Annotated in this window: 42 protein-coding genes and 4 pseudogenes; 26 read left to right on the forward strand and 20 right to left on the reverse strand. The window is 67.4% G+C overall.

What is annotated here, in order from left to right; translation table 11 throughout:
- Window positions 1-46 precede the first annotated feature (46 nt).
- The 4 genes from urtA to ACCD11_RS23600 form a co-directional block, all read right to left on the reverse strand.
- Complete coding sequence (gene urtA, locus ACCD11_RS23585) at window positions 47-1,315, reverse strand: urea ABC transporter substrate-binding protein (RefSeq protein ID WP_007837226.1); 1,269 nt, start codon at window positions 1,313-1,315, stop codon at window positions 47-49.
- Between the two features lie 116 nt (window positions 1,316-1,431).
- A complete protein-coding gene (locus ACCD11_RS23590; protein WP_413315662.1) occupies window positions 1,432-1,758 on the reverse strand; it encodes a nucleotide pyrophosphohydrolase in 327 nt (108 codons plus the stop codon).
- Between the two features lie 86 nt (window positions 1,759-1,844).
- Complete coding sequence (locus ACCD11_RS23595; protein ID WP_413315663.1) at window positions 1,845-3,323, reverse strand: MFS transporter; 1,479 nt, start codon at window positions 3,321-3,323, stop codon at window positions 1,845-1,847.
- 73 nt (window positions 3,324-3,396) lie between these two features.
- Entirely contained in the window at window positions 3,397-3,783 is a 387-nt protein-coding gene (locus ACCD11_RS23600; RefSeq protein ID WP_007837222.1) for a hypothetical protein, read from the reverse strand.
- Between the two features lie 116 nt (window positions 3,784-3,899).
- Here ACCD11_RS23600 and ACCD11_RS23605 point away from each other — a divergent pair, with 116 nt between their 5' ends.
- Window positions 3,900-4,826, forward strand: a complete 927-nt coding sequence (locus ACCD11_RS23605) for an AraC family transcriptional regulator (protein WP_413315664.1) — start codon at window positions 3,900-3,902, stop codon at window positions 4,824-4,826.
- A gap of 23 nt (window positions 4,827-4,849) precedes the next feature.
- Here the strand turns inward: ACCD11_RS23605 and ACCD11_RS23610 are convergent, their stop codons facing one another.
- Window positions 4,850-5,890, reverse strand: coding sequence for an alpha/beta hydrolase family esterase (locus tag ACCD11_RS23610; RefSeq protein ID WP_042674074.1), 1,041 nt, complete (start codon window positions 5,888-5,890; stop codon window positions 4,850-4,852).
- 62 nt (window positions 5,891-5,952) lie between these two features.
- Window positions 5,953-6,873 carry a polyphosphate kinase 2 gene (gene ppk2, locus ACCD11_RS23615; protein WP_413315666.1) on the reverse strand — a complete coding sequence of 307 codons (921 nt, stop codon included), beginning with the start codon at window positions 6,871-6,873 and terminating at the stop codon, window positions 5,953-5,955.
- A gap of 146 nt (window positions 6,874-7,019) precedes the next feature.
- Here ppk2 and ACCD11_RS23620 point away from each other — a divergent pair, with 146 nt between their 5' ends.
- From ACCD11_RS23620 to ACCD11_RS23655, 8 genes are all read left to right on the forward strand, one after another.
- Entirely contained in the window at window positions 7,020-8,663 is a 1,644-nt protein-coding gene (locus ACCD11_RS23620; RefSeq protein WP_413315667.1) for an inorganic phosphate transporter, read from the forward strand.
- Window positions 8,664-8,672: 9 nt separating this feature from the next.
- On the forward strand, window positions 8,673-9,716 hold the full coding sequence (locus ACCD11_RS23625) for a transporter (RefSeq protein ID WP_007837212.1): 1,044 nt from the start codon (window positions 8,673-8,675) through the stop codon (window positions 9,714-9,716).
- A gap of 97 nt (window positions 9,717-9,813) precedes the next feature.
- Window positions 9,814-10,671 (forward strand): 3',5'-nucleoside bisphosphate phosphatase, encoded by an 858-nt coding sequence (locus ACCD11_RS23630; RefSeq protein WP_056593640.1) that lies wholly within the window; start codon window positions 9,814-9,816, stop codon window positions 10,669-10,671.
- The gene (locus ACCD11_RS23635; protein ID WP_413315669.1) at window positions 10,668-11,645 is read left to right on the forward strand and encodes a DMT family transporter; all 978 of its coding nucleotides are present in this window, start codon (window positions 10,668-10,670) and stop codon (window positions 11,643-11,645) included. Before ACCD11_RS23630 ends, ACCD11_RS23635 begins: the two co-directional genes overlap by 4 nt.
- A gap of 18 nt (window positions 11,646-11,663) precedes the next feature.
- Window positions 11,664-12,299: an L-threonylcarbamoyladenylate synthase gene (locus ACCD11_RS23640; protein ID WP_413315671.1), complete on the forward strand. Its 636-nt coding sequence runs from the start codon at window positions 11,664-11,666 to the stop codon at window positions 12,297-12,299.
- 40 nt (window positions 12,300-12,339) lie between these two features.
- Complete coding sequence (locus ACCD11_RS23645) at window positions 12,340-12,996, forward strand: site-2 protease family protein (RefSeq protein ID WP_413315672.1); 657 nt, start codon at window positions 12,340-12,342, stop codon at window positions 12,994-12,996.
- A gap of 12 nt (window positions 12,997-13,008) precedes the next feature.
- Entirely contained in the window at window positions 13,009-14,340 is a 1,332-nt protein-coding gene (locus ACCD11_RS23650) for a tryptophan--tRNA ligase (protein ID WP_413315673.1), read from the forward strand.
- Window positions 14,341-14,413: 73 nt separating this feature from the next.
- The gene (locus tag ACCD11_RS23655) at window positions 14,414-15,016 is read left to right on the forward strand and encodes a LuxR C-terminal-related transcriptional regulator (protein ID WP_007837193.1); all 603 of its coding nucleotides are present in this window, start codon (window positions 14,414-14,416) and stop codon (window positions 15,014-15,016) included.
- 84 nt (window positions 15,017-15,100) lie between these two features.
- On the opposite strand, the gene shkS is transcribed toward ACCD11_RS23655, so the two are convergent.
- Complete coding sequence (shkS, locus tag ACCD11_RS23660) at window positions 15,101-16,516, reverse strand: surface-behavior sensor histidine kinase ShkS (RefSeq protein ID WP_007837192.1); 1,416 nt, start codon at window positions 16,514-16,516, stop codon at window positions 15,101-15,103.
- Between the two features lie 168 nt (window positions 16,517-16,684).
- On the opposite strand from shkS, the gene ACCD11_RS23665 reads away from it, so the two are divergent.
- On the forward strand, window positions 16,685-17,086 hold the full coding sequence (locus tag ACCD11_RS23665) for a phage holin family protein (protein ID WP_056593660.1): 402 nt from the start codon (window positions 16,685-16,687) through the stop codon (window positions 17,084-17,086).
- A gap of 40 nt (window positions 17,087-17,126) precedes the next feature.
- Here ACCD11_RS23665 and ACCD11_RS23670 read toward each other — a convergent pair whose 3' ends face one another.
- The 4 genes from ACCD11_RS23670 to ACCD11_RS23685 are packed head-to-tail and all read right to left on the reverse strand — an operon-like array spanning window position 17,127 to window position 21,770.
- Complete coding sequence (locus tag ACCD11_RS23670; protein ID WP_007836015.1) at window positions 17,127-18,239, reverse strand: substrate-binding domain-containing protein; 1,113 nt, start codon at window positions 18,237-18,239, stop codon at window positions 17,127-17,129.
- Window positions 18,236-19,333, reverse strand: coding sequence for an ABC transporter permease (locus ACCD11_RS23675; RefSeq protein WP_413315674.1), 1,098 nt, complete (start codon window positions 19,331-19,333; stop codon window positions 18,236-18,238). The genes ACCD11_RS23670 and ACCD11_RS23675 overlap by 4 nt, the downstream gene beginning before the upstream one ends.
- On the reverse strand, window positions 19,330-20,850 hold the full coding sequence (locus tag ACCD11_RS23680; RefSeq protein ID WP_413315676.1) for a sugar ABC transporter ATP-binding protein: 1,521 nt from the start codon (window positions 20,848-20,850) through the stop codon (window positions 19,330-19,332). The genes ACCD11_RS23675 and ACCD11_RS23680 overlap by 4 nt, the downstream gene beginning before the upstream one ends.
- Complete coding sequence (locus tag ACCD11_RS23685) at window positions 20,847-21,770, reverse strand: SMP-30/gluconolactonase/LRE family protein (protein WP_413315677.1); 924 nt, start codon at window positions 21,768-21,770, stop codon at window positions 20,847-20,849. The genes ACCD11_RS23680 and ACCD11_RS23685 overlap by 4 nt, the downstream gene beginning before the upstream one ends.
- Window positions 21,771-22,044: 274 nt before the next feature.
- On the opposite strand from ACCD11_RS23685, the gene ACCD11_RS23690 reads away from it, so the two are divergent.
- Window positions 22,045-23,055 (forward strand): LacI family DNA-binding transcriptional regulator, encoded by a 1,011-nt coding sequence (locus ACCD11_RS23690; protein ID WP_413315695.1) that lies wholly within the window; start codon window positions 22,045-22,047, stop codon window positions 23,053-23,055.
- A gap of 191 nt (window positions 23,056-23,246) precedes the next feature.
- Window positions 23,247-23,546, forward strand: a complete 300-nt coding sequence (locus tag ACCD11_RS23695; protein WP_413315678.1) for a tannase/feruloyl esterase family alpha/beta hydrolase — start codon at window positions 23,247-23,249, stop codon at window positions 23,544-23,546.
- On the opposite strand, the pseudogene ACCD11_RS23700 reads toward ACCD11_RS23695, so the two are convergent.
- A pseudogene (locus ACCD11_RS23700) lies at window positions 23,500-23,628 on the reverse strand (LysR family transcriptional regulator); the annotation flags it as partial. The gene ACCD11_RS23695 and the pseudogene ACCD11_RS23700 sit on opposite strands and share 47 nt — an antisense overlap.
- 57 nt (window positions 23,629-23,685) lie before the next feature.
- Between ACCD11_RS23700 and ACCD11_RS23705 the strand changes: the two are divergent.
- Window positions 23,686-23,850: a hypothetical protein gene (locus ACCD11_RS23705; RefSeq protein WP_413315679.1), complete on the forward strand. Its 165-nt coding sequence runs from the start codon at window positions 23,686-23,688 to the stop codon at window positions 23,848-23,850.
- A gap of 206 nt (window positions 23,851-24,056) precedes the next feature.
- Here the strand turns inward: ACCD11_RS23705 and ACCD11_RS23710 are convergent, their stop codons facing one another.
- Window positions 24,057-24,698, reverse strand: a complete 642-nt coding sequence (locus ACCD11_RS23710; RefSeq protein ID WP_237726130.1) for a TetR/AcrR family transcriptional regulator — start codon at window positions 24,696-24,698, stop codon at window positions 24,057-24,059.
- 99 nt (window positions 24,699-24,797) lie between these two features.
- Here ACCD11_RS23710 and ACCD11_RS23715 point away from each other — a divergent pair, with 99 nt between their 5' ends.
- The gene (locus tag ACCD11_RS23715; protein WP_413315680.1) at window positions 24,798-25,214 is read left to right on the forward strand and encodes a 4-oxalocrotonate tautomerase; all 417 of its coding nucleotides are present in this window, start codon (window positions 24,798-24,800) and stop codon (window positions 25,212-25,214) included.
- 80 nt (window positions 25,215-25,294) lie between these two features.
- Entirely contained in the window at window positions 25,295-25,690 is a 396-nt protein-coding gene (locus ACCD11_RS23720; protein WP_042673837.1) for a VOC family protein, read from the forward strand.
- A 256-nt stretch (window positions 25,691-25,946) separates the two neighbouring features.
- On the opposite strand, the gene ACCD11_RS23725 is transcribed toward ACCD11_RS23720, so the two are convergent.
- Together ACCD11_RS23725 and ACCD11_RS23730 are read right to left on the reverse strand one after the other, a co-directional pair.
- Window positions 25,947-26,603 carry a dihydrofolate reductase family protein gene (locus ACCD11_RS23725; RefSeq protein WP_413315682.1) on the reverse strand — a complete coding sequence of 219 codons (657 nt, stop codon included), beginning with the start codon at window positions 26,601-26,603 and terminating at the stop codon, window positions 25,947-25,949.
- Window positions 26,604-26,797: 194 nt separating this feature from the next.
- Window positions 26,798-27,799, reverse strand: a complete 1,002-nt coding sequence (locus tag ACCD11_RS23730) for an AraC family transcriptional regulator (RefSeq protein WP_413315684.1) — start codon at window positions 27,797-27,799, stop codon at window positions 26,798-26,800.
- 195 nt (window positions 27,800-27,994) lie between these two features.
- Between ACCD11_RS23730 and ACCD11_RS23735 the strand changes: the two genes are divergently transcribed.
- The 5 genes and pseudogenes from ACCD11_RS23735 to ACCD11_RS23755 all read left to right on the forward strand — a co-directional run bounded on the left by ACCD11_RS23735 (window position 27,995) and on the right by ACCD11_RS23755 (window position 33,080).
- Window positions 27,995-28,786, forward strand: coding sequence for an SDR family oxidoreductase (locus ACCD11_RS23735; RefSeq protein WP_413315686.1), 792 nt, complete (start codon window positions 27,995-27,997; stop codon window positions 28,784-28,786).
- Window positions 28,787-28,820: 34 nt separating this feature from the next.
- Complete coding sequence (locus ACCD11_RS23740) at window positions 28,821-30,059, forward strand: styrene monooxygenase/indole monooxygenase family protein (RefSeq protein WP_007836034.1); 1,239 nt, start codon at window positions 28,821-28,823, stop codon at window positions 30,057-30,059.
- 14 nt (window positions 30,060-30,073) lie between these two features.
- Window positions 30,074-31,312 (forward strand): annotated as a pseudogene (locus ACCD11_RS23745) (styrene monooxygenase/indole monooxygenase family protein); the annotation flags it as partial.
- A 33-nt stretch (window positions 31,313-31,345) separates the two neighbouring features.
- On the forward strand, window positions 31,346-31,807 hold the full coding sequence (locus tag ACCD11_RS23750; RefSeq protein ID WP_256220245.1) for a flavin reductase family protein: 462 nt from the start codon (window positions 31,346-31,348) through the stop codon (window positions 31,805-31,807).
- Between the two features lie 19 nt (window positions 31,808-31,826).
- Window positions 31,827-33,080, forward strand: coding sequence for a dienelactone hydrolase family protein (locus ACCD11_RS23755; RefSeq protein WP_413315687.1), 1,254 nt, complete (start codon window positions 31,827-31,829; stop codon window positions 33,078-33,080).
- A gap of 24 nt (window positions 33,081-33,104) precedes the next feature.
- Here the strand turns inward: ACCD11_RS23755 and ACCD11_RS23760 are convergent, their stop codons facing one another.
- The 3 genes from ACCD11_RS23760 to ACCD11_RS23770 all read right to left on the reverse strand — a co-directional run bounded on the left by ACCD11_RS23760 (window position 33,105) and on the right by ACCD11_RS23770 (window position 36,014).
- Window positions 33,105-33,830: a hypothetical protein gene (locus ACCD11_RS23760; RefSeq protein ID WP_413315688.1), complete on the reverse strand. Its 726-nt coding sequence runs from the start codon at window positions 33,828-33,830 to the stop codon at window positions 33,105-33,107.
- Between the two features lie 143 nt (window positions 33,831-33,973).
- A complete protein-coding gene (locus tag ACCD11_RS23765) occupies window positions 33,974-35,047 on the reverse strand; it encodes an L-idonate 5-dehydrogenase (RefSeq protein ID WP_413315689.1) in 1,074 nt (357 codons plus the stop codon).
- A 13-nt stretch (window positions 35,048-35,060) separates the two neighbouring features.
- On the reverse strand, window positions 35,061-36,014 hold the full coding sequence (locus ACCD11_RS23770; RefSeq protein ID WP_413315690.1) for a 2-hydroxyacid dehydrogenase: 954 nt from the start codon (window positions 36,012-36,014) through the stop codon (window positions 35,061-35,063).
- Window positions 36,015-36,141: 127 nt separating this feature from the next.
- Between ACCD11_RS23770 and ACCD11_RS23775 the strand changes: the two genes are divergently transcribed.
- The 3 genes from ACCD11_RS23775 to ACCD11_RS23785 are packed head-to-tail and all read left to right on the forward strand — an operon-like array spanning window position 36,142 to window position 38,236.
- On the forward strand, window positions 36,142-36,921 hold the full coding sequence (locus ACCD11_RS23775; protein ID WP_413315691.1) for an SDR family oxidoreductase: 780 nt from the start codon (window positions 36,142-36,144) through the stop codon (window positions 36,919-36,921).
- Window positions 36,922-36,951: 30 nt separating this feature from the next.
- Window positions 36,952-37,854 carry an NAD(P)-dependent oxidoreductase gene (locus ACCD11_RS23780; protein ID WP_007836041.1) on the forward strand — a complete coding sequence of 301 codons (903 nt, stop codon included), beginning with the start codon at window positions 36,952-36,954 and terminating at the stop codon, window positions 37,852-37,854.
- Window positions 37,855-37,897: 43 nt separating this feature from the next.
- On the forward strand, window positions 37,898-38,236 hold the full coding sequence (locus ACCD11_RS23785) for a hypothetical protein (protein WP_056512319.1): 339 nt from the start codon (window positions 37,898-37,900) through the stop codon (window positions 38,234-38,236).
- Here the strand turns inward: ACCD11_RS23785 and ACCD11_RS23790 are convergent.
- On the reverse strand, window positions 38,202-40,124 hold the full coding sequence (locus tag ACCD11_RS23790) for a glycoside hydrolase family 15 protein (protein ID WP_413315693.1): 1,923 nt from the start codon (window positions 40,122-40,124) through the stop codon (window positions 38,202-38,204). The genes ACCD11_RS23785 and ACCD11_RS23790 overlap by 35 nt on opposite strands.
- An 85-nt stretch (window positions 40,125-40,209) precedes the next feature.
- A complete protein-coding gene (locus tag ACCD11_RS23795; RefSeq protein ID WP_007836053.1) occupies window positions 40,210-40,455 on the reverse strand; it encodes a hypothetical protein in 246 nt (81 codons plus the stop codon).
- 231 nt (window positions 40,456-40,686) lie between these two features.
- On the opposite strand from ACCD11_RS23795, the gene ACCD11_RS23800 reads away from it, so the two are divergent.
- The 3 genes and pseudogenes from ACCD11_RS23800 to ACCD11_RS23810 form a co-directional block, all read left to right on the forward strand.
- Window positions 40,687-41,469 carry a 4'-phosphopantetheinyl transferase family protein gene (locus tag ACCD11_RS23800; protein WP_413315694.1) on the forward strand — a complete coding sequence of 261 codons (783 nt, stop codon included), beginning with the start codon at window positions 40,687-40,689 and terminating at the stop codon, window positions 41,467-41,469.
- A gap of 420 nt (window positions 41,470-41,889) precedes the next feature.
- Window positions 41,890-42,654: pseudogene (locus ACCD11_RS23805) on the forward strand (ESPR-type extended signal peptide-containing protein); the annotation flags it as partial.
- 252 nt (window positions 42,655-42,906) lie between these two features.
- Window positions 42,907-47,924 (forward strand): annotated as a pseudogene (locus tag ACCD11_RS23810) (beta strand repeat-containing protein); the annotation flags it as partial.

Below are 47,924 nucleotides of genomic sequence, written 5' to 3' on the forward strand. Positions count from 1 at the left end.
GCCCCCATCCCTGCCCTCCCCCAGCGGGGGAGGGAGAAAAGCACACTTACAGCGACTTGCCAGCCGGCTGGTCCGGCTTCTTGTCGTTGCCTTCGATGTACGGACTCCACGGCTTGGCCTTGACCGGGCCCGGCGTCTTCCACACCACGTTGAACTGGCCATCGGCCTTGATCTCGCCGATGAACACGCTCTTGTGCAGGTGGTGGTTCTTCTCGTCCATCTTCGACACGATGCCCGAGGGGGCCGTGAAGGTCTGGCCGGCCATGGCGGCGATCACCTTGTCGGTGTCGGTCGACTTGGCCTTCTCGACCGCCTGCTTCCACATGTGGATGCCGATCCAGGTGGCTTCCATCGGGTCGTTGGTGAGCGGCTTGTCCTTGTGGCCGGCGATGTTCTTGGCCTTGGCGTACTCGCTCCACTGCTTGATGAAAGCCGTGTTGGTCGGGTTCTTGATCGACATGAAGTAGTTCCATGCGGCAAGGTGGCCCACCAGCGGCTTGGTGTCCACGCCGCGCAGCTCTTCTTCACCCACCGAGAAGGCAACCACGGGCACGTCCTTGGCCTTCAGGCCGGCGTTGCCGAGTTCCTTGTAGAAGGGCACGTTGGAGTCGCCGTTGATGGTCGAGACCACCGCCGTCTTGCCGCCGGCCGAGAACTTCTTGATGTCGGCAACGATGGTCTGGTAGTCGCTGTGGCCGAACGGCGTGTACTTCTCGTCGATGTCGGTGTCCTTCACGCCCTTGCTCTTCAGGTAGGCGCGCAGGATCTTGTTGGTGGTGCGGGGGTACACGTAGTCGGTGCCCAGCAGCACCCAGCGCTTGGCGCCGCCGCCTTCCTTGCTCATCAGGTAGTCGACGGCCGGGATGGCTTGCTGGTTGGGCGCGGCGCCCGTGTAGAACACGTTCTTCGAGAGCTCTTCACCCTCGTACTGCACGGGGTAGAACAGCAGCCCGTTCATTTCCTCGACCACCGGCAGCACCGACTTGCGCGACACCGAGGTCCAGCAGCCGAAGATCACCGACACCTTGTCCTGGCCGAGCAGCTGCTTGGTCTTTTCGGCGAACAGGGGCCAGTTGGAGGCCGGGTCGACCACCACGGGTTCGAGCTGCTTGCCCAGCACGCCGCCCTTCTTGTTGATGTCGTCGATGGCCATCAGAACGGTGTCCTTCAACACGGTTTCCGAGATGGCCATCGTGCCCGACAGCGAGTGCAGCACGCCGACCTTGATGGTGTCGGCGGCAAAGGCGGGCGCAGCAGAAATGCTGGCCAGCGCGACGGCGGCGGTGAGCGCCTTGAGTGTGAAACGACGTTGCATGTGGACTCCTGCTCCGGGGTTGGTTGACCTTGGCGCCAGCGCTGTGCTGGCGTGGGAGGGAGTTTGCGGAATGCACCAGGACGGGGAAATACGCCGGGTGGCGTACACGGAGGTACTCAGGCGGACGGCGGCGGTGCCGGGTGCTTCCGGGCGTTGACCAGCATCTTGCTTCTTGCCGCTTCCACCAGGTCGATGCCGAGCTTGTCGGCAAGCTGGAGCAGGTAGAGGAAGACGTCGGCAATCTCCGTGCCGATCTCGGCGCGCTTGTCGGCCGGCAGCGAGCGGCTCTGCGCTTCGGTGAGCCACTGGAAATGTTCGAGCAGCTCGGCGGCTTCGACCGAGAGCGCCGACGCGAGGTTCTTGGGGGAGTGGAACTGCTCCCAGTTACGGGCCTGGGCGAAGTCGCGCAAGGCTTGGGTGATTGAGGTCAGATCGGATTCCATGGCACACCAGTCGTCGGGCGGCGAGTGTGGCACGGCTCCAGGGAAGAAGCCCATCCGGGCATGCACATACCCGGATTGGGCAGGCGTCACAACCGGGGCGGCGAGGGCCGGGTGCCTCGCCAGTGGAACATCGCGACGAGAAGAGCCGACACCATCAGGTACACCAGCGCCACCCCGAACGCGCCCGAATACGCAGCGGTGTCCGTCGCATTCTCCAGCCTCCCATAGAACAGGATCCCGATCAACGCCACCCCCAGCGCATTGCTCGCCTGCTGCACCATCGACAGCACGCCCGAGGCCACGCCCGCATGCTGCGGCGGCAGGCCGGCCAGCACGGTGGACACCAGCGGCGCCATCACCATGCCGAGGCCTGCGCCCTGCACCAGCAGCAGCGGGACCATCCAGGCGACCACATGCGAGTGGCCCGCCCATCCCGCCACGTTGACGAACTGCAGCGCATGCCCCGCCGCCAGCACGAGGGCGCCGAGCGCGATGGGCGGCTTGCCGCCGAAACGCCGTGCGAGGCGCGCACCGGCCATCGACGTCGCGAAGAAACCGACCGCCAGCGAAGTGAAGACCATGCCCGACGCCAACGGGCCCAGCGCCAGGCCCTGCTGCAGGTACAGCGCCAGCACGAAGTACAGCGAGGCGTTGCCCACGTAGAAGGCCAGCGTGGTGAGCAGGCCCGTGACAAAGCGGCCGTTGGCCAGCAGCGCCGGCGCCACCAGCGGCGCACCGCCGCGCAGGGCGAGCCGGCGCTGCTGAAAAGCGAATGCGGCCAGCAAGGGCAGCGCGGCCGCAAGGCACAGCCAGCTCCACAGCGGCCAGCCTTGCTCGCGCCCTTCCACCAGCGGCAGCACCACGGCCACCGAGCCCGCGGCCGCCAGCAGCATGCCGGCGAGGTCGAGCCTGCTGTTGCCGTTGTTCGCCAGCGGCGGAATGACGCGCGGCGCGAGCACCCATGCCAGCAGCCCGATGGGCACGTTGATGAGGAAACAGCTGCGCCAGCCGAGCCCCGCCGGATCGGCGTGGATCAGCAGGCCGCCGACCAGTTGCCCGAGCGTGGCACCGAGCCCCAGCGTGAGCCCGTAGGCCGCGAAGGCGCGCGCCCGGCCTTCGCCGATGTAGGCCAGCCCGATCATCGCCAGCACCTGCGGCTGCAGCAGCGCCCCAGCCAGGCCCTGCAGCACGCGCGCGGCCACCAGCATCTCGGCATTCGGCGCGAAGCCGCAGGCCGCGGAGGCCAGCGTGAACAGCAGCAGGCCCAGCATGAACATGCGGCGCCTGCCGAACAGGTCGCCGAGCCGGCCGCCGGTGATCAGTCCCGCCGCGGTGGCCAGTCCGTAGCCCGCCACCACCAGCTGCAGGGTGCCGGCGCTCGCCAGCAGTTCGCGCTGCATCGACGGCAGCGCGACGTTGACGATGAAGAAATCCAGCACCACCAGGAAAGTGCCGCTGAGCATGACCCACAAGCCGAGCCGGCCGGGCCCGGTCGCGCCTGCGCTCTGCTGGCCGCCCGATGGAGAAAGCGATGCTGCCGAGGCAGCGATGTTCGACTGAGTCATGGTGGTAACCAGTGTTGGGAGAAAGGGGCGCGACGACAATGACCTGCGAGGTCATGGCCGATGCGCCGGCCGCTCAGACGGAAGGCGTCGGCAGGATGAATTGGTAATCGACGGCAATGCGGCCGTCCCCGGCCAGCACCAGGAACTGCAGCCCCAGCGCGGCCACCGGGCCGCCCGCGGCCGGGACCATGTGCCAATGGAACATCACCGCGTCGTGCAGGAACTGGGCATCGCCCGCGCAGACGAAGCGAAAGCCCGCATCGCGCACGTTCTTCTCGTGCGAGCCGGTGACGCGCCGATGCAGCGCCTCGTAGCCTTTGGCCTGCAGCGTGCGCACGTAGTGCTCGCCCTCGGGCACCCAGAGGCCGGCGATCGCAGTGCGGCGCGCGGTGGCATCGGGCTCGTTCCAGGCTGCGACGTAGCGCTCGGCGAGTTCGGCGGATTCATTGCGTTCATTCATGGTCTGCTCCGGTGTGCTGCAAGAGTGAAGCCGCAGTTTCGGCCTCGACTGCTGGACAGTGAATGCCTGAAAATCCACCCTTCTTGTCCATTCGTCCAACACCACAGGAGCCGCCCATGGACCCGCTCGACGATGTCTTTGCCGCGATGCGCGTGCGCAGCGCCTTGTATGCCCGCCTCGAGGCCGGCGCACCCTGGGGCCTGAGCCTGGCCGGCGGCGAGAGCGCGCGCTTCGGGCTCGTGGTGCGCGGCGGCTGCCTGCTCGAGGTCGAGGGCGTGGCGCAGCAGGTGGCGCTGGCGGCGGGCGACTGCTATGTGCTGGCGCACGGCACGCCCTACGTGCTGCGCGACCATCCGAACACGCCCACGGTGAGCTGCACCTCCGTCGTGCGCGACCGCATAGGCGGACTGGTGGAACTGGGCGGCACGGGCACCGCGGCCTCGGTGATCTGCGGCTGGTTTCACTTCGACCAGCGCGCCGCGCAGCCGCTGCTGGCGCTGTTGCCAGTGCTGCTGCACGTGAAGATGGAGCAGGCACGCGCCCTGGCGCTGCAGGGCACGCTGCAGCTGCTGGCCATGGAAACCGGCGAACCGGGTCTCGGCTCCAGCCTGCTCGTGAGCCGGTTGGCCGACATCGTGTTCGTGCAGGCGGTGCGCGCGCACGTCGCGGCGAATGGCGAATCGCAGACCGGCTGGCTGGCCGCGCTGGCCGACGCGCGCATCGGCCCGGCCCTGCGCGCCATGCACAAGGACATCGCACACGGCTGGACGGTGGAGGCGCTGGCCGGTGCCGCGAGCCTGTCGCGCTCCGCCTTCGCGCAGCGCTTTCGCGAGCGTGTGGGGCAGTCGCCGCTGGAGTACCTCACGCAATGGCGCATGTTCAAGGCCGGCAACATGCTCGGCCAGGGCGATGCCGCGGTGGGCGCGATCGCAAGCGCGGTGGGCTACGAATCGGAGGCCGCATTCAGCAAGGCCTTCAAGCGCGAGAAGGGCATTGCGCCCGGTGCGTGGCGGGCGGCCGCGCGCGAAGGCGCCACGGCATAGCGCCTCCTCTCTTCAGGCCTTCGCTACGGCACTGCGGCCTTGAACTGCGCCGCCGCGAACGCCCAGGCCATGCGCGTGGCATCGGGCCCCTCGGGGTCGCTGAACAGCAGCTTCGGCGCGCCGCCGCTCCACGAATGGCCCAGCCCCGCGATCTCGCACAGCGTGACGAGCGCGCGGCCCTTGCGCCTGAAGTCGGTCACGCGCATTGCGCGGCGCTTGCCGCGCTGCATGTCGCGCGGCAGTCCGGGCCGCGCGCCCACGGCCGTGGCCCACACCGCGGCGCTGCTGACGGCATTGCTCGGCGCGACCACCGCGTCGGCATCGCCGTGCAACACCAGCATCGGCGGCAAGGTGGTGAAGACGGCCGCGGCGCCCATCGCCTTGCCGACCGCCGTGGCAGGCATCGGCGGCACATTCTGTCCACGCATGGCGCCGAGGGCGGTGGCCGACGACTTCGCCGCGCCGGGCGCCACACCCGAATGCATGACGACGGCACGGAAGCGGTTCGGATAGCGCGTCGCAAGCAGGGCCGCCATGCTGGCGCCGGCCGAGAGACCGGCAAGCGCCACGCGGTCGCGGTCCACGGGATACAACATGCAGGCCTGGTCGATGGCGGCCATCAGCGTCGCGGCTTCGGCGTCGGCCTTGCCGGAGCGGCGCTCGTACCAGTTCCAGCAGCCCTGCGGGTGGGCGATCCGGTCCTGCTCGGGATAGAGCACCAGGAAACGCTGGCGCACGGCCAGCGCGTTCATGCGCGTGCTCGCGGCAAAGTCGCGCCCGGTCTGGCCACAGCCGTGCAGCATGACCATGAGCGGCAGTTTCTCGCCGGGCTGCAGTTGCAGGTCGGCCGGACGGAACAGGTGATAGCCGCGCGCGCCGCCCGGCCCCATCGCCATGCCGCTGAGCCAGTCGCCACGGCCTGGCGGCGGCTTGAGCCGCTTGGCGGTGGCGCGCTGCACCTGCCCCGCCACGCGCTTGCTGTTGCTCAACGTGAGCTTGGTGAGTGCCTTGAGGTTGCGCTCGTAGGCGCGGGCGAAGACGGAAGCGGTGGAACGACGGGCCATGGCGCGCAGTGTGAAGGCAAAGCGCCGGGCGGCCAAACGGCGGCCCCCCGCCATCCGGCGCCTCAGTAGATCTCCGGCACGATCATGTTGGCCGGCACGGGCTGGCGCAGGTAGTCCGCATGGCGCACGCGCTCCGGCAGCTCCACCGGCGGATGCGGCACCTCGTTGTAGGGCAGCTGGCCCAGCAGGTGGCTGATGCAGTTCAGCCGCGCCTTCTTCTTGTCGACCGCCTGCACCACCCACCACGGCGCCTCGGGGATGTGGGTGCGCTCCAGCATGATTTCCTTCGCCTTGGTGTATTCCTCCCAGCGGCGGCGGCTCTCGAGGTCCATCGGGCTCAGCTTCCATTGCTTGAGCGGATCGTGGATGCGGCCGAGAAAGCGCATGTGCTGCTCGTCGTCGGTGATGGAGAACCAGTACTTGATGAGCTTGATGCCCGAGCGCACCAGCATCTTCTCGAACTCGGGCACGGTGCGGAAGAACTCCTCGTACTCGTCGTCCGTGCAGAAGCCCATCACGCGCTCGACGCCGGCGCGGTTGTACCAACTGCGGTCGAACAGCACCATCTCGCCCGCGGCGGGCAGGTGCGCGGCGTAGCGCTGGAAGTACCACTGCGTGCGTTCGCGGTCGTTGGGCGCGGGCAATGCGGCGACACGGGCCACGCGCGGGTTCAGGCGCTGCGTGATGCGCTTGATGACGCCGCCCTTGCCCGCCGCATCGCGGCCTTCGAACAGGATGACGACCTTCTGCTTGCTGTGCTGCACCCAGTCCTGCAGCTTGACCAGTTCGCCCTGCAGGCGGAACAGCTCCTTGAAGTAGGCCTGGCGGGCAGCCTTGTCGGCGGACACGGCGGCTGACGGATCGAGGCCGTCGATGTTGCGGTCCTCGATCTCCAGTTCGAGCTCTTCGTCGTAGCTGTCGATCAGGTCGCGGGCGATGCGTTGCATCAGGTCTTCGTGGTCGGGAAGTGCGCTCGTCAGCATGGTGGGCAAGAAGAAGGTGAAAGGGTCGGAAAAAGCATGCTGCTCGCCCCATATGACGGCTGCGTGACGGCCCGAAGCCGATTGACACGCCGTTGTCACACGGCGCGAACACCATCCGAAGCCATTCCAACACCCCAGAATCGCCCATGAACACGCTCGCAGCCCCGCATGCCGAGTTGCCGTCCGCGTCCTCGGCGCACCGGCCCAGGCTCGACGCCAAGCCCGGCCCGCTCACGCTCATCACCTTCGTGGGCCTGCTGGCCGCCGGCCTGCTCTTCACGGCCTGGAGCCTGGTCGGAGACGTCACGGCCTCGGGCGCGCCGGTCACTACCTGGGTGCCCTACATCCTGCTGGGCGTGGCCTTGCTGATTGCACTGGGCTTCGAGTTCGTCAACGGCTTCCACGACACGGCCAACGCGGTGGCCACGGTGATCTACACGCACTCGCTGCCGCCCAACTTCGCGGTGGTGTGGTCGGGCTTCTTCAACTTCCTGGGCGTGCTGGTGTCCAGCGGCGCGGTGGCCTTCGGCATCATCGCGCTGCTGCCGGTGGAACTGATCCTGCAGGTGGGCTCGGGCGCGGGCTTCGCGATGGTGTTCGCGCTGCTGATCGCCGCCATCATCTGGAACCTGGGCACATGGTGGCTCGGGCTGCCGGCTTCTTCCTCGCACACCCTGATCGGCTCGATCATCGGCGTGGGCGTGGCCAATGCGCTGATGCATGGCCGCGACGGCACCAGCGGTGTCGACTGGGCGCAGGCCACCAAGGTGGGCTATTCGCTGCTGCTGTCGCCGATGGTCGGCTTCGGCTGCGCCGCCCTTCTGCTGCTGGCGCTGCGCGCCTTCGTGAAGAACCGCGCACTGTATGAAGAGCCCAAGGGCAGCGAGCCGCCGCCGTGGTGGATCCGCGGCCTGCTGATCCTGACCTGCACGGGCGTGTCGTTCGCGCACGGCTCCAACGACGGCCAGAAGGGCATGGGACTGATCATGCTGATCCTCGTGGGCACGGTGCCGATGGCCTATGCGCTGAACCGCGCGATGCCCGCCAACGAGACCGTGAAGTTCGTAGCAGTGGCCGAGATGGCGCAGAACGCGCTGAACCGCAGCGTGCCCGGTTCGCTGCCCGCGCAGCAGGCGGCGCCGCAACCCGCCGCTGCGCGCGAGACGCTTTCCACTTACGTGCGCACGCGCGAGTTCGGCCCCGCGGTGGTGCCCGCGCTGGCCGCGACCGCGGGCAGCATCGGCGAGCAGGTGCACAGGCACGGTTCGCTCGCAGCGGTGCCGGCCGAGGCCGTCGCCAACGTGCGCAACGACATGTACCTGGCCTCCGAAGCCATCCGCCACCTCGACAAGAGCGGCGCCGCCAGGTTCGACGGCGAGACGAAGCTGCGCGTGGGCGCGTTCCGCCAGGAGCTGGACGATGCGACACGCTTCATCCCGCTGTGGGTCAAGGTTGCGGTCGCCATCGCATTGGGGCTGGGCACGATGATCGGCTGGAAGCGCATCGTGGTCACGGTGGGCGAGAAGATCGGCAAGACGCACCTGAGCTACGCGCAAGGCGCCTCGGCCGAAGTGGTGGCGATGATCACCATCGGTGCGGCCGACATGTACGGGCTGCCGGTGTCGACCACGCACGTGCTGTCCTCCGGCGTGGCCGGCACCATGACGGCCAGCGGCTCGGGCCTGCAGATGTCCACGCTGCGCAACCTCGCGCTGGCCTGGGTGCTGACGCTGCCGGTGGCGATGCTGCTGTCGGGGTCGCTCTACTGGCTGTTCACCCGCATCTTCTGACCACGCATCTTGTCGGCACTCCATGACCTCGCCGCCCAGTCCTATGGCGGCGACGAAGCCGGGCTGATCTCCGGTTACCTCTTCGACGCCTCGGCAGCCGAGCCCGCGCGGGCCATCGACTCGGCGCAAGCCGCCGCATGGCTGGCCGAAGAGCGCGACCGTGAATGCACCGAGGAAAACCCCGCGTACGTCTGGCTCCATTTCAACCTGAGCCACGCGCATGCGGAGCGCTGGCTGTTGCGGCACGCGAACCTCTCCGACACTTTCTACGAGACGCTGCACGAAGGCCTGCCCTCCACGCGCATCGAGCGCGACGACGATTCGCTGATCGCCGTCATCAACGACGTGCATTTCGAGTTCAGCTTCGAGCCCTCGGACATCTCCACGCTGTGGATCAGCGTGGGCCCGCGCCTCGTGGTCACGGCGCGCACCAAGCCGCTGCGCTCGGTCGACACGCTGCGCACGGCCGTGAAGGCGGGCGACGCGCCGCGCTCGAGCACCGAGCTGCTCGAGCACCTGCTGCGTGCGCAGGCCGATGTGCTGGTGAAGATCGTGCGCGGCGTCACCTCGCGCATCGACCGCATCGAGGACGAGTTGCTCGCCGGCCGCCTCGACCACAAGCGCGCGCGGCTCGGCGTGCTGCGCCGGCTGCTGGTGCGGCTGCAGCGGCTGCTGGCGCCGGAGCCGGCCGCGCTGTTCCGCCTGCTGCAGGGGCCTCCGGGCTGGATGTCCGAGCCCGACGCGCAGGCGCTGCGCGGCTCGACCGAGGAGTTCTCGGTGGTGCTGCGCGACATGCAGGCGCTGCAGGAGCGCATCAAGCTGCTGCAGGAAGAGATCGCCGCCAACGTCAACGAGGACAACAACCGCAGCCTGTTCGTGCTGACGGTGGTCACGGTGCTGGCGCTGCCGATCAACATACTGGCGGGCCTGTTCGGCATGAACGTGGGCGGCATTCCGCTGGCGGACCACAAGCACGGCTTCTGGATCGTGGTGGCGATCGTCGCGAGCTTCACCGCGGTGGCGGCCTGGGCGGCTTTCCGCAAGAAGCGCTGAGCCCCATGCCACGGCGCAGTAATGCTATTTATTTAGTAGCGTCTCGCGCAGCATCCATGCGCCCGCATCGATGTTCCAGACCCCCTAGAATGGCGGGGTGTCCTCCATCCTCAATGCCGATCTTCACTGCCACTCCGTGGTCTCCGACGGCACGCTGACGCCCGAAGAACTGGCCGCGCGCGCAGCCGCCAACGGGGTCGAACTCTGGGCCCTCACCGACCACGACGAGGTCGGCGGCCAGCATCGCGCCGCCGCCGCGGCCCGTGCCAACGGCATGCGCTACCTCACCGGCACCGAGATCTCCGTGACCTTCGCGGGCGAAACGGTGCACATCGTCGGCCTGGGCTTCGATGCCGACGACGCGGCCATGTCGCAAGGCCTCTACGACACGCGCGGGGGCCGCGGCAAGCGCGCACAGGAAATGTCCGAGGGGCTGGCCAAGGTCGGCATCCACGGCGCGTACGAAGGTGCGCTCAAGTTCGTCGGCAACCCCGAACTCATTTCGCGCACGCACTTCGCGCGCTTCCTCGTCGAGAAGGGCCACTGCCGCGACACGCCCGAGGTGTTCCGCAAGTTCCTCACCGAAGGCAAGCCCGGCTACGTGCCGCACCGCTGGGCCACGCTGAAGGACGCGGTGCAATGGATCACCGGCGCCAAGGGCATGGCCGTGATCGCGCACCCGGGCCGCTACAAGTTCACGGCCAACGAGGAGTACGCGCTGTTCCTCGAATTCAAGGCGCACGGTGGCAAGGCGATCGAGGTCGTCACCGGCAGCCACACGCCGGCCGAGTTCGTCGAGTACGCCGACAAGGCGCTCGAGTTCGATTTCGCCGCCTCGCGCGGCAGCGATTTCCACAGCCCCGACGAGAGCCACTGCGACCTCGGCAAGCTGCCGCCGTTGCCCGGTGCGCTCACTCCTGTGTGGGAACTGCTCGGCGATCGCATCCAGCAGTGAGGCAGAGTTCCGGGCCCGGTATCGACAACGCGGCTACCGTTGCGCTGGCGAATGCGCGCGTGGCGCAGCAGCGCAGCCGCAGCAAGGAATCGGAACGCATCCTCGCGGGCATCGGCATGGTGCTGGTGTCGAGCGCCTGCTTCGCCACGCTCGACACCGCCACCAAGTTCTCGACCATCGGCGTGCCCATCTTGATGGCCGTCTGGTTTCGCTATGCCTTCCAGGCCGTGGCAACCACGGCGGTGCTGCTCCCGCTGCACGGCACGGCGCTGCTGCGCACGCGGCACCCGCGCTACCAGTTGCTGCGCGGCGCATTGCTGCTGGTGTCGAGCACGCTGGCCTTCCTGAGCCTGCGCTACATGCCGCTGGCCGAGTTCACTTCGATCGTGCTGATCGCGCCGCTGGTGATCACGCTGTTGGCGGCCACCGTGCTCAAGGAGCAGGTCTCGCCGCTGCGCTGGATGCTGGTGGCGGGCGGCTTCATCGGCACGCTCGTCATCCTGCGCCCGGGCGGCGAGGCCTTTGGCTGGGCGGTCCTGCTGCCCATCGGGCTGGTGCTGACCAACGCGTGGTTCCAGGTGCTCACCAGCAAACTGGCGCAGACCGAGAACCCGCTCACCATGCACTTCTACACGGGCTGGGTCGGCACGCTGCTCGCGTCGTTCGCGCTGCCTTTCGTATGGGCCGCCCTGCCTTCGTGGCAATGGTGGGCGCTGCTGTGCCTGATGGGCTTCATGGGCACGGTGGGCCACTTCATCCTGATCCTGGCTTACCAGCGCGCGCCGGCGTCCACGCTCACGCCGTACCTCTATGCCCAGATCGCCTTTGCCATGCTGGGCGGCTGGCTCGTTTTTTCACAGATGCCCGACCGCTATTCGCTCATCGGCATGGCGCTGATCGCGGTCTGCGGCGCGGCCGGTGCGTGGCTCACGGTGCGCGAGCGCCGCGTGCCCATCGAACCCGCCGAATCCTGATCAGGAGATCTTTCCCTCATGGCCCAGTACTTCGAAGTCCACCCCGAGAACCCGCAGCAGCGGCTGCTGAAGCAGGCCGCCACGCTGCTGGCGCGCGGCGAGATCGTGGCCGTGCCCACCGACTCCAGCTACGCGCTGGCCTGCCACCTCGACGACAAGGACGCGGTCGACCAGCTGCGCCGCATCCGCCAGGTCGACGAGAAGCACCACCTCACGCTACTGTGCCGCGACCTGAGCGAGCTGGCCAATTACGCGCGCGTCGACAACAAGCAGTACCGCCTGCTGAAGGCGGCCACGCCCGGCCCCTACACCTTCCTGCTCGAAGCGACCAAGGAAGTGCCGCGCCGCGTGAGCCATCCGCAGCGCAAGACCATCGGCCTGCGCGTGCCCGACCACAAGGTGCTGCTGGAGCTGCTGTCGCTGCACGGCGCGCCGCTGCTGGCCACCACGCTGATCGCTCCCGGCGAGACCGATGCGCTGAACGACGCGCAGACCATCCGCGAGCGCTTCGAGAAGCAGATCGCCGCGGTCATCGATGCCGGCGCCTGCCCTTCGCAACCGACCACCGTGGTCGACCTCACGCCCATGGGCACGGGCGACGACCCGGTCGTGGTGCGTCAGGGACGCGGTGCATTGGCCGTGCTCGGCCTCTGAAATCGGGCTGATAACCACTCCCATCTGACACAATCGCCCAGTGGATTCCAACCTGATACAGACCATCCTGATCTACGCGCTGCCGGTGATCTTCGCGATCACAGTGCACGAGGCGGCACACGGGTATGTGGCACGCCATTTCGGCGACAACACGGCCGAGGTCATGGGACGCGTCACCCTCAACCCGATGAAACACATCGATCCCATCGGGACCATCCTGATGCCGTTGATGCTGTACTTCGCGACCTCGGGCGCCTTCCTGTTCGGCTATGCCAAGCCGGTGCCGGTCGACTTCGGGCGGCTGCACCATCCGAAGCGCGACATGATCTGGGTGGCGCTGGCCGGGCCGATGTCGAACTTCATTCAGGCCTTGCTTTGGACGCTGGTTTGGGCGTCGCTCAAGCTTCTCGATATCGATGAGGAATTCTTTCGCGAGATGGCGGAAGCCGGCATCCGGGTCAATCTCGTCATGTGCGCCTTGAACCTGTTCCCGCTACCGCCGCTCGATGGTGGGCGCGTGCTCGCCGGCTTGCTGCCAAATGGGCCCGCACAGAATTTCCTGGCCCGCATTGAACCTTTTGGCTTCTTTATTGTGATGGGATTGATCATTGCAAGAATCCTGGACACCTTCTGGATGCGGCCATTGATGACCCTTGGCTACGACTTCATCAATCTCCTTCTTTCTCCGCTGCGTTAAGTTCTTCGTCAAATGGCCTCGTCTTCCAAAGCTTCCTTGCGCGTCCTGACCGGCATCACGCCCTCGGGCACGCCGCACCTCGGCAACTACGTCGGCTCGATCCGCCATTCGGTGCGGCAAAGCGTCGCGCCCGGCGTGCAGAGCTTCTTCTTCCTGGCCGACTACCACGCGCTCATCAAGGTGCAGGAGCCGGCGCTGATCCAGCGCTCCACCCTCGAGATTGCCGCCAGCTGGCTGGCCTGCGGGCTCGACCCCGAGCGCGTCACCTTCTACCGCCAGTCGGACATCGTCGAGATCCCCGAGCTGACCTGGTTCCTCACCTGCGTGACCGGCAAGGGCGTGCTCAACCGCGCGCATGCCTACAAGGCGCAGCTCGACAAGAACGTGGCCAAGGGCGAGGACCCCGACGCCGACGTGACGGCCGGCCTCTTCATGTACCCGGTGCTCATGGGCGCCGACATCCTGATGTTCAACGCCCACAAGGTGCCCGTGGGCCGCGACCAGGTGCAGCACATCGAGATGGCGCGCGACATGGCGCAGCGCTTCAACCACCAGTACGGCGAGCACTTCACGCTGCCCGAAGCCGAGATCGACGACGCGGTGGCCACCCTGCCCGGCCTCGACGGCCGCAAGATGAGCAAGAGCTACGGCAACACGATCCCGCTGTTCGCGCCGCGCGCGCAGCTGCAAAAGCAGATTGCCAGCATCGTGACCGACTCGCGCGCGCCCGGCGAGCCCAAGGACACCGAAGGCTCGGCACTGTTCCAGATCTACCAGGCCTTCGCCAGCGCCGAGGAAACCGAGACGCTGCGCAAGGCGTACGCCGACGGCATCGGCTGGGGCGACGCCAAGCAGTTGCTGTTCGAGCGCATCGACCAGGAAGTGGCGCCGCTGCGCGCACGCTACGACGCGCTCATGAACGACCCGGCCCAAATCGAGCGCATCCTGCTCTCCGGCGCCGCGAAGGCGCAGGCCCTGTCGAAGCCCTTCATGGCCAGCCTGCGCCATGCGGTCGGCCTGCGCAATCTCGCGGCCGGCAAGGACGCCGGGCAAGCCCGGGCGGCCAAGGTCGCGAAACCCAGTTTCAAGCAGTACCGCGAGAAGGCGGACGGGCTGTTCTATTTCAAGCTGTTGGATGCGCGCGGCGAAACCCTGCTGCAGAGCCGTGGATTCGCATCGCCGCAGGAAGCGGGCCGTACCATCGCGCTCTTGCAGACGCAGCGCGGCGAAGCGCTGGCCGCGCTGGCCGGCCAGCTGGACCCCATCGGAACAGAAGAAACACGCGCCGTCACCGAGGCGCTTGAGGCACTGGCGGAGGCAACACCCACGACCAGCGGGAGTTGATCCGGCAAACCCATCGGCTTACCTGCCGGTGAGCAGGACGAGAGAAGACGGTGCGATCACAAAGGAAGAAAACATGAGCATTTATGTCATCGACGACCACCCCCTGATGCGCGACGCGATCGTGATGGTCTTGCGGCGCTTGCGCCCGGCCGAGAACATCGTCGAGCTCGAGCGCCTCGACAAGCTCGCGGGCTCTGTGCAGCAGCGTGGCGCGCCGACCCTCTTCTGCCTGGACCTGAAGCTCCCGGACACCAATGGCGTGTCGGGCGTGATCGCGGTCAAGCAGGTCTATCCGAACGTGCCGATCGCCGTGTATTCGGCAGCGCCGTCCGCGGACATGGAGGACGCCTGCATCGAGGCCGGCGCCGACACCTACATCGAGAAGTCGGCCAGCTCCAACGAGCTGGCGGCGGCGTTGCGCGGCCTGCTGATGGCAGGCTCGGAAGACGAAGCCGACGAGATGCCGGCCGCCAACAGCGGCAAGCTCTCGAAGCGGCAGACGCAGCTGATCGCCATGCTCGACAAGGGCATGAGCAACCGCGACATCGCCACCGACCTGGAGATCAGCGAGCACACGGTGAAGGTGCACCTGTGGCGCCTGTTCCGCAGGCTGGGCGTGAAGAGCCGTACGCAGGCGCTGCACTACGCGCGCACGAACGGTTTGCTATCTGGTTAACCCCCTCGGGGTTTCTGGAAATGAAAAACCGCGCATCAGCGCGGTTTTTTTATGGGCGGCGCAAGAGCACATGAGGACGATTGCTCAACCACCCGACGCACTCACCCGCGCCTGCGCCACCGCCTCGTCGGCGTCGTGCAGCGCCACCCGGAACACGCTGCCGCGGCCCAGGCGCGAACGCACGCTGACAGGGTGGCCCAGCACGTGCGACAGCCGCGCAACGATGGCCAGCCCGAGGCCGAAGCCGTCGGAGGTGCCGGCATGGTCCGCCACCTTGTAGAACTCAAGGAACACGTCGCGCAGATGCTCGGGCGCGATGCCGATGCCGGTGTCCCACACCTCCACGCGCAGGCCGTCGCGCGTCTGCCGCGCGGCCAGCAGCACGCCGCCTTCCGTCGTGTACTTGATCGCGTTGGCCAGCAGGTTGCCGATCATGCGGCGCACGCGGATCGGGTCGGTCAGGAACGAGCCCTCGCACGCGTGCACGCGGAAGTCCAGTCCGCGGCTCTCGGCTACCGGGCGGTATTGCAGTTCGAGGTCGTGCAGCAGCTCGGACATGTCGACCCGCTCGACGTGCAGGCGCACCTGGCCCGAATCGATGCGCGCCAGGTCGAACATCGAGTCGAACAGTGCATTCACTGCGTGCGTGGCGCGCACGATCTTGGGCGCGAGCTCCAGCACCAGTTCAGGCTCGTTGCGCAGCCAGTCTGCGTACAACGAAAGTGCCAGCACCGGCTGGCGCATGTCGTGCGCAGCGCTGGCCAGGAAGCGGTTCTTCATGGCCACGGCCGATACCGCCGCCTGCCGCTGCTGGGTCAGCGACTTGATCAGGATATGGTTATGGAACAGCAGCTCCAGGCTGTTGCGCGCCGTCTCGTGAATGTGCCGCCCCGCCCGCAGCAGCAGGAACCAGTGCAGCACCGGCAGCACCGGCATCAGGTAGCCGAACTGGAACTGCGGATGCTGCAGGGTGATCGAGGCCAGGCGCAGCAACACCGCACCCAGCATCGTGATGAACAGCGTGTTGACGTAGCGCTTGAGCAGCGGCGGATGCAGCGCCAGCCCGTTGAGCGGAAAGGTGCCCACGCCGGCCACGATGAGCCAGCTCATGAACTGGTTGACTTGCGGCGTGCGCTCGAAGAACAGCAGCACCGAGAGGCCCCACACCACCGCGCTGGTGCTCCAGACGAAGCCATAGCGTTCCGTGAACTGCTGCTGCGCCGCCGCACTGCGCCCGGCATAGCGCACCGCGTAGACCTGTGCGCCCCAGGCGCGGCAGGCGGTGGCGAGCAAGCCTGCCACCAGCCAGGTCAGCAGTTCCCAGCGGGGCACGTAGGCCCAGCTCAGGCCGACCATTGCCGGCATCAGCGCACCCGAAACGAAATACGAGCCCTTCGCAGAGCGCATGAGGCTGCGAATGAGTTCGCCGCGCACCCATGATTCGGCTTCGTCGGCCGAAGCCGGGGCGGGGGTCATGCTGGCGATCGACGCATTGGCCATAAGACCGGGGATCTTAACGGGCCGCCCAACATCGTTTCACCAGGTAACCTTCGAAAACGGCGCCCGCCGATCCGGACCTTAAGCAGGAAGGATTCATGCCCTGCCGGCGGGCGGGGTGGGCACAGGCACCCCGGCTAACATGGCATCTGCTTGTGCAACCCGAACCCCATGCTGAACAACCTGACCCCCTTCCTCATCCACTGGGCCATCACCGCCCTCTCTCTGTGGGTGGCCAGCCACCTCTTTCGCGGGCTCAAGTTCGACAGCACCGGCGCGCTGGTGGTCTCGGCGCTGCTGCTGGGCCTGGCCAACGCGATCGTCAAGCCGCTGCTGATCGTGCTCACGCTGCCGCTGACGCTGGTGACCTTCGGGCTCTTCCTGCTGGTCATCAACGCGCTGATGATCCTGCTGGTAGCCGCGCTGGTGAAAGGCTTCCGGGTGTCGGGCTTCTGGACCGCGCTGTTCGCGAGCATCTTCATCTCGCTGCTGAGCATCTTCATCGGCTCGTTCGTCACGGGCAGCGACCCGGCCGAGAAGGTGCAGATGCCGCAGAGCGGCAACTGGCTCTGAGCGCCTTCGCGCTCAGGCGGAAGACATCGAGCGACGCGCCCTACTTGCCCCACACGGCCTTGTACTTGTCGCGATACCCGTTGTCCGGATCGAACACATTCTTCGGCCCGCCGTCCTTGCCCACGTTGCCCACGGTCACGAGGTGCACCCTGGGCACGTAGCCCGACCACTTCTCCTTGGCGAAGGCGCGGTTGAGTTCGTCGACGATCTGCCAGCCCTGCATGTTCAGCGGCTCGGGCACGGTGCCGGCCTGGAAGCGCTGCGTGCGGATGCGCTGGTACGCGGCCTCGGAGCCGTCGCCGGCCGACACCGCCTTCGGGTTGCCGTCGCCCTTCTTGCCGGCCGCGGTGAGCGACGGGCCCATGAAGTCGAAATACAGGTCGTTGATGGCCAGTGAGTGCGTCCACTTGTCGCCGAAGCGCTGCAGCAGCGAGGTGGTCAGCTGCGGCATGCGGGTGGAGCTTTCGGCGATCGGGCTGTCCTCGAAGCTCAGCACGGTGCAGCCGCCGCACTTCTTGATGACGGCCTCCATGGCGCGCGCCTTGTAGAGCGCAATCGCGTACTGCGAGTCGGTGAAGATCACCACGCCGGCCTTGCCGTTCGAATCGGCCACCACCCACGAGGCGGCGACGTCGGCCACGTCGTCGGTCACCGTGGTCACGTTGGCGAAGAGGCCCGCCTTCTCGTTGGGGCCAGGCTGCTCGCCCGAGTGCCAGCCGACCAGCGGAATGCCCGACTTGGCCGCGCCCGAGAACGCGGCCTTCTGCTCGGTGGTGTCGAAGCCGCCGACCACGATGCCGGCCGGCTTGACGGCCAACGCCTGGTTGAGCGCGGCGGTGCGGCCGCTCACAGTGCCCTGCCCGTCGATGACGCGCACCGTCCAGCCGATGGCGCGTGCCGCTTCTTCCACACCCTTGCTGACACCGACGATGCCGCCGTTCTTCATGTCGCCCGCGACGAAGACGATGGTCTTGCCGGCGGCGGCCTTCGGGCCGGCGGTGGGGCCGTCCCATTTCTCCTTGGTCATGGTCGCGACCTCGACCTTCTGTTTCGCCGCTGCGAGAAAGTCGTCGGCCATCGCTTTGTGCGCCAGCGTGGCGGCGCACAGGGCCAGCACGGCGGCGGCCGCGCGTGCGTGAACACTCTTCTTCATGCTTTGTCTCCGGTGGTTGTGATGGGAACGGACTGCACGTGGTCGAGCTGGCGCTCGGCGATGCGCCGCTTGATCGAGCGGTTGCGCCGCTGCTGCGCCCAGCCCGCGATGCCGATGGACACCAGCAGCGTCAGGCCGTTGAACAGCGGCTCCACATAGAAGGCGCCGCCGAACTGCTGGATGCCCGAGATGCCGATGGCAAGAATGGCCACGCCGACCAGCGTGCCCCACACGTTCACGCGGCCGGGCCGGATGGTGGTGGAGCCGAGGAAGGCGCCGACCAGCGCCGGCAGCAGGAATTCGAGCCCCACGCTCGCCTGCCCGATCTGCAGCCGCGATGCGAGCAGCACGCCCGCGAAGCCCGACAGCAGCCCCGACGCGACGAACGCGCCCATCACATGCCTGCGCACCGAAATGCCGTTGAGCTGCGCCGCCTTCGGGTTCGCGCCGATCACGTACAGCGCGCGGCCCAGCGGCGTGAATTCGGTGACCACCCACAGCGTGAGGCTCACCGCGAGCACGTAGAACGCGCCCACCGGCAGCCCCAGCAGGCTGCCACCCGCGATGCCGACGAAACCATCGGGCAGTTCGCCCACCACCTGCCGACCGCCGCTGTGCCACATGGCCACCGCGTAGATCACGGTGCCGGTGCCCAGCGTGGCGATGAACGAATCGATCTGCGCGAGCTCGACCAAGAGCCCGTTGAGCACGCCGAACAGCGCAGCGCACAGCAGCACGACGAGCACTGCCGCCGGCCACGGCAGGCCGAGCTGCGTCTGCAGGCTGATCGCGAGGATGTGCCACAGCACGATGCCGTAGCCCACCGTGAGATCGATCTTGCCGGTGATCATCGGGATGGTCGCGGCCAGCGCCAGCAGCGCGATCACCGACTTGTCGGCCAGGATCGCGCGCAGGTTGAACAGCGTCGGGAAGGTGTCGGGCAGCAGCAGCGAGAACAGCAGCGCCAGCGCCACCATCAGCACCACCAGCCCGTAGACCGGCATCGCGCGGCCGATGCCCTGCGCGAGGGAGATGGCCTCGCCGTCGAGGGACTTGTCGGGCTCCAGCGCCGTGGACTTGATCGAACTGCTCATGCTGATATTTCCTCGCGCGTTGCCGCGCCTGCTGCCAATGCCAGGAGTCTTTCAACCGTGATCGCCTCGCCCGTGAGTTCGGCGGCGATCAGGCCGTCGCGGAACACGAGCACGCGCGTGCACACGGTCGCGATTTCCTCGAAGTCGGTGGAGACGACGACCAGCGCCGTGCCGGCCTCGGCGCGCTCGCGCAGCACGCCGTAGATCTGCCGCTTGGCGCCGACGTCCACGCCGGCGGTGGGCTCCTCGAGCACCACCAGCGGCTTGTCGAGATGGAACCAGCGCGCCAGCACCACCTTCTGCTGGTTGCCGCCGGAGAGCTGCTGCACTTCGGCCGAAGGCGCGGGTGGGTTGATGTCGAAGCGCTGGATGAGCGAGAGCGCGTGGCCGTTCTCGCGGCGCGGGCGGTCGAAGGCCAGGCCGCGGTCGCCGTGCAGCGCCGCGTTGGGGAAGAGATTCTCGAGCACGGTCATCGAGCCGGCGAGGTTTTCCTCGAGGCGTTCACCCGCCACGTAGGCCACGCCCGCTCGAATGGCGTCGGCCGGGCAAGTGAAATCGCATGCATTGCCGAGCAGCTGCATGCGGCCGGCCGACAACGGCTCGCGGCCGAAGATCGCGCGGCTGATGGCCTCGTGGCCCGCACCGCGCAGGCCGACGAGGCCCAGCACCTCGCCGCGGTGCACCGCCAAGCTCAGCGGGCCGGCGTTGCCGCTGGCCGCACCGTCGAGCTGCAGCACGGGCTCGCGCCGCGCCGGAGCCTTCGCCTTCTGCACCGAAGCCGACAGCGCCTTGCCCACGATGAGCCCGACGAGCTCGCCTTCGTTCGTCTGCGTCGTGGTCTTCACGGCCACCAGCTTGCCGTCGCGCATCACGGCCGCGCGGTCTGAAATCGCCATCACCTCGTCGAGCCGGTGCGACACGTACAGCATCGCCATGCCCTGGCGGCGCAGTTCGCGCAGCACGCCGAACATGCGCTCCACGTCGCTCATCGGCAGGCTGGCCGAGGGCTCGTCGAGCACCAGCAGCCGCGCCTTTACTTCGAGCGCGCGGCCGATGGCGAGCAGCGATTTCTCGGCGCGCGTAAGAGAGAACACGCGGCGGCCGGGGTCGATGTCGCAGCCCACGCGCGCCATCACGCGGCGCGCCGTGTCGTTCGCGGCCTTCCAGTCGATGAGGCCGAAGCGGCGCGGGTAGCCGGTGCCCAGGCCCACGTTCTCGGCGACCGTCATCCATTCAATGAGGCCGAGGTCCTGGTGGATGAAAGCGACCGGCTGCTCGCGCCGGTCGCTGCGCCGCCAGTCGGCCTGCGGCTTGCCGTCGAAAAGAATCTCGCCCTGGTCGGCGGGATGGATGCCGGCGAGCAGCTTGATGAGCGTCGACTTGCCCGCGCCGTTCTCGCCGAGCAGCGCGAGGATTTCTCCGGCGCGCACGTCGAGCGTGACGCTGTCGACGGCCTGCGTGCCGCCGAAGCGCTTGCTGATCGACTGGAACTGCAGCAGTGGAGAAGCGGTGCTCATGCGCCAGCCGCCCCGCGGGTGTTCAGGCGGATGCGGTAGAGCGAGGTCGAGGCGCACACGTACAGCTCGTTGCCGTCGCTGCCGCCAAAGGTCAGGTTGCCCACCTTCTCCGGCACCGCGATGCGCGCCATGCGCGTGCCGTCGGGGTGGTAGACCTGCACGCTGTCGGCGCTGCTCGTGTAGACGAAGCCGTGCACGTCGACGCGAAAGCCGTCCGCGAGCCCCGGCTCCACGACCGCGAACACGCGCGGGTTGCCGAGGTCCTGCCCGCCGATCACGTCGAAGGCGACGATGTGGTGGTGCCCCGAACCGTCGGTGCGCAACGCGGCCGACGTGTCGCTCACGTAGAGCAGGCTTTCGTCGGGCGAGAAGGCCAGGCCGTTGGGCTCCTCGACGAAGTCGCTCACCGAGCGCAGCGCGCCGCTCGCGGGATCGAAGCGGAACACGTGGTTGCGGCCCAACTCGCTTTGTGCCTTGTGCCCTTCATGGTCGGACACGATGCCGTACGGCGGATCGGTGAACCAGATGCTGCCGTCGCGCTTCACGACGATGTCGTTGGGCGAGTTGAGGCGGCGGCCCTGGTAGCGGTCGACCACGACCTCGTCGTTCAGAGGCAGCAGCCCCGAGCCGAAGCGCGTGCGCACGATGGCACGCCGGCCGTGCGAGCAGTGCAGCAGGGAGCCATCGGCTTCGCGCGTGTGGCCGTTGGTGAACTCCACGCCCTCGCGCCACACGCTCATGCCGGCCTCGGCATGCCAGCGCAGCATGCGGTTGTTGGGGATGTCGCTCCACAGCACCGCGCCGTCCTCGCGCATCCACACCGGGCCTTCGCTCCAGGCAGCGCCGGTGCACAGGCATTCGAGCGGGCCGGCATCGCGGGCGACGGAGGCAAAACGGGAGTCGAAGACTTCGATGGTCATGGCCACAGCGCTGGTCCCTGAAGTTGGGGTTCGCAGTGTGCACTCGAAAAGATACCGGTAACCTAGGTCTTTCCCGTACGCCTATTTCGCCATCTTTCATTCTTATGAAATCGTAATTCGCTGTATTCTTTATGCATCAAACTCGGCGAATCAAAGGTTATCGGTATCAGATGCTGTGTCGCATATCCTCGAACCCGCATTTCCGAGAGAGAGAAAGAAGAAGCCCTTGCCCTCAAACAAAGCCACCACCGCCCCCCTCGCCCGTCCTGCGACGATGGCCGACGTGGCCGCGCGCGTCGGCGTATCGAAGATGACGGTGTCGCGCGCGCTCAACCGGGGCGCGAGCAGCGACCGCGTGACCTCCGAGGCGCTGCGCCAGCGCATCCTGCAGGCCTGCGAGGAAATGGGCTACGTCATCGACCAGACGGCGCGCACCTTCTCCAGCAAGCGCTCGGGCTTCATCGCGGTGCTGATCCCCTCGCTCAACAACTCCAACTTTTCGGAAACCGCGCAGGGCATCACCGCGGCCGTCGAAGCGCGCGGCCTCCAGGTGCTGCTGGGCTACACCGACTACCGCGTGGAAACCGAAGAGCGCCTGCTGCGCGCCATGCTCGCGCGCCGGCCAGAGGGCGTGATCCTCACGGGCGGCTCGCACACGCCCGCCGCACGCGCGATGCTGCAGGCCGCCGGTGTGCCAGTGGTCGAGACCTGGGACCTGCCCGCCACGCCCATCGAGCACACGGTCGGCTTCTCGAACGCAGAGGCCGCGGCCTCGATGGTGCGGCATCTGCACGGCAAAGGCTACCGGCGCATCGCCTTCATCGGCGGCACCTCGAACCGCGACACGCGCGGCGCCGACCGCCAGCGCGGCTATGCGCAGGCGATCCGCGAACTGGGTCTGCCCGACGGCCACGTCATCAGCTTCGGCCAGCCACCCATTTCGATGGCGCAAGGCGGCGAGGCGGTGGCGCAGCTGATTCGGCAATGGCCCGACGTGGATGCGGTGATCTGCGTGTCCGACCTCTCGGCCTTCGGCGCGCTGATGGAATGCCAGCGCCGCGGCTGGGAAGTGCCCGGCCGCATCGCGATCGCGGGCTTCGGCGACTTCGAGGTGGCACGCGCCTGCCACCCGCGCATCACCACCGTGGCAGTGGATTGCGTGGGCATCGGCAAGGCGGCCGGAGAGCTGCTGCTGCGCGTGATCGACGGCACGCGCGAAGGGCAGCGGCCGCCTGCGGAGACGGTGCTGATTCCGTTCCACATCGAGCAGCGGGAGAGTTCGTAGGCCCATGCCGGATTGGCTTTCGCTTCAACATGCCTACGGCGATGCGGCCGATGTGCCGGCCCTGCTCACGCCACGGCTTCCACTTGCGCCCGCCCGTGTAGCGTTGAGTTTGGAAGAATGAGCGCCTGATCGGGGCAGCCCGGGCGCGGGCTGGCTGCCCCCGCTTTCCTGCGGGCCCACGGCGGTGCACGGTGAGGCAGCTACCATCGCCGAAAAACCAGGAGACACTGCCGATCTGCATCGACCTGCTGGCCGCCATGGATGCCTGGGTCGAGAGGGGCACTGCGCCCGACCAGCTGGTCGCCACCCAGTCGGCGGCAGACGGCACCACCGCCATCGCCAGGCGCCCGTTCTGCGAGTTTCCGAAGTTCCCGCGCTACAACGGCACGGGCGACCCGAACAAGGCCGAGAGCTTTACCTGCTCTGCAACCCGAGGCCGGTCTTCTAGCCGTTCAGTACGAGAGACTCCTCCGGATACTGCCCGCACATGAATTCGACAAACGCGCGAACCTTCGGCGCGGGAAGTCGTCGCGATGTATGCAGGACCCAGAGCGCGACCTCCACGCCCGAAATCGAGAGCCTCGACATTCCGGCGACCATCCTTCGCCCCGCCTACTTCATGCGGCCTCGATGGCGCCGTCCTGGCTTGCCTACGACATGCGCTTGATGATGGCGGGGATTCAGAAGTTCGGCATGCATGGCGCGGACGGCGCAGCGGATCGCCTGCAGGCCATGCTCGGTCGTCCTCTGCGCAAATACACCGACTTCGTCAAGCAGGCCATTGCCGCGTCGTAGCCCCGGCTTCGACCCGGTCGGAAACCTGTGGGGCATCGAAGAAGGCCAGACGAAAAGAACAGGAAGGTGGCGAACATGTTTCATGGTGGATGAGGCTCCGCAAGCGACTCTCAAGAAACGATCAAGCCTTGCATCATGGTCCGGCCATGAGGCGACGTTCGATGCCTCCCGTCAGTTCGCCAGGAAGCGGACCTTACAGATCCCACTCAGCTGGGCTTTGACCGACTCTTTCCGCCTGACGCGCCGAGCAATGCGTGCTCCGTCCCTGCAGCGATCTGGTCCGCGAAGGCGCCGTTCCCAACGGCACGCGCGAGCGTGACAGCGCCCGCCAGCGAAGAGAGCGCGGCGCATGCGGCTCCGATATCCCGTGGCGCACTGGGTGAGGCGGGGCCATCGACGATCGCCTGTGCAACGTCGCGCAAAGCCTTCTCAAACGTCGTACGGGAGGCTTCGTCCGATCGTGCCACTTCCGCCGGCATCGTCTGCAGCGTGCAGCTCTCTGACAGGTCACAGGTGCGCTTCGCGCTGAGGTAGAAGCGCACAAACTCCGCCCACCAAGCGCGTCCGTGCTTTTCTTGAAAGTACAGCACGCCACCTCGCAATTCGGCCATGCCTTGTGCGACCGACTCTCGGAATGCGTCAGCCTTCGAGTCGAAATGAACGTAGAAGGCACCCGATGTCAGGCCTGCTTCCTTCGCCAGGCCGTCCACCCCGATCCCGCCGAATCCGGCTTTGCGAAACCCGCGACCTGCGCCCTCCAGGATGCGCTGCCGCGTCTGTACCTTCTGTTCGGACCTTGACACGAGGAGCTCCTTCGACATGTGAAGTCGACGATTGTAGTTGTTCAAAACACGATCGTTATGTATTATCGAATAACGGTCGTTACTTGAAATGCCCTGCAGATCGCAGCGTGTGAGTCGACACCGTTCCTTCCACTTGGAGTACCCATGCCACTTACGCTCACCCTCACCGAAGGCGTTCTCCCCAAAGGCCAGGAGAAAGTCGCGTTCAGCCGCCTGTCCGATGCCATGCTCAAGTGGCACGGCCTTACAGGAAACAAGGCGTTGACGCCCAACATCGTTGGCTCGATTCACGTCTTGCCGAAGGAGCACACGTACTCCGGATCAAAGGAGGCCTCCGTGGCCTTCGTCGAATGGAAGGTTCCATCCTTCGCGTTCGCCAGTCGGGATGTGCAAGTCGGCTACATCGAAGAAGCCACGAGCATCATTCATGAGCTGTCTGGCGCGCACCACCCGAAGGAGCGCATATGGGTCAACGTGGTGCACGCGGTGGACGGGGCCTGGGGCATTGCCGGGATGGCCCTCACCAATGCGCAGCTCGGCGAAGGGGCCGCTTCGGCCTGACACATCCGCGGGGCAGCAACACGGTCTCCCGGAGCGGTGCGGACCTTGTCGTAGCCCCGTGCACATCCAACTACGCCATCATGCAACTCTCGAACTATCTGTTCTTCACCACAACCTGCGATCAGGCTCTGTCTTTCTACACGCAATGCGGTCTTGGCTGTGTCGTCGAGGTACTTCGCTACGGAGTCGATGGCATGCCCGTGAAGAACGAGGCCATGCGCGGCAAGGTCATGCACGCGAAGTTTGAGGGACCGGGCCTGCTCTTCTATGCCTCAGACAACGAAGACGCTGAGCCGATGCGGGGCTCCGCGCACTTGCTCGCGATGGACGACCGAGATTCCACGGACAAGCTCTTCCTGGCTCTGGGTGCTGGCGGGACAATCACGACCCCCTTGGGCATCCAGTCCTGGGGCGACTACTACGGCAAATTGACCGATCGTTTCGGTGTTCAGTGGATGTTGAATTGCGCTGAGTGAGATCGTTGGCAGCGCACCTGTCGAGCACGGCCTTCTTGGTCAAGGTCTCCTTCGGAGCAAGCCGACGGTCGGCAACGGCCCCAGTCGCCGGCAACCCTTCGGCTGCAGCCGGCGCAATGTGATCCGAACCCGTCATTCACTGTGGGCGGACTGGCGGCACATTTCGCTCCAAAATAATTGCCGCGTTCGGCCAGGAGCGGGCGTTCGGCAGATGACGTGACAAGATCCTGTCGACATTTAAGCCGCGGCTCCCACATCAAGGCGCGCTGCGGCGCAGGAACACATGCGTGGCTCGCTCGCCTGCCACCTGCCGTTCGCAGCGGTAGCCCAGCGCCGGCAGGTCCAGGCCTGCGAACAGCGCCTCGCCCTTACCCAGCAGCACTGGCCGTACGGCCAGGTGCAGTTCGTCGATCAGCCCGGCCTTCAAGTATTCGCGCACGGTGGCCACGCCGCCGCCCACGCGTACGTCGCGCGCACCCGCGGCGGCTTGCGCCAGCGCCAGCGCCTCATGGATGCCGCCAGTGACGAAGTGGAAGGTGGTTCCGCCCTGCAGCGTCAATGGCGCGCGGGCATGGTGGGTCAGCACGAAGACCGGCACGTGGTATGGGGGCTCGTCGCCCCACCAGCCTTTCCAGCTCTCGTCGGGCCAAGGACCGCGCACCGGCCCGAACATGTTGCGCCCGAGGATCCATGCACCTATTTCGGCGAAGCCTTGTTCGGCGATCTCGTTGTCGATGCCGATCTCGCCGTTGGCCTCGCCCGTCTTGTGCATCTGCTGCCAGACGCGCGTAGGAAAGAACCAGTCCATGAGTTCGGGACCGCGAACGCCAAGCGGGTTCTCCAGGCTCTGGTCCGGGCCGGCCGCGAAGCCGTCGAGCGAAACGCCGAAGCTGCGCACGAGCAATCGGGTCATGGAGCGTCTCCCAAAAAAACAGCCGCAGTTTAGCGCCGGCGGCGCCCAACGGGGGCAACAAGGCTAGCGGCAAAGTTCGCGAAGGAGAACGCGGCAGTGGAGATGACTGCAACGCTCGCTCCTCATCTTCGGCTGAGTCGCAGGAACGTTCTACCGGAACAGCCGCCCTTGAGCGCGCGCCCCGCAGAACTCCCTCAGCGCCCCACCGCTCCGCGCGCCAGAGTCTCCGACGGCCGCTCCCCAAAGCGTGCACGGTACTGCGCAGCGAAATGGCCCAGGTGCAGAAAGCCGTATTTCTCCGCGGCTTCACGTACGCCGCCATTGCTTGCCGCCGACACGAGCAGCTCGGCCCGCACCCTGTCGAGCCTGAGCTCCCGCAGGAATTCCATCGGCCCCTGGTCCGCGTGCTGGCGAAACGCCAGCTGCAGCGCCCGCGCGCTGCAACCGACTTCGCTGCATATGTCGGCCAGCGACAAGGGCTGATCGGCATGCGCCGCCATGAAATCCTGCGCCCTTCGCACGGCGCGCGGCAGCAGGCTGCGTTGCGCATCGCTGGCCAGGGCACGCGAGTGATTGTGGCCGGCCGACATCAGCAGGCTGGACATCAGGTATTCCTCGGCGTGCTCCGCAAGGCGGCTGCCGGCCTGTAGCGCATTGCCGCTGGCTTCGAGCGTGAGCCGCAGGTAGTCGATAAAGTGCACCAGCGGCGCGAGCGCCGGGTTGTCGAGCGGCACGCCGAGGTCGAACACCAGCGCCTGCCGCACGGGCGCCTGCAGCATCGACTCGAGCCGCGACAGCAGCGCCGCCCGGGCCAGCCGCACGATCAGGTGCGGGCTGTCGTCGGCCCAGCGCATGGAGAGCGGCTCGGTCGGCGACGGCATCGAGGCAAGGCTGGGCGTGGCGTCGATCCGCTGCGCACCGCAGCGGATTTCGGCGCCGCCGCGCAACGGAATCTGCAACAGGAAGAAATCCTGCAGATAGCCCGGCTCGATCTGCACGCCCGGGCCGTACTGCACGTAGTTGAGGCTCACGTCACGGTGCAGGCGCGCGCTGTGGTGGCAGGCGTCGAGCTCGGTGCGGGGCCGCAGCATGGTGAGGCCGTGCGGGCAGAACACGCGGGCCACGCTTTCGCGCGCCTCGTCCATGTCGTGGCTCTCGAACAATCGATAACGCTGCAGCGGCAGCCGGGGGGTCATGGCAGCGGTTTCCATGGGGCCAGGCCACCCTAGCAAAAAGCATCCCAGCCCACAATTCGGATCGCCCCTCGGCAAAAACATGCGCGCCAGGGACAGGGCCTGCGCTTGCGGGATGCGCCGGCGCCCCCTCGCCTCCTAAGGTACGACCCACGGGCCAACCCCGGCCCGGTCGATCCACCAAGGAGAGCAAGCGTCATGTTCAAGGGACTCGAAGGCAGGAGCGCCATCGTTACCGGCGGCTCCACATTGATAGGGGCCGGCGTGGTGCGTGCACTGCACGCGGCCGGCGTGAAGGTCGTGATCGCGGACATCGACGCCGGCAACGGGCAGGCGCTGGCCGATTCACTCGGCACCGGCGCGTGCTTCGTACACACCGACATCACCGACGACGCCCAGGTGGCGGCGTGCGTTGCACAGGCGGTGGAGCGGCACGGCGGCGTGCACTTCCTGATCAATCTCGCGTGCTCGTACTTGGACGACGGCTTCAAGTCGCCGCGCGCCGACTGGCTCACATCGTTCAACGTGAATGTGGCGAGTGCGGTGGCGATGCTGCAGGCGGTGCATCCGCACATGGCCGCGGCAGGCGGCGGCGCGGTGGTCAATTTCACGAGCATCTCGTCGCGCGTGGCGCAGACGGGGCGATGGCTCTACCCGGTCAGCAAGGCCGCGATGGCGCAGCTCACGCGCAACATGGCGATGGACCTTGCGCCCGACCGCATTCGCGTGAACAGCGTGTCGCCAGGCTGGACGTGGTCGGCCGTGATGGACCGGCTCAGCGGTGGCGACCGGGCCAAGACCGATCGCGTGGCCGCGCCCTATCACCTGCTGGGGCGCGTCGGCGATCCGGATGAGGTGGCGCAGGTGGTGCTGTTCCTGTGCTCGGACCACGCGAGCTTCGTGACCGGCGCCGACTACGCAGTGGACGGCGGCTACGCCGCCATGGGCCCGGAGCAGGCCGTGCCCGCCATTCCCAGGTTGATGGACTGACCGGCAAGCAAGCAAACAGACAAGGAGCAAGGCAATGAAGCGAATCGCAATCGTCGGCGCGGGCCAGTCGGGCCTGCAACTGGGGCTCGGCCTGCTGGGCGCGGGCTACGAGGTCACGATGTTCAGCAACCGCACGGGCGACGACATACGCAGCGGCAAGGTGATGTCGAGCCAGTGCATGTTCCACACCTCGCTGCAGATCGAGCGCGACCTGGGGCTGGACCATTGGGCGAAGGAATGCCCCACGGTGGACGGCATCGGCCTGGCCGTGCCGCATCCGGAGCAGAAGGGAGCCAAGGCCATCGACTGGGCGGCCCGGCTGAATTCGAGCGCGCAGTCGGTCGACCAGCGCGTGAAGATCCCGGCGTGGATGGCGGAGTTCCAGCGCAAGGGCGGCGAACTGGTCTTCAAGGACGCGGGCATCGACGAGCTCGAGACCTGCGCGCAAAGCCACGACCTCACGCTGGTGGCGAGCGGCAAGGGCGACATCTCGAAGCTGTTCGAGCGCGACGCCCACAAGTCGCCCTACGACAAGCCGCAGCGCGCGCTGGCGCTGACCTACGTGAAGGGCATGGCGCCGCGCGAGCCATTCTCGGCCGTCTGCTTCAACCTGATTCCCGGCGTCGGCGAGTACTTCGTGTTCCCTGCGCTGACCACCACGGGGCCCTGCGAGATCATGGTGTTCGAGGGCGTGCCCGGCGGGCCGATGGACTGCTGGGCGGACGTGAAGACGCCGCAGGAGCACCTCGCGCGCAGCAAGTGGATCGTCGACACCTTCACGCCGTGGGAGGCCGCGCGCTGCAGTGACATCGAGCTGACCGACGACAACGGCATCCTCGCAGGCCGCTTCGCGCCCACCGTGCGCAAGCCGGTGGCCACCCTGCCGTCGGGGCGCAAGGTACTGGGCCTGGCCGACGTGGTGGTGCTCAACGACCCGATCACCGGGCAGGGCTCGAACAACGCGGCCAAGTGCGCCGACTCTTACCTGAAGAGCATCCTCGCGCGCGGCGACGGTCCCGGCGATGCGGCGTGGATGCAGCAGACCTTCGACCGCTACTGGTTCGGCTACTCGCAATGGGTCACGCAGTGGACCAACATGCTGCTTGCGCCGCCACCGCCCCACGTGCTCAAGCTGCTCGGCAGCGCCGGTGCGATGCCGCCGCTGGCCAGCGCGATCGCCAACGGCTTCGACGATCCACGCACCTTCTTCCCGTGGTTCGCGGACCCGGTGGAGGCGGACCGCTACATCGAGACCTGGGCGGCCGCCGCCTGACGCGGGTACAGCGTATGACAAGACGCGTGGCCATCGTCGGCGCCGGGCAGTCCGGCATGCAACTCGCGCTGGGCCTGCAACGGGCCGGGCACGAGGTGACGGTTTTCTCGAACCGCACGGCGCGGGAGATCTTCGAAGGGCCGGTCATGTCCAGCCAGTGCATGTTCGAGACCGCGCTGCAGACCGAGCGCGAGCTCGGTCTGGACTTCTGGGCCGGTGAATGCCCGTGCGTGGAAGGCATCGGCATGACGGTGCGCAACCCGCAGGGTGGCAAGGCCATCGAATGGAGCGCAAGGCTCGACGGACCGGCGCAGTCGGTCGACCAGCGCATCAAGATCCCCGGATGGATGAATGCGTTCGAGCAGCGAGGCGGCCGCCTCGTGCTGCAGGACGTGGGGCTCGGCGAGCTGGATGCATGTGCGCAAACGCACGACCTCGTGGTCATGGCCAGCGGCAAGGGCGAGATCTCGAAGCTGTTCGAGCGCGATGCCGAGCGCTCCCCGTTCGACGCACCGCAGCGCGTGCTGGCCCTCACCTACGTGAAGGGCATGCTGCCGGCGCAGCCGTATGCGCGGGTGTGCTTCAACCTGATTCCCGGCGTCGGCGAGTACTTCGTGTTCCCTGCGCTGACCACCACCGGCCCGTGCGAGATCATGGTGTTCGAGGGCGTGCCCGGCGGGCCGATGGACTGCTGGGCGGACGTGAAGACACCGAAGGAGCACCTCGCGCGCAGCAAGTGGATCCTCGACACCTTCCTGCCCTGGGAAGCCGAGCGCTGCCGGCACATGGAACTGGCCGACGACAACGGCGTGCTCGTCGGCAGCTTCGCACCGACGGTGCGCAAGCCGGTGGCCACGCTGCCTTCCGGGCGCAAGGTGCTGGGCCTGGCCGACGTGGTGGTGCTCAACGACCCGATCACCGGGCAGGGCTCGAACAACGCGGCCAAGAGCGCCGACATCTGTCTCAAGCGCATCCTCGAGCACGGCGACGCGCCATTCGATGCCAAGTGGATGCAGCAGACCTTCGACCGCTACTGGGAAGGCTATGCACGCTGGGCCACCGCATGGACCCACAGCCTGCTCGCGCCGCCCCTGCCCCACGTGCACAAGCTGCTGCAGAGCGCCACGCACATGCCCCCGGTGGCGAGCACGCTGGTCAACGGCTTCGACGATCCGCGCACCTTCGCGCCCTGGTGGTTCGATGCCGCGGAGGCCGACCGCTTCCTGGAAGCCAGGGCCCGCGAGGCGGCAGTCGACCGGTTCGACCGCCGCGACTTCCGCAAGGCGCTGGGCCAGTTCTCGACCGGCGTGACCGTCATCACCACGCGCGCCATCGACGGGCGCCGCGTGGGCATGACGGCCAATTCGTTTTCATCGGTGTCGCTCGACCCGCCGCTGGTGCTGTGGAGCCTGGCCCGCAACGCACCGAGCGTGGCGGATTTCACCGGCGCCAGCCATTTCGCGATCAACGTGCTGGCGGCGCACCAGCATCACCTGTCGCGCCAGTTCTCGACGCCGCAGGCCGACAAGTTCGGCGGCGTGGATTGCTGCGAGGGCACGGCAGGCGTGCCGCTGCTCAACGACGTCATCGCACGATTCGTCTGCCGCAACGTGCGGCAGTACGATGGGGGCGACCACCTCATCTTCATCGGCGAAGTGGAGCGGTACGACCGCTTCGATGGCGAGCCGCTGGTCTTTCACTCAGGCTACTACCAGGTGACGACGCGGCACCCGGAATGTTTGCAATAGAACGCACACGGAGAACCACATGCAAGAGAAAGCTCAGGCTTCAGGCCACTACATCGAAATGAAAGCCGCCGATGGCAGCGGCACCTTCCGCGGCTACCTCGCGCTGCCTGCGGCGGGCACGGGCCCCGGCCTGGTGATCGCCCAGGAAATCTTCGGCATCAACCACACCATGCGCGAGGTGGCCGATTACTATGCCGAAGAAGGCTACGTGGCGCTGGTGCCCGACCTGTTCTGGCGGCAGGAGCCGAACGTGGAGCTCGGCTACAGCGAGGCCGACTGGCAGCGCGCCTTCGCGCTCTACGGCGGCTTCGACGAAGCCAAGGGCATGGAAGACATGCAGACCGCCATCGATGCGCTGCGCGCGCGCGCCGAGGTGCCCGGCAGGAAGGTCGGCGTGCTCGGCTTCTGCCTCGGCGGCAAGCTCGCATACCTGGCCGCATGCCGCACCGACGCGGACGCGGCGGTCGGCTACTACGGCGTGGGCATCGACGCCGCGCTCGGCGAGGCCGACCGGATCAAGCGGCCGCTCACGCTGCACATCGCCGAGCTCGACAAGTTCTGTCCGCCCGAGGCGCGCGACCGCATCGTCGCCACGCTCAAGGGCCGCCCCGGCGTTTCCCTGTACGTGTATCCGGGCATGGACCACGCCTTCGCGCGCGCCGGCGGCGAGCACTTCCACAAGCCTTCTGCGCTGATGGCGCACGAGCGCAGCATCGCCACGCTGAAGGACGCCATCGGCCCGCATTACGACCTCTCGGCGCTGTGGGACAAGCACTGCGAATACGAGTTCGCCACGCGCAACGTCGACGACACGATGAGCACCATGGTGGCCGAGCCGTACGTCAACCACATTCCCACCATGACCGGCGGCGTGGGCTACAAGGCGCTGCATGCGTTCTATACGAACCACTTCGTCAACAGCAATCCGCCCGACACCTCTCTGGTGCCCATCTCGCGCACAGTGGGCGCCACGCAGGTGGTCGACGAGATGCTGTTCTGCTTCACGCACACCACCGAGATCCCATGGATGCTGCCGGGGGTCAAACCGACCGGAAAACGCGTGGAGATACCGCTGCTCGCCGTCATCAAGTTCCGCGGCAACAAGCTCTATCACGAGCACATCTATTGGGACCAGGCCAGCGTGCTGGTGCAGGTCGGCCTGCTCGACGCCAAGCTGCTGCCGGTGGCGGGCATCGAGACAGCGCGCAAGCTGCTGGACGAGACGCTGCCGTCGAATACATTGATGACGCGTCAGGGGGCGACCGGGGCTTGAAGGGGCGCCGCGGCACTTCATGCCTCACTGTGCAATGTCGGCTGCGATTTTCTCCAGCACCTCGCGCGGCCGTTCGGTGATCACGTCGCCATGGCTCACCACGATACGCGCCAGCGCCGGTTCGGCCGCCCAGGCACGCAGTGCAGCCGCCAGCGCCGCATGGTCCTTGACGAACATCTTTTCGCCCACCCAGGGCATCTGCGGTTCCTTGACGCCAAAGCCCATGAGACGCGCCATCACCTTGGCGCCCAGGCCGTCGGGATGGTGCACGTTGGCAATGATGTCGTTGACGACCAGCGAGGTGCCGTCCGCGCGCCGGACGACCAGGGCGGCCTCCTTGTCGCCGACGCCCGGCACGGTCTGGAACGCCACGGTCGGGTCGTCGAGCACGTCCGTGGTCGCATCCACCGGCGCGGCCTCGGCCACGGCTTCGCGCGCGCCGGGCGGGCAGACAACCTTCGCAGTCGGATAGCGCCGCTTCCAGGCCTTGAGATCGAGGCGGTGCGATGCGCCGGGCACGATCAGAAAGTCGACCGACCCCAGCGCTTCGAGCTGCGCCATCTGCGGCTCGCTCAGCGCAATGGCACTCCACACGGCGAGTCGCCGGCCCCGCAATGTGAGCACGGTCATCCGGCGTGGAAAATGGCCGAGCGGCATGACGATTTCGCCCGCCACGGTGTGCAAGCCTTCGCCGAGCATTTCAAGCGGGCCGTGCTTCTCGACCTTCCATTCGTCGTTGAGTCTGGACATCTGGATACCTCCGTTTTGTTGAACGTCGATATGCAGCAACCTGAGCCTGTGGCTCGCGCCGCGCCGCCGGCCTCTTGCGCCAGTTCACGTAGGAATAGCGATGCCCGAAACAACTTCCTCCAGGATTTCAGCGGAAGACCCCGTCAGGCCGCAACAGCCTCGGCGCCCGCATCCGCAAAATCGATCAGCACCTTCATCGCCTTCTGCCGGTCGCTCGCCAGCTCGAAGGCCTGGCGCGCCTGCAGCATCGGGAAGGTGTGCGACACCACCGGCGACAGGTCGACGCGCCCTTCGTTGATGAGCCGCACCGCGAGCGCAAATTCCGCATGGAAGCGAAACGAACCGCAGATACTGAGTTCCTTGGCCACCACCATGTTCTGCGGAATGCTCACGTCGCCGCCCAGCCCCAGTTGCACGACCACGCCGCGCGGGCGCATCACCTCGAGCCCGTCGCGCAGCGCGCGCTCGTTGCCCGAGCATTCGAGCATCACGTCGAAGGTGCCCTTGTCGGCCGAATGGCGTGAGACCCAGGCCTTGTCCTGCGCGACGTTGATGACGTTGTCGGCGCCCATGGCGCGCGCGATGGCCAGCGGCTCGTCGACCACGTCGGTAGCGGTGATCTCGGCCGCCCCGTGCGCGCGCGCCGCCGCGATGGCCAGCACGCCGATGGGCCCGCAACCCGACACCAACACCCGCTTGCCCAGCAGCGGGCCGGCGCGCGACACGCCGTGCAGCCCCACCGAGAACGGCTCGGCCAGCGCGGCCAGGCCCAGCGGCACGTGCTCGGCCACCTTCACGCACTGCGTGGCCTCGCACAGCAGCATGTTGCGGAAGGCGCCCTGCACGTGCGGCGTGCGCATCGCGCTGCCATAGAAGCGCATGTCGAGGCACTGGTTGGGCAGGCCCTCGAGGCAGAACTTGCAGGCGCCGCACGGGCGGCTCGGGTTGACGGCCACCTTGTCGCCGATGCGCACGCTCTCCACGCCGGGCGCCACCGCCACCACGGTGCCGGCCACTTCATGGCCCAGCACCATCGGCTCCTTGATGCGCACGGTGCCAAAGCCGCCGTTGTGAAAGTAGTGCAGGTCGGAGCCGCAGATGCCGCCCATGCCGACCTTCACCAGCACCTGGCCCGGGCCGATCTCGCCGGCGTCCTGTTCGTCCAGGCGCAGATCGTCGGGGGCGTGGATCACGAGGCACATACAACGCAAACGCATGATGTTTCTTCCTTCAGGCAACGGGAGTGACCAGGGGCTGGCCCGCGAAGTGGGCCTCGAGGTTGCGGCGCACGAGTTCGCCCATGGCGCGGCGCGTCTCTTCGGTGCCGCTGCCATGGTGCGGGTGCAGCACCACGTTGTCGAGCGCGGCAAAGCGCGAATCGATGCGCGGTTCGTTGAGGAACACGTCGAGCGCGGCGCCGGCAACGGCGCGCGCCTCCAGCGCCTGCAGCAGCGCGCCTTCGTCGACGGTGGTGCCGCGCGACACGTTCACCAGCCAGCCCTTCGGGCCCAGCGCCTGCAGCACTTCGGCATTGACGATGCCGCGCGTTGCTTCGCCGCCGGGCAGGATGACGATGAGCACGTCGCACCAGTCGGCCATGGCGGACAAGCTTGCGAAGTGACGGTGCGGACTGTCTTGCTTCGGCGTGCGGCTGAAGTAGCCCAGCTCCACGTCGAAGCCCGAGAGCCGGCGCGCGATGGTGCTGCCGATGCGGCCGAAGCCCGCGATGCCGATGCGCTGGCCGAAGACGCGCGTGGTCAGCGGCATGCCGCCGTTGGCCCATGCGCCGCTGCGCACGAACCGGTCGCCCGCCGGAATGCGCCGCTGCAGCGCGAGCGTGAGCCCCACGGCGAGATCGGCCACGTCGCCGTTGAGCACGTCGGGCGTATTGGTCACGCGGATGCCGCGCGCACGGCAGGCGGCGAGGTCGATGCCGTCGGTGCCCACGCCGTAGCAGGCGATCAGTTCCAGCTTCGGCAGTGAGGCAATCAGCTCGGCATTCGCGCCCAGTTCGCCACGCGTGGCGACCGCGCGGATGTGCGGCGCGTGCTCCGCAATGAAGGCCTGCCGGTCGGGCGCTTCCCACAGGCGGTGCAGCGTGTAGGCGGCCTGCATCGGCGCCATGTCCCATTCCGGGTAGGCGCCGGGCATCAGCACGTGCGGGGATGTAGCGGTAGCGGTCAAGCGGGTCTCTCCTGCGGTTGTCGATTCAATCAGATACCGGTAACTTTAATCGCCAGCATGAAATAGCGCCAGCGCAGGTTTTACCCATTGACGACTGCAAAAGATACCGGTAACTTATCCAACTGTCATGGACCAGGAGCCTCCCTTGAAACTGTTCGACCTTTCCGGGCGCACCGCCCTCATCACCGGCTCCAGCAAGGGCATCGGCTTCGCGCTGGCCGCGGCGCTGGGCAATGCCGGAGCGCGCGTGGTGCTCAATGCACGCGACGCCGCGGCGCTCGCCGCCGCCCGTGACGCCCTGCGCGCCAAGGGCATCGCGGCCGAGGCCATGGCCTTCGACGTGACCGACGCCGCCGCGGTGGAAGCGGGCGTGGCCGCCATCGAAGCCGACATCGGCGCCATCGACATCCTCGTCAACAACGCCGGCATGCAGCACCGCGGCGCGTTCGCCGAATTCCCGGTCGATGCCTGGCACAAGATAGTCACCACGAACATCGACAGCGTGTTCCTGGTCGGCCGCTTCGTGGCCCAGCGCATGATCGAGCGCAAGCGCGGCAAGATCATCAACGTGTGCTCGGTGCAGAGCGAGCTGGGCCGCCCCGGCATTGCGCCCTACGCCGCCACCAAGGGCGCGGTGAAGATGCTCACCAAGGGCATGGCGATCGACCTCGGCAAGCACGGCATCCAGGTCAACGGCCTCGGGCCGGGCTACTTCAAGACCGAACTCACGCAGGCGCTGGTGGCCGACGAGGCCTTCACGGCGTGGCTCTCGGGCCGCACACCCGCCGGCCGCTGGGGCGACGTGGAAGAGCTGGGCGGTGCGGCCATCTTCCTGGCTTCGGATGCGTCGAGCTTCGTCAACGGCCACATCCTGTATGTGGATGGCGGCATCACCGCGAGCCTGTAGCACCGTGCACTGCATGCTGAAAGCCCCCGCATGACGACCGCAACCGTCCCCAGCCAGCGCGTGGCCGTGATCGGCGTGGGCATCATGGGCACGGCCATCGCGCGCCGGCTGCTCGAATGCGGCCACCGGGTGAGCGTGTTCGATCCCGATACGGCCAAGGTCGCGGCGCTGCAGGCGCATGGCGCGCAGGCCGCCGGCACCGCGCAGGCGGCAGCGGCGGCCTGCGACTTCGTGATCACCAGCCTCAACTCGGCGGCGGTGGTGGAGCGCGCGATCTTCGGCGAGGCCGGCATCGCCGCCGCGCCGGCCGATGCAAAGCGGCTGCTGATCGACATGTCGTCCATCGACCCGCCGTCCACGCGCCGGCTCGCGCAGTCGCTGCGCGAGCGCACGGGCATGGGCTTCGTCGACGCACCGCTCTCCGGCGGCGCGCCCAAGGCGCTGCTCGGGCAGCTCACGGTGATGGCCGGCGGCAGCGCCGAAGACGTGCAGCGCGCACGCGCCGTGATGGACAGCCTGTGCGCCAACTACACCCGCATGGGCGACAGCGGCGCGGGCCAGACCACCAAGCTCGTCAACCAGCTGCTCTGCGCCATCGGCTTCCAGGCCGTGGCCGAGGCGGTGCGGCTGGCCGAGGCCGGCGGCGTCGATGCCTCGAAGCTGCCCGCCGCGCTGGCCGGCGGCCGCGCCGACAGCCAGATCCTGCGCGAGTTCGGCCCCAAGATGGCCGCGCGCGACTACACGCCCACGGGGCGCATCGACAACATGCTGAAGGACCTCGAGGCGGTGCAGGCCTTCTCGCAGGGCCAACGCCTGCCGATGCCGCTGGCGGGCGCCGTCTCGGAGCTGCACCGCAGCTTCGTCGCGGCCGGGCTCGGTGCCGAAGACACGGCGGCCATGATGCGGCAGTTCGACGGCTACGCTCGCGGCTGAAGCGGCCGCACCCACGGATTTCAACCAGGAAAGAAGAACACCCATGTTCATCCGCTGCGCGTTTTTCAGGGGCCGGGTCAAGGCCGGCATGGAAGAAGCATTCGACCGCCACGTGCACGAAAAGCTCGTGCCGCTGTGGACCCGCTTCCCCGGTGCGCTTGAGGTGCGCGTGCTGCGCCAGCTCGAAAGCGACGTGAGCGATCCCGAACTGGCAATGGTGCTGTCGATCCGCTATGCGAGCCGCGAGGACATCGCCATCGCGCTCGATTCGCCCGTGCGCTACGAAAGCCGCGAGGTCTCGAAGAAGCTCTTCGAGATGTTCGACGGCACGGTCTTCCACACCGTGTTCAGCGCCGAGGAGTTCGCGCTCGCGGCCGCCTGAGCGGCGTCTTCTTCCTTGCCGTCTTGTTTGCCTTCTGCGGCTGCGCCTTGCCGTCGAGGTCCGCCAGTTCCCACACGCCGCCGGCCGCCGACACCAGCGCATGCGCGCTGTTGATCAGCCCGATGTGCGAGAACGCCTGCGGAAAATTTCCGAGCTGCCGCTGCGCCACCGGGTCGTACTCCTCGGCGAACAGGCCCAGGTCGTTGCCCAGTGCCAGCAGGCGCTTGAACAGCGCCCGCGCCTTGCGCATCCTGCCCATGGCCACGTACACGTTCGACAGCCAGAAGCTGCACGCGAGAAACGCGCCCTCCCCGCCTTCGAGGCCGTCCACGCCCTTCTCGGTGCGGTAGCGGTACACCAGGCCGTTGAAGATCAGTTCCTTCTCGATGCGCGCGATGGTGCCCTGCACGCGCGCGTCGTGAATGGGCAGGAAGCCGATCAGCGGCATCCACAGCAGCGCCGCGTCCACCGTGTCGGCGCCGTAGAACTGCACGAAGGAATTGCGCCCGGCATCGTAGCCGCGTGCGCAGACTTCGGCATGGATCTCGTCGCGCACCTCGCGCCAGCGCTCGACGGGGCCTTCGAGCCCGTACTCCGTCGCGCTCGCGATCATCCGGTCGAAGGCCAGCCAGCACATGATCTTGGAGTGCACGAAGTGGCGTGGCTCGCCGCGCACTTCCCAGAGGCTGCAGTCGGGCTCCTTCCAAAGCGCCGTCAGCTGCTTCGCGATGGCGCGCTCCAGCGGCCACACCTTGTCCATGTCCGCCAGCCCGGCCTTGCGCGCCGCATGGAAGGCTGCGATGACCGAGCCGTACACATCGAGTTGCCGCTGCCCGTGCGCGCCGTTGCCGATGCGCACCGGCCGGCTGTTCTCGTAGCCCGGCAGCCAGCCGAGCTCGAGTTCGGTGAGCGAGCGTTCGCCGTGCAGGCCGTACATCACCTGCAGCTCCTCGGGCGAGCCGCCCACCGCGCGCATCAGCCACCAGCGCCAGGCGCTGGCCTCCTCCACATAGCCCGAGCCGATCAGCGCGTAGAGCGTGAGCGCCGCGTCGCGCAGCCAGCAGAAGCGGTAGTCCCAGTTGCGCTCGCCGCCGGGCCGCTCGGGCAGCGAAGTGCTCGGCGCGGCAACGATGCCGCCGGTGGGCTCGTAGGTGAGCGCCTTGAGCGTGAGCAGCGAGCGCATCACCGGCTCGTGGAACTCGCCGCCGTAGCCGCAGCGCCCGGTCCATGCGCTCCACTCGATCACGGTGCGCGCCAGCAGCGCGCTGGCGTCGCGCGTCACCGGCGGCTTCAGGTGCGACGGAAACCAGTCGAGGCTGAACGCGATCGACTGCCCCGCCGACACGGAGAAGTCGGCAAAGCTCGCGAAGTTCTCGTTGGTCAGCGGCACGCCGGAGCTGATGCGCACCGAGTCGGGCCCGGCCGTTGCGAACACCGCGCCGTCGCGCCGCTCCATCCACGGGCACCACTCGCCGTAGTTGAAGCGGATGCGGAACTCGGTGTGCATGGCGACGATGCCGCGCACGCCCCGCACGATGCGCACCACCTCGTGCGTGCCGTCGATGGCGGGGCGGGGCATGAAGTCGGTGACGATGGCCACGCCCTTGGCCGTGCGGATCGTGGTCTCGAGCACCACGGTGCCGGGCAGGTAGCGCCGGGTGATGCGCGCACTGCGGTCCTTGGCACGCATCGTCCAGTGCCCGTTGCGCTCGTCGCCGAGCAGGCTGGCGAACATGGCCGCGGAATCGAAGCGCGGCAGGCACAGCCACTCGATGTCGCCGCCGCGGTGCACCAGCGCCGCGCTGTGGGTCGAGCCGATGAGCGCGTAGTCGCCGATGGGGCGGTCGGCATGGAGCCGTCCGGAGGGGTGCTTGGGGTTCTTTGGCAAGAGCCCGAGTCTTTTCGCGCGCGCGGGCGAGGCACGCCAGCGGCGGGCGCGGATTGCTGACGGACAACGCCTTTTCGCGGGCGCGTCAGGCCTGAGGATCACGCCCCCCAGGCCGGGTCATCCATTCGTCCACGAAAAACCGCGCACGGAACCTGACCCGTTCGAGCGCGGCTTCGCGCGAAGGCTGCTGCGCCAGCACGAACACGCAGCGCTGCACGCGCCCCTGGCGGAGTTCGGCCTTGCCGGCGTAGGTGCCTTCCGGGGCCTTCTTGAGGTCCACTTGGCAAGTCCAGCCTTCGGGGAGATCGAAGTCGGAGAATTCGTGGGTCATGGCAGATCGAAGAATAGTTCTCCGGGAGCCGCGGCTCAATCCTCCAGCCAGCGGTGCCAAGGGCCTTTTCCTGAAAATGTGACGATCGCCGGCCTCGAGGAACCACCACCAATGGGCGGGTGCCTGAGCGACCTCTACCAACGCCAGCAGACCGTCGACACCAGTATGGGCGGGCTTAAGCCCAGCTGAAGAACCCGCCGGACGAGTTGAAAAATCAAGCAAGAATTGCGAATGCAACTGCAGATCGACTCGCGCCAGGTCCACCTGTGGCACCTGTACGTTCCCGACCAGGACGCCCCCGCCCACGAAGAAGCCATGGCCCTGCTGACGCCCGAGGAGCGCGAAAAGCACGGGCGCTTCCACTTCGCCCGCGACAGGCGCCGGTACCTCATGACGCGGTGGCTGATCCGCTCGCTGCTCTCCCGCTACGCGCCCATCGCGCCGCGCGACTGGCGGTTCGAAACCAACGCCTATGGGCGCCCGCGGATCGCCAATGCGCTGCTGCAGGCGAAGCGTCTTCGCTTCAACATTTCGCACAGCGCCGCGCTCATCGTGGTGGCGCTGACGGTCGAGCGCGAGGTGGGCGTGGACGTCGAACACACGGCCAGGGCCGCCCCGCTGGAGATTGCGCAGCAGTTCTTTTCCGCCGACGAGGCGCAGGCGCTGCGGCAGCTTCCTGCCGAGCTTCAGCCCTCCCGGTTCTGGGATCTCTGGACGCTCAAGGAAAGCTACATCAAGGCGCGCGGCATGGGGTTGTCGCTTCCGCTGGACCGGTTCTCCTTCAGTTTCGAAGGCGCGCATGAGGTGGCGGTCGGCTTCGAGGACGGCCTCGACGATTCAGCTGCGCGCTGGCGGTTCTGGCAGCTCCAGCCGGACAACGCGCATGCCGTGGCCCTCTGCCTGGAGTGCGTGCAACCGGAAGGCGTGCAACTCGTGTGCTGGAAGGCATCGCCGCTGCTTGCCTCGGTCGAAGAGTTCCAGAGCGCGGTGACGCGCCGGTCACCGGGCGGTTGATTCCCCGGGGCGGAACGGCCTTCCAAATTTCGCGCGAGTCTGATCGCGGGCTTTGTCAAGCGGCATGCCCGCCATGGAACATCGTTTCCATAAATATCTCGCAAGTAAATCGATGCACTAAAAAGAGCTATCGATTGCTTTCCTCCTGTGAGAAACAGATGTTCATTACCACCAAAATCTACGATTGACAAAGGAACTTTCCATGGTAAGCATTAAATTCATTAGTAACTTGTTATTACTATTAATAAATAATCTGCGTTTGAAAATTTAAATCAATTCGACAAACTGCCTCCTAAAAGCGACAAGGCAGATTGCAATTACCCACCCCCCAATTAACATTTGTTTGCAACAACTAACAAATAATGCGCAGGGACAAGGTCCTAGGACCGATCACTGATTTTTAATTGGATGGATGGGGTCATGAATAAAACTTATCGCTCACTCTGGAATGAGTCCCTTGGCGCCTGGGTCGCCGCGTCGGAAAACACGCGAGCCTGTGGCAAGCGCGGCGGCGGCCGCGTGGCATTGGCCGCTGTGGCCAGCGTGCTCGGATTGTTGTCGTTCTCGGCGCAGGCGCAATCCGTGAACTGCACCAATTCGCCTTACAACTTATATAACGGCACCGCCTCATGCATGGGGTGGCAATCCCAGGCCACCGCGGATGGAGCCACTGCGCTCGGGTATCAGGCACTGGCCACCCTCAACTGGGCGACGGCTGTGGGTTATCAGAGCGTAGCCTCGGCCCAATACTCGGTGGCTATCGGTCGGCTGGCATCGGCCACAGGTCCCGGAGGAGCGATCGCGATAGGTAGTGGCACGGTTTCAAACAATGTCAATACAGTCGCACTAGGCGTCAACGCCAATGCCACCGCAGCCGGCGGCAACGCCCTGGGAACCTTTTCCACCGCATCGGGCGGGAACTCCACCGCCGTCGGTACCAGTTCCACGGCCAGTGGCGCTGTTTCATTCGCCGGGGGCTGGGCGTCCGTTGCCAGCGGAGACAGCAGCACAGCAGTGGGACGTCAGGCCAACGCATCGGCAACGGATACCACCGCGATAGGACATCTGGCAGCGGCAAGCGATGCTGCAGCAACCGCCGTAGGAAATGGCGCCCGGGCGCTGGGAAATAGTTCGCTTGCGCTCGGAGCGCAAGCGGTCGCTTTCGGGGACAGCACGGTTGCGGTCGGCCAGGGTGCCGGCGCGGGCTCGACGATCGCCAACACGGGTTCGGTCGCAGTGGGCATTGCCGCCGGCACGCTGGTCAGCGGCGCGCTGAATACGGCTCTGGGCGGAGGCATTGCGAGCGTGATGCGGGGCGCCGGTTCGGGCGTCACGGGAGCGCGCAACGTCGCATTCGGCACGGGCGATGGCAAGGTCGCCTATGACGCCACGCTGGCCGCTTCGGCGGGCAGCCTGGTCAGCGGCAACGACAACGTCGCGATCGGCACCAACGCAGGTATCGGTGTCGCAGGCAATGCGACCACATCGATCGGCCTGAACGCGAATGCGAGCGCGAACAACGCGATCGCCCTCGGTTCGCAGGCAACGGCATCGGCAGCAAATACCCTCGCTCAAGGCACCGGCAGCAATGCAGGCAACCTGAACGCCATCGCGATCGGCTTCCAAGCGATCGCAACCAAGATCAACTCCATCAATCTTGGCGCGCGCACGGCTCCAGGAGCGGGCGCCCTGGGGGAAAGCGCCATCGCCATTGGCACGGACGTGACGGCCTCGCAAGATCGGGCGGTCGGGCTGGGCATCGGAAGCCGGGCAACCGGCCTGGATGCGCTGGCGGCCGGTACCCGCACCAATGCGGCTGCCGACTACGCCACGGCGCTCGGTTCGGGCGGGACCACGGCAGCGACGGCCGTGCGCGCCACCGGCGTCGGCGCGGTGGCGATGGGCGGCAACGCCACCGCGGGCGCCCTTGCATCGGGCGCCAATGCCATCGCGATTGGCGGTGAATCCGTCGCCGATGCCGCCGAGGCGGTTGCCATTGGCCGGGGCTCCAGGGCCACCGGCGGTCGCGCGGTTTCGATCGGCTCGGGCAACGTCGCCAACGGCAACGGCGCGGTCGCCATCGGCGACCCCAACACCGCCACCGGCAACGGCGCGATTGCCTCGGGCCTGGACAACACCGCCACCGGCGACGGTTCGGTGGCCATGGGCAATACCAACATGGTGGGCGGCGGCGGGCAGGCGGTCAGCACCCCCGGCACGGCGGCACAGGGCGCGGTCGGCATCGGCTACCGCAACACCGTGGTAGGCCAGGGCAGTGTCGCGATCGGCAGCACCAGCAGCGCGCTCGCCGCGGGCGCGGTGGCATTCGGCGACACGGCGGTGGCCAACAACGCGGACGACGTGGCGCTGGGCTCGGGCTCCACGACGAGCAAGGCCGTCGGCACGGCCAGCACCACCATCGGCGGCACGGTCTACAACTTCCAGGGCACCACGCCGACGAGCACGGTGAGCGTGGGCAGCGTGGGCAACGAACGCACCATCACCAACGTGGCCGCGGGCCGGATCTCCGCGACCTCGACCGACGCCATCAACGGCTCGCAGCTCTACGCCACCAACCAGGCGGTGCAGGCCATCGCGGCCAGCACGCCCACGCACTACTACAGCGTGAACGATGGCGGTGTGCAGCAGGCGAACTACACGAACAACGGCGCGACCGGCGCGAATTCGTTGGCGGCCGGCGTCGCCGCGTCGGCTACGGGCGATCAGTCCGTGGCGCAGGGCTTCCAGTCGAGCGCATCGGCCGGCGACGCCATTGCGATCGGCACCGGCACCAAGGCGTCGGCGGTCAGCAGCACCGCGATCGGCGTCAACGCCGTGGCATCGGGCGTCAGCGGCTCCACGGCGGTGGGTGCCTTCTCCAGCGCCAGTGCCACCAACAGCCTGGCGGTCGGCGAATTTGCCAGCGCATCCGACGTGGGCGCCTCGGCCGTCGGCCCCGGCGCGAACGCCGCGGCAGCACGTGCCACGGCGCTCGGCAATGCCTCTTCCGTCGCGGCTGCGGGCGGCGTCGCCGTGGGCGACACGGCCAGCGCCAAGGCGGCGAACAGCGTGGCGCTGGGCGCGAACTCGGTTGCCAACAACGCCGGTGACGTGGCGCTGGGTTCTGGCTCGACCACCGCCACGGCCGTCGGCACGGCCAGCGCCGTGATCAACGGCAAGACCTACAACTTCCAGGGCACCACGCCGGCTTCGACGGTGAGCGTGGGCGCGGTGGGCGCCGAGCGCACCGTCACCAACGTCGCGGCCGGCCGGATCTCCGGTACCAGCACCGATGCGATCAACGGCAGCCAGCTGTTCGCCACCAACGCCGCGATCGATGATGTAGCCACCACGGCCAACAAAGGTTGGAACGTGACCACAGGCCAGACAGGCACCGGCACGGTCACAGGCACCAGCGTGCAGAACATCGCCCCAGGCGGCACCGCCACCTACACGGCGGGCAACAACATCGCCATCACGCAGAACGGTGCGGAGGTGCAGATCGCCACCAGCGCCACGCCCAGCTTCACCAGCGTGACCACGGGCGGCACCGTGCTGAACAACAACGGCCTCACGATCACGGGTGGCCCGAGCGTGACGAACACCGGCATCAACGCCGGCAACACGGTCATCACCAACGTGGCGCCCGGCGTGGCGCCCACCGATGCGGTGAACGTGACCCAGCTGAACACCACGGTGGCGGCCAACAAGACCAAGTACTACAGCGTGAACTCCACCGGCGGCGGCAACGAGGACAACCTCGGCGCCACGGGCACCGATGCCATTGCATCGGGCAAGAACGCGACGGCGGCGGGGAACTCGGCCGTGGCCATCGGCCTGGGCGCGACGGCTGCGAACGCCAACAGCGTGGCGCTGGGCTCCGGCTCCGCGACGGCCGCTGCGGTCGGCACGGCCAGCACCGTGATCAACGGCAAGACCTACAACTTCCAGGGCACCACGCCGGCTTCGACGGTGAGCGTGGGCGCGGTGGGCGCCGAGCGCACCGTCACCAACGTCGCAGCCGGCCGGATCTCCGGTACCAGCACCGATGCGATCAACGGCAGCCAGCTGTTCGCCACCAACGCCGCGATCGATGATGTAGCCACCACGGCCAACAAAGGTTGGAACGTGACCACAGGCCAGACGGGCACCGGTACGGTCACAGGCACCAGCGTGCAGAACATCGCCCCGGGCGGCACCGCCACCTACACGGCGGGCAACAACATCGCCATCACGCAGAACGGTGCGGAGGTGCAGATCGCCACCAGCGCCACGCCCAGCTTCACCAGCGTGACCACGGGCGGCACGGTGCTGAACAACAACGGCCTCACGATCACGGGTGGCCCGAGCGTGACGAACACCGGCATCAACGCCGGCAACACGGTCATCACCAACGTGGCACCCGGCGTGGCGCCCACCGATGCGGTGAACGTGACCCAGCTGGGCGACACGGTGGCGGCCAACAAGACCAAGTACTACAGCGTGAACGACAACGGGGTGGCGGGAGCCAACGTCAACAACGACGGCGCACAGGGCATCAACTCCATCGCCGCGGGCGTGGGTGCGAGCACCACCAAGGCGGCCACCGGCAGCGTGGCCATGGGCAACAACGCCGCGGCCAGCGTCGTCAACGGGCTGGCGCTGGGCTCCGGCGCGGCGGCGGGTACCAACGCGGGCGACGTGGCACTGGGCTCCGGCTCCGTCACGGCGGCCGTGGTCAACACCCCCGGCGTGACCATCAACGGCACGCCCCACACCTTCCAGGGCACCACTGCGACGAGCACCGTGAGCGTGGGCGCGGTGGGCGCCGAGCGCACGATCACCAACGTCGCAGCCGGCCGGATTTCCAACACCTCGACCGACGCGATCAACGGCTCGCAGCTGTTCGCCACCAATGCCGAGCTGGCCAACATCGGCTCCACGGCCAGCAAGGGCTGGAACATGACCACGGCCCGGACAGGCACGGGCACGGCGACGGGCACCAGCGTGCAGAACATCGCCCCGGGCGGCACCGCCACCTACACGGCGGGCGACAACATCGCCATCACGCAGAACGGTGCAGAGGTGCAGATCGCCACCAGCGCCACGCCCAACTTCACCAGCGTGACCACGGGCGGCACGACGCTGAACAACAACGGCCTCACGATCACGGGCGGACCGAGCGTGACGAACACCGGGATCAATGCCGGCAACACGGTCATCACCAACGTGGCGCCCGGCGTGGCGCCCACCGATGCGGTGAACGTGAGCCAGCTGACCACGCAGGTGAATGCGTCCAAGATCCACTACTACAGCGTGAACGACAACGGCACGCAGCAGGGGAACTATGCGAACGATGGGGCCACGGGCATCAATGCCCTGGCTGCCGGCGTGAACGCCCTGGCCGCGGGTGCAAGCGGCATTGCCATGGGCAACGGCGCGCGCGCCAGCGCCGCTGACACCATCGCCATCGGCAGCACTGCGACGGCCGATTCGGCGGAGGCGGTGGCCATCGGCAAGAACGCGAAGGCCACAGGCGGCAAGGCGATCTCGATCGGCTCGGGCAACACGGCCTACGGCGACGGGGCTGTTGCCATCGGCGATCCGAGCTATGCCAGCGGTACCGGTGCCTTTACCGGCGGTGCCAACAACATCGCCAACAGCGACGGCACGGCCTCGGCCACTGCGGCCAACCAGGCCAATGGTGCAGTCGCCATCGGCAATGGCAACAAGGCGATCGGCCAGGGCTCGGTGGCACTGGGCAACGGCTCCACGGCCGGTGCGGCCGGCAAGGCCGGCAGCGTGGCCATCGGCGATGCAGCGACGGCGACTGCCAATGCGGGCGATGTGGCGCTGGGCTCCGGCTCGATCACCACGGCGGCCGTCGGCACGGCCAGCGCGACCATCAACGGCAAGACCTACAACTTCCAGGGCACCACGCCGGCGAGCACGGTGAGCGTCGGCGCGCCGGGGGCGGAGCGCACGATCACCAACGTGGCCGCCGGCCGGATCTCCAACACCAGCACCGATGCGATCAACGGCTCGCAGCTGTTCGCCACCAACCAGTCGATCGAGGACCTCAGCACGACGGTCACGACCAACAAGACCAAGTACTACAGCGTCAACTCCACCGGCGGCACCAACGAAGACAACCTCGGCGCCACCGGCGCCAACGCCATCGCGTCGGGCAAGAACGCGGCGGCGGCCGGCGCTTCGGCGGTGGCCATCGGCCTGGGGGCCACGGCCGCGGACGCCAACAGCGTGGCGCTGGGCGCAGGTTCGGCCACGGCCGCTGCCGTGGGGACTGCGAGCACGACGATCAACGGCACGACCTACAACTTCCAGGGCACCACCCCGGTGGGCACGGTCAGCGTGGGCACGGTCGGAGCCGAACGCACCATCACCAACGTGGCCGCCGGCCGGATCTCCAACACCAGCACCGATGCGATCAACGGCTCGCAGCTGTTCGCCACCAA

It is taken from the genome of Variovorax sp. Varisp36, assembly GCF_047304235.1.
In the GTDB taxonomy this organism is placed as follows: domain Bacteria; phylum Pseudomonadota; class Gammaproteobacteria; order Burkholderiales; family Burkholderiaceae_C; genus Variovorax.

Excerpts from the sequence above, each read along its gene's own strand:
- ACCD11_RS23690 (WP_413315695.1), top strand. The coding sequence starts at position 22,045 with ATGGCCGACGTGGCCGCGCGCGTCGGCGTATCGAAGATGACGGTGTCG.
- ACCD11_RS23620 (WP_413315667.1), top strand. The coding sequence starts at position 7,020 with ATGAACACGCTCGCAGCCCCGCATGCCGAGTTGCCGTCCGCGTCCTCG.
- ACCD11_RS23755 (WP_413315687.1), top strand. The coding sequence starts at position 31,827 with ATGCAAGAGAAAGCTCAGGCTTCAGGCCACTACATCGAAATGAAAGCC.
- ACCD11_RS23720 (WP_042673837.1), top strand. The coding sequence starts at position 25,295 with ATGCAACTCTCGAACTATCTGTTCTTCACCACAACCTGCGATCAGGCT.
- ACCD11_RS23800 (WP_413315694.1), top strand. The coding sequence starts at position 40,687 with ATGCAACTGCAGATCGACTCGCGCCAGGTCCACCTGTGGCACCTGTAC.
- ACCD11_RS23605 (WP_413315664.1), top strand. The coding sequence starts at position 3,900 with ATGGACCCGCTCGACGATGTCTTTGCCGCGATGCGCGTGCGCAGCGCC.
- ACCD11_RS23655 (WP_007837193.1), top strand. The coding sequence starts at position 14,414 with ATGAGCATTTATGTCATCGACGACCACCCCCTGATGCGCGACGCGATC.
- ACCD11_RS23595 (WP_413315663.1), bottom strand. The coding sequence starts at position 3,323 with ATGACTCAGTCGAACATCGCTGCCTCGGCAGCATCGCTTTCTCCATCG.
- ACCD11_RS23730 (WP_413315684.1), bottom strand. The coding sequence starts at position 27,799 with ATGACCCCCCGGCTGCCGCTGCAGCGTTATCGATTGTTCGAGAGCCAC.
- ACCD11_RS23680 (WP_413315676.1), bottom strand. The coding sequence starts at position 20,850 with ATGAGCACCGCTTCTCCACTGCTGCAGTTCCAGTCGATCAGCAAGCGC.
- ACCD11_RS23785 (WP_056512319.1), top strand. The coding sequence starts at position 37,898 with ATGTTCATCCGCTGCGCGTTTTTCAGGGGCCGGGTCAAGGCCGGCATG.
- ACCD11_RS23725 (WP_413315682.1), bottom strand. The coding sequence starts at position 26,603 with ATGACCCGATTGCTCGTGCGCAGCTTCGGCGTTTCGCTCGACGGCTTC.
- ACCD11_RS23780 (WP_007836041.1), top strand. The coding sequence starts at position 36,952 with ATGACGACCGCAACCGTCCCCAGCCAGCGCGTGGCCGTGATCGGCGTG.
- ACCD11_RS23610 (WP_042674074.1), bottom strand. The coding sequence starts at position 5,890 with ATGGCCCGTCGTTCCACCGCTTCCGTCTTCGCCCGCGCCTACGAGCGC.
- ACCD11_RS23640 (WP_413315671.1), top strand. The coding sequence starts at position 11,664 with ATGGCCCAGTACTTCGAAGTCCACCCCGAGAACCCGCAGCAGCGGCTG.
- ACCD11_RS23715 (WP_413315680.1), top strand. The coding sequence starts at position 24,798 with ATGCCACTTACGCTCACCCTCACCGAAGGCGTTCTCCCCAAAGGCCAG.
- ACCD11_RS23590 (WP_413315662.1), bottom strand. The coding sequence starts at position 1,758 with ATGGAATCCGATCTGACCTCAATCACCCAAGCCTTGCGCGACTTCGCC.
- ACCD11_RS23775 (WP_413315691.1), top strand. The coding sequence starts at position 36,142 with ATGGACCAGGAGCCTCCCTTGAAACTGTTCGACCTTTCCGGGCGCACC.
- ACCD11_RS23760 (WP_413315688.1), bottom strand. The coding sequence starts at position 33,830 with ATGTCCAGACTCAACGACGAATGGAAGGTCGAGAAGCACGGCCCGCTT.
- ACCD11_RS23675 (WP_413315674.1), bottom strand. The coding sequence starts at position 19,333 with ATGAGCAGTTCGATCAAGTCCACGGCGCTGGAGCCCGACAAGTCCCTC.
- ACCD11_RS23685 (WP_413315677.1), bottom strand. The coding sequence starts at position 21,770 with ATGACCATCGAAGTCTTCGACTCCCGTTTTGCCTCCGTCGCCCGCGAT.
- ppk2 (WP_413315666.1), bottom strand. The coding sequence starts at position 6,873 with ATGCTGACGAGCGCACTTCCCGACCACGAAGACCTGATGCAACGCATC.
- urtA (WP_007837226.1), bottom strand. The coding sequence starts at position 1,315 with ATGCAACGTCGTTTCACACTCAAGGCGCTCACCGCCGCCGTCGCGCTG.
- ACCD11_RS23650 (WP_413315673.1), top strand. The coding sequence starts at position 13,009 with ATGGCCTCGTCTTCCAAAGCTTCCTTGCGCGTCCTGACCGGCATCACG.
- ACCD11_RS23735 (WP_413315686.1), top strand. The coding sequence starts at position 27,995 with ATGTTCAAGGGACTCGAAGGCAGGAGCGCCATCGTTACCGGCGGCTCC.
- ACCD11_RS23665 (WP_056593660.1), top strand. The coding sequence starts at position 16,685 with ATGCTGAACAACCTGACCCCCTTCCTCATCCACTGGGCCATCACCGCC.
- ACCD11_RS23795 (WP_007836053.1), bottom strand. The coding sequence starts at position 40,455 with ATGACCCACGAATTCTCCGACTTCGATCTCCCCGAAGGCTGGACTTGC.
- ACCD11_RS23670 (WP_007836015.1), bottom strand. The coding sequence starts at position 18,239 with ATGAAGAAGAGTGTTCACGCACGCGCGGCCGCCGCCGTGCTGGCCCTG.
- ACCD11_RS23765 (WP_413315689.1), bottom strand. The coding sequence starts at position 35,047 with ATGCGTTTGCGTTGTATGTGCCTCGTGATCCACGCCCCCGACGATCTG.
- ACCD11_RS23740 (WP_007836034.1), top strand. The coding sequence starts at position 28,821 with ATGAAGCGAATCGCAATCGTCGGCGCGGGCCAGTCGGGCCTGCAACTG.
- ACCD11_RS23705 (WP_413315679.1), top strand. The coding sequence starts at position 23,686 with ATGGCGCCGTCCTGGCTTGCCTACGACATGCGCTTGATGATGGCGGGG.
- ACCD11_RS23600 (WP_007837222.1), bottom strand. The coding sequence starts at position 3,783 with ATGAATGAACGCAATGAATCCGCCGAACTCGCCGAGCGCTACGTCGCA.
- shkS (WP_007837192.1), bottom strand. The coding sequence starts at position 16,516 with ATGGCCAATGCGTCGATCGCCAGCATGACCCCCGCCCCGGCTTCGGCC.